The organism is Actinomycetospora termitidis, from assembly GCF_030286555.1.
GTDB classification, from domain to species: domain Bacteria; phylum Actinomycetota; class Actinomycetes; order Mycobacteriales; family Pseudonocardiaceae; genus Actinomycetospora; species Actinomycetospora termitidis.
On the sequence record NZ_JASVWF010000008.1, the window covers coordinates 55,352 to 110,750 of the forward strand.

Genomic DNA, 55,399 nt, shown 5'->3' on the forward strand with positions numbered 1-55,399 from the left:
CGTACGCGGCGATCCAGGTGCGGACCTCGTGGGAGGAGTGCCCGGCCTGCTCGACGCACCACTGGTTGCTCCAGCCGTCGATCTCGCCGAGACGTTGCTCGGCGAGCAGGTCGAGGAACTGGTCGTCCCAGTCAGGGTTGAGGGGGGCGATGGTGGCGGTGCCGGCCGCGAGGTCGAGTCCGGTCTGGCGGACGCGGCGTTCGCGCGCGGCCCGTTCCTGGGTGGTGGGGTTGCGCCCGGCGATCAACCGTTCGGCGACCTCGGGCGCGGCGCCCTGCAGCTCGGGTACCGGCGGGTCGTGGGACAGCCCTCCGGAGGCGACGAGCAGGACCCGCTCGTCGAGTTGGTCGAGGTAGGTGCCGATGGCGCTGCCGAGGCGGCGGGCGCGGGCGGCAGGCCCGATCGGGGTCGCGACCGCGTTGATGAACACCGGGATCGTCGGGACCGCGGCGATGGAGCCGAAGAGCAGCCCGAGGGGCTGGGCGCAGCCGTGATCGACGTGCATGCGCTCAGAGATCGCAACGTCGATCTCGGCGTCCAGGACGTGCTGGGCGAGGGCGCGGGAGGTATCGGCGGGAACGTCGAGCGGTCCGGCTTCGGTGCCGTAGTCGCCCACGGCCTGGGCGGCCTGCCCGATGCAGAACGGCGGCATCATGTCGTAGAAGACCCCGTTGTAGTGGTCGGGAGTGAAGACCACGACGAGGTCGGGTGCGCTGGAGGCGACGAACGCCCGCGCCTGCTCGAACTCTCGGTCGACGGCGGCGCGCACGTCGGGAGCCGGGTCGTTGACGGTCATCAACGGCGAGTGCGAGGTGCCGACCAGGCCGATCAACATGGCTGTTCCTCTCGGGCACGGCGGTGCGGGCGACGCCGGGGCGCGCGACGACACCGCACGCTCCCGGAGCGACCAGGACGGGAAGGTTGTTCTCCAGGGCTCTGGCGGGCGGCGGCGTTGTGGTCGCATGCCGCCCGCCGAGCACCGGCGGTCAGACTGTGGGGTGCAGGCGGCGCCAGATCGATCGTTCGACCTCGGCCAGCTCCGGGCTGTGCTGGAAGGCGACCGTACGCGGGCGTGGTTCGTCGATCTCGACGATCTGGCGCACCGTGCCGGGGTGCGCGGACATGATCGCGACGCGGTCGGCCATGAACACCGCCTCGCGGATGTCGTGGGTGACCAGGACCGCGGTGGTGCCGAGGTTCTCCAGGATCGCGCAGATGTCGACCTGCAGACGCTCCCGGGTCAGGGCGTCGAGCGCGCTGAAGGGTTCGTCGAGCAGCAGGACGTCGGGTCGGACGGCCAGCGCGCGGGCCACGTTGACCCGCTGCTGCATGCCGCCGGAGATCTGGTTGGGCAGGTAGTCGGCGTAGGGAGAGAGCCCGGTGAGCTCGAGCAGTTCGTCGACGGCGCGGTCGCGGGCGACCTTGGAGCCGTGGACGTCGCGGCCGGCCTTGAGCGAGATACCGAAGGCGACGTTCTTGCGCACCGAGAACCAGGGCAGCAGTGAGGAGCGCTGGAAGACGTAGGACAGCCTCGGCGCGGCACCGGTGGTGCTGGGGAGTTCGACGGTTCCGCTGGTGGCGGTCTCGAGACCCTGGATGATGCGCAGCAGGGTGGTCTTCCCGCAGCCCGAGGGGCCGACGACGGCGAGGAACTCCCCGCGCGCGAGCTGCAGTGACACGTCCTGCAGGACCGCGGGACGGTCGGTGGCGCCGAAGGTCTTGTCGACCCCGTTGATGACCAGGGCGTTCTCGATGGCGGTGCTGGTCATTTCATCCCCCGGTGGGCGCGGTGCTCGAAGAACTCGATGACGCCGGTCAGGACGATGCCGAGGAAGGCGAGCAGGACGGTGACGGCGAAGATGTTCGGGGTGTCGAAGGACTGCGCGGACTGCTGCAGGTTCAGGCCGAGCCCGGAGGACGCCCCGAACAGGTCGGCGACGACGACGCCGATCAGGCCGCGGCCCACGGCCAGGCGCAGCCCGGTCAGGATGAAGGGCAGGGCGCCGGGGAAGAGCACCTTGGTGAAGGTCTCGAACCGCGAGGCCTGGTAGACGACCGCGAGTTCGCGGTAGTCGGTGCTGACTGCCCGCGCCCCGGCCACGGTGTTGATCAGGATCGGGAAGATGACCAGGGCGATGACCACCGCGACCTTGGACTGCAGCCCGAACCCGAAGATGATGATCATCAGAGGGGCGAGGCCGATGATCGGGGTCGCGTAGAGGGCGTTGACCCACGGGTTGGTCCAGCGGTAGAGGATGGTGCTGGCCCCGATGGCCAGCCCGAGGGCGATGGCGACGACCGCGGCGAGGACGTAGCCGATCGCGAAGCCTTGCATGCTCACGATCAGGTCCGGCCAGATGCTGCCGGTCCGGAACAGCTCCCACAGGGTGGCCGCGATGGTGCTCGGTGCCACGATGACCAGCGGGTTCGGTTCGAAGACGCGGACGAGCAGTTCCCAGAGCAGCAGACCCGCGACGATGGAGATGACGCCGTAGGGCGTGCGCAGGGCGGCGCGGCGAGCCGGTGAGGTCCGGCGGGTTCGGGTGGGCACGTCGGTGACCGTGCCGGGTTCGCTCATCGTGGTGGTCACTGTGCGGTTCCTCCGGCCTTCTCGAGGTAGGAGTAGTCCATGTACTCGCCCTCGGTGATGGGCTTGGACATGAGTCCGAGCTCGGTGTAGGCGCGCACCGTGGCGTCGAAGACGCCGGGAGCGTGGCGCAGGTCGGCTGGGAAGTAGGCGTTCTGGATCGCCGGGTTGTAGAAGTACTTCTCCAGCCCGGCCCGAACCGCTTCCGGGGTGGTGTCGCTGAGCTTGGCGATCATCGCGGTGGCCTGGTCGGCGTTCGCGGGGTTGCGGACGAAGTCGACCGCGCGCTTGATCGCGCGCAGGTAGCCGGCGGCGACGTCGGGGTTGGCCTGCGCCCAGGTGCGGGAGGCCTCGATGTCGGTGGTCATCAGCTGCGGGAGCGCGGCGCCGGGGGGCGCGAAGCCCAGGTCGTGGACCGCGCCGGAGGCGATGGGGATCTGCACTGGCGGGTAGGTCGCCAGGGTGGCGGCGGCCTGTCCGTTCTGGACGGCGGCGATGCGCTGCGGGGTCGCGCCGAGCGCGACGTAGGTCAGGTCCCTGGCGGGGTCGAGACCCGCGGAGCGGGCGAGCTGGTCGAACACCACGCGGGTGATGTCGTTGGTGCTGCCCAGCGCGATGGTCTTGCCGCGCAGCTGGTCCCAGGAGGTGATCTGGGGGTTCGAGGCGACGGTCCAGATCGAGGCGTCCATCTCGGCGGCCAGCCCGACGACCGCGGCGCCCTTGGACGCTGCGGCGACCCCGTCGGCGCCGATGTGGCTGATCTGCACCGCCCCGGACTGCATTCCGCTGATGGCGTCGGAGCCCTTGGTGACGTTGACGTAGTTCTTGACCTTGATGCCTTCCTGGGCGAAGTAGCCCAGTTCTTCGGCGAGGTGGGGGTAGAGCCCGGTGGTCATGCCGGCCTTGGACTGCTCGGCGACCACGATCTCGCGCGGGTCCCCGGACTGTCCGCCGCCGCAGGCGCTCAGGGTCAGCCCCACGGCGAGCAGCAGCGCCGCGGCCGCTGTGGATCGGGCGAGCCCGCGGCGGCGGGGTCGCGTCGTTGCGAACATCGTCATCCTCCTGAGTCAAGCGGTCCGCAGTCGGGACTCGGGCGCCGTGCGGCGCCCGAGCAGGGAGTCCAGCAGGACCCCGGGGTCGGTCGGTGGGGTCGCGGAGCTCCAGGCGACGACGTGATCGGGGCGGACCAGAACGAAGCGGCGGTCACGGTAGGTCAGTTCGTCGACGGTCTCTTCGAGGTCGAGCCAGCTCAGCGGGACGCCGAGTTCGGCGGCTGCCGCGCGCAGCGGTTCGACGTCGGCGGCGGTCGCGCCGCGAGTGATCAGGGTGAAGTCGTCGCCGAGCTGGTCGTAGAGCGAGCTGCCGTCGGGACGCCAGTGGTGCGGGACGCGGGCGCCGGCGTCGACCGAGGGGCGGTACTGGTCGATGGCCGCGATGGCCGAGGTCTCGCCGTGCTCGTCGGAGGGGGCCTCGACGACCCCGGGCGAGCCGACGTAGCGGGCCCCGAACTGGACGCCCTGGCTGAACCACTGCTGGCGGTCGACCTGTTGGATCCTGGCGCCGACCTCGGCGCGCAACGCGTCGCCTCGGGGCCCCGGTTCGCGCAGCGCGGGGTCGCGTCCGACACCGCTCATGTCACCGTCGATCTTGAGGGCGGCGCGGCTGGTCGCCTCGCCCACCGAGCGTCGTTCGACCTCGTAGTCGTCGAGGACCCGGGTGCCGGCCCAGCCGCGAAGGACCGCGTGCAGCCGCCAGGACAGGGACATCGCGTCGGCGATGCCGGTGTTCATGCCGAAGCCGCCCAGCGGCAGCCACAGATGGGCGGCGTCGCCGGCGAGCAGGACCCGACCGGAGTGGAAGCGGTCGGCGACCAGGCGCCGGGCGGTCCAGGGCACGACGCTCAGGGTCTCGATGTCGAACTGGCCGCCGAGGCTCTCGGCGAGGACCTGCTCGGTATCCACGGCGGCGGGGTCGGCGCCGTGCGGAACGCGGGCGTGGCACAGGAACAGCTCGCGGCCGTCGAGCACGACCACGCTTCCGCGGTAGGTGGGGCCGAACCACCAGTACATCCAGCCGGGCCGGGTCCCGAGGTGGGAGGCGAGGTCCGGGGAGCGGAAGTAGACCGAGTGCCGTCGCTCGCTCGCCTCGCTGTCGCCTTCGAGGCGGGCGCCGATGGATCGGCGGACCAGGCTCGCCCCGCCGTCGCAGCCGACGACGTAGGCCGCGGAGATGCGGTAGGTCTCGCCGGTGGCGACCTCGCGGACCTCGACGGTGACCTCGTCCTGCCCGTCGTGGACCGCCTCGACGCGGTGTCCCCGCCGCAGTTCCGCGATCGTGGACTCCTGCAGCGCGCGGTCCAGGATCGGCTCGAGGAATATCTGAGAGATGCGATGCTGGGGCTCCGGGGACGGCCACTCCGCCAGCTCGTGGGCGGTGCCGTCGAGAACCTCGCGGCTCGAGGAGAACGGGAAACGGGTCAGCTCCGGACCGGTCATGCTGGTGCAGTAGACGACGTCGGTCGCGTGGTCGGCGGGCAGACCGGCGCGGCGGATCTCCTCGGCGAGCCCCAGCCGGCGGAAGTACTCCATCGATCGCGCGTTCGTGGTGTTGCAGCGCGGGTTGGCGGTGGTTACCGGTGAGGCGTCGAGGACCACGACGGGGGTGCCGCGGCGGGCGAGGTCGAGCGCGAGGGTCATTCCGACCGGACCGGCCCCCACCACGACGACCCGCCCCTGAGTGGTGTCGGGCGACACGCCCTCCTGTGTGGTGCAGCTCATGACGAGAACGCTAGAAAGCGATCTGCCATAGGTCTATTTCATCTTCTCGCGCTCTCTCATAGCCTTGCAGCTATCAATTGGGGACGAGGTGCACCAGATGGCGAGGCTCGACCGGATGGACAGGTCGGCGGTGGCGGCCGCGGACGAGGGCGGCGAGCTGGACGGACTCGATGACAACTTCTCCCTGCAGAAACTGCACGTGCTGTGCGCGGTCGTGGCGCACGGCGGTGTCGGCAAGGCGGCTGCCGAGCTGTTCGTCTCCCAGCCCGTGGTGACTTCCCACGTCCGCTCGCTCGAGCGTCGGCTCGGGGCCCGTCTGTTCGAACGCGACGGACGCGGGATCACCTTGACCGAGGCCGGCGTGCACGTGCACCGCTGGGCACTGGAAGTGCTGCGTGGACGCCGCGAGCTGGCCCAGTCCCTGCATCAGATCGCGGCCGGGACCTGGGGCAGCGTCGCGGTCGCGGCGAGCATGTCCGCGGGCAACAGCCTGCTCACGCCGGTCCTGATCGACTTCCGCCGCGACCATCCCGACGTCCGGGTCACCGCGACCAACTCCTCGGTGGAGGCGGCGCTGGAGATGACCCAGAGCGGCCGCGCCGATTTCTGTGTGGTCGGCACCGACGCCGTGCTCGACTCCCGGGCCTATACCGCGACGAAGCTCGGCGAGCCCAGGTTCGTCCTCGTCGCCGCCGTCGGGGACACCTCAGTGGGCGCGTCGGTGACCGTCGGCGAGCTCTCCCAGCTGCCCTTCGTGACCCCGCCGGCGGGACTGGCGATCCGGCGCAGCCAGGACGCGGCGCTCGCCGAGCTCGGGGTGGTCGACCGGCGGGTCGAGCTCGAGCTCGGCAGCGCCGAGGCGATCAAGCAGGCGGTCGCCGCCGGTCTGGGTGTGGCCCTGCTCTGGTCGGTCTCGGTGCGCGCCGACATCGAGCGAGGGGACCTGCGCGAGGTCCGTGTGGAAGGCCCGCTGCGCCGGGACAGGCTCTATCTCGTCACGCGCGTCGGTAAGCGGCTCAGTCCGGTGCAGGCGCGGCTTCGGGAACGGATCCTCTCCGAGGTGCCCGAGCTTCTCCACGAGGGCTGAAGCGACGTGACGGAATGTCATCGGCGGGCAGCACCCCGGCGACCGGGCCGGCGGGCGTCGCAACGGTGCCCGCTTCGGGTACCGCTCACGTCACGCCAGGGCCGACGCCGGACCGCCACAGGACGAGATCGCTACATCCGGAGTCGCTGAGCAGCACAGATGCTGATGGTGCGCCACCTCGACGCGACTCCGGGTCGGCTCCACCCGCCAGCGCACGCTGGTGTTGGCAATTCGATCTGCGCATCTCATTCGGCGCCTCCGCCGCACACATCCTGATCTATCCAACGTCGCTGTCGGACTGACGACCTGGGCCTGTGAGCTGCAGGCGTTCTGGCCGGCGGGACGAGCTCCTACGCCCTGAGCATGCGGCGGATGGCTTCATCCGTCGCCCCCGGCGTGGGGGCCTCGAGGTCGAGGGCGCGGTGGATCGAGAGACCCTCGACGAGAGCGTCGAGCAGTCGGGCGGTGAGTGGATCGAAGTGCCGCCGCAGGGACCGACGGCTGGCCGCCATCCAGGCGTGCGTGATGTCGCGGTAGGCGGGGGCGCGGGCGGCGAGGGTGTACAGCTCGTGGCTGAGGACGAGCTCCCGCGGGTCGCTGAGGATGTCGTGGTCGATGAACGCGACGAGGGCCTTCCGCGCGGAGTCCTGGTCCCCGGCGGCGGCGAGTTGCTCGTCGAACCTCGCCGACACCGTCCGCGCGAGGCGATCGAACGCCTCGTGGAGCAGTTCGGACATCCCGGTGAAGTGGTAGGTCATGGAGCCGAGCGGCACGTCGGCGGCGGCCGCGACCCGGCGGTGCGAGGTCCCCGCGACCCCGACCTCGGCCAGCACGTCCAGGCAGGCCTCGACGATCCGGTCCCGACGTTCCGGGTCGTGACGCCGAGCGCGTGGCTCGCTCACAGGGACCGGACCACGCGTGCCGGGTTGCCCACCGCGACCACGTTCGCCGGCACGTCCCTGGTGACCACCGCCCCGGCCCCGATGACACTGTTCTCCCCGATGCGCACGCCCGGGCACACGATCACACCGCCCCCGAGCCAGACGTTGTCCTCGATGACGATGGGCCGCGCGGCTTCGAGCTTGTCCCGACGCGGGCCGGGGTCGGTCGGGTGGGTCGGGGTCAGCAGCTGGACGTTCGGGCCGATCTGGCAGTCCGCGCCGATGCTGATCGAGGCGACGTCGAGGGCGACCAGACCGTAGTTCGCGAACGTCCGCGGGCCGATCGCGACGTGCTCGCCGTAGTCGACGTACAGCGGCGGCTTCACCACCGCACCCTCCCCCAGCTCACCGAGCAGCTCGACCAGGATCGGCCGCGCTGCGTCCAGGTCGTCGGCGGCCGCCTGCCGGTACTGCTCGGCGAGTGCCATCGCGCGCTGCGCGAGGCGGGCGTTCTCCGGGTCGTCGGCGATGTAGAGGTCCCCCGCGAGCATCCGCTCACGCTGGGTCCGAGGGTCCCCGGAGAAGTGGTCCACAGTCATCCGTACGATCGTACGCATCGCCGCTCCCCCACCGTGCCGGAGGCACCGCCGTGCGCACCCGACGACGCCGACCCGCCCTTCTCACCATCGCCGCTCTCGTCTCCGTCGCCGCCCTCGCCGGGTGCACCACCGCAGCTGAGGAGGACGGCCCGCCGTCGGCAGCGCCCGCCGCCTCGTCCTTCTGGGTCGATCCGGACAGTGCCTCCGCCCGCCAGGTGCAGCAGTGGCGCGACCAGGGACGTACGCGGGACGCCGACGACCTCGCCGCCCTCTCCTCGCAGCCCCTGCCGATCTGGGTCGGCGACTGGTCCGACCCGGGGGACCTGACCCGCGACGTCACCACCCGGGCCGGCCGCACCGGGGACGTTCCCGTGCTGGTCGCCTACAACATCCCCAACCGCGACTGTGGCCTGTTCTCCCAGGGCGGCGCCGACGACGAGGCCGAGTACCGGCGCTGGGTCGACGACATGGCCTCCGGCCTCGAGGGACGTCCCGCCGTCGTCATCGTCGAACCCGACGCCCTCGCCCAGACGCTCGCCGACTGCGAGGGCCAGGGCCGCCAGGAAGGCCGGGAGGCCCTCCTGGCCTACGCCTCCCAGCGGCTCGCCGCCGCCGGCGCCGAGGTCTACATCGACGCCGGCAACCCCGGCTTCATCCGCGACGTCGACCAGCTCGCGGCCGGCCTGCGCAGCTCCGGGGTGGCGGATGCCGAGGGATTCGCGCTCAACGTGGCCAACTTCAACGCCACCGAGGACGTCGCCGCCTACGGACGCGCCATCGCCGACCGGCTCCCCGGCAGCCGCTTCGTCATCGACACCGGTCGCAACGGCAACGGCACCTACGGAGGCCCCGAGCAGCCGACGTGGTGCAACCCGCCGGGACGCGCACTGGGCTCGAACCCCACCCGCGACACCGGCGACCCCCGCATCGCTGCGTTCCTGTGGATCAAGGAGCCGGGCGACTCGGACGGCACCTGCCGCGGCAACCCCGCCTCCGGCCAGTTCATGCCGGACTACGCCCTCGACCTCGTCCGCAATCGAGCGGCGAGCTGAGGCCCCGGGGTGACCATCGACGGCAGCCACTCCGCCCCGGGTCCGCAGACGGGAGTGATGTTCCCCTGCCGATTGCCCGCGGGTGACCTCGTCGACTTCGCCCGGGCGAGCGAGTCCGCGGGAATCGATCAGCTCTGGGTCGTCGAGGACGCGTTCTTCGGCGGCGGCATCGCCACGGCCGCCACCGCGCTCGCCGCGACGAGCCGGATCGTCGTCGGGGTCGGGATCGTGCCCGCGGCCGTGCGCAACGTGGCCTACCTGGCCATGGAGGTCGCCACCCTGGCCGCGCTGTACCCGGGCCGGCTCGAGTTCGGGGTCGGGCACGGAATGCTCGACTGGCTCGGGCAGGTCGGCGCCGAGCCGGACTCACCCCTGACCCTGCTCGACGAGACCCTCGAGGCGCTGCGCGCCCTGTTGCGCGGTGAACGGATCACCCGTGCCGGACGCTACGTGCAGCTCGAGGACGTCGAGCTGGCGTTCCCGCCGTCGGTCGTGCCGCCGGTGCTGGCCGGCGTCCGGGGGCCCCGCTCGGTCGAGCTCGCCGCGCGCCGCGCCGACGGCACGATCCTCGCCGAGCCCGTGTCCGCGCCGTACCTGGCCTCGGCCGCACGCGACGGACACCGTCTCGTGGCCTACAGCTGGTTCCTGCCCGGCAGCGACGTCCGGGATACCCGACCGCGGGCCCGCGCCCTGCTCGCGCGCACGCTCACCCCGGTCAACCGCCCGCACCTCGTGCCTCTCCTCGGCCCGACCCGGACCGACGCCCTGCTCGACGCGCCCGACGAGCCCGCCCGCACCGAGCTGCTCGACGACCCGACGGTCGACGCGCTGGTCGTGCACGGCAGCACCACCGACTCCGCCGACGCGATCAAGAGGCTCGGGGTGAGCGGTCCCGACACCGTCGTGCTCATCCCGCCGCCCGGCGAGGAACACACGGCCGTCTCCGCCGCCGGGGTGATCACCGCCGAGCTCCGCAGACGAACCGGTCCTGCTCACGAGCGCTGAGGCGAGGAGCGACCGCACGGAGGCGAGCGCGTCGGGGCGCCGCATTCCACCACGTCGAGGCTGTCTCACTCGGCGCGCCCGCGGTCGCGCGCGGACACCTCGCGGGGTCAGCGTCGGGTCGGTGGGGTGCAGATGCACCCGCGCGACCACACCCCCACCTGCGTGGCGGTGCAGAAGCGGCGCCCGAGTGCATCGTGTTCTGACCATGGATGCGGACACATCGCGCACGTCGGGTCGGTGGTCGGTGCGTCCTCGTTCGTGCCGGGCGTCGACTCGTGCTTCATCAGGCCCCTGTCGTCGGCCGACGGATCCCTGGGGGCATGAATCGCCCACGGGACTCCGGCGGAGGGTGTCGGCTGTCCGTGATCGCGCCGGCCCGGGCTGGTGATCCCGCACGGGCGACACCCGTGCCGCCCAGTCGGGAAGATCGAGCTCGGGACGTCTCACGCCGGCACTCCCGTCTCCGATCGGCCGACCGAACGAGGACTGCGCCGACGACGACGACGGCCTGAACGCCGGCGTGCGGAGAACCCTCGGTGCCCTGCACGCTACGCCCTGCACGCCGGCCGCCCCGGGCCGCGCGTCGGCCGGGTCGGACGACCGCGGACATGAGGACCGGCGGACGGCCCCCTGCCCGCGAGCACCGTTCTCACCTCCGTGAGGGCGTACCCTGACGATGTCGGGGCGTCATCGACCGGTGTCCACGCCGGTCCTCCTCGCCAGAACTGCCATACCGGCCGCTCGTCGGCCTGGGACGGGGCGCCCGCGATGACGGGACCGGACGACGACACGCACGGCCCACGACGGCAGGACGGACCATCCCCGGCCACCGCCGTGCTCCCCCGGGGCGGCGCGGCGTGAGCGCCCGGCCCCGCTTCACCTCGACCGAACCGGCCCGGAACCCGGCGGACGAGGCCGCCGCCTCGGCGGCGGCACGGCGCCTGGCGGTCCGGGTGGTGGCAGCCCGGAGCAGGAATGTCGAGGACTGCCGTGAACTGCTCGACATGCTCGGACTCCACTCGGCCGCCGGACTGTCCGGTCCCGCGATCGGCGACTTCACCCAGTTCGAGCCACCGATCCCGGGTCGGCGATGAGCGGCGGATCCGTCGCCCCGCAGCGTCGTGCGGTCGGCTCGGAGCCGGCCGACGTCAGCCGAGGGCGAGCACCTCGGCGAACGCCTCCTCCACGCATGCCGTGAGCACCTCGGGCGCGGTGACCGCGGCGGGATCGACGGTGGCCCCCACGTGGCAGGTGTCCGCGTCCGACAGCAGGGCCACCATCACCGCTCCCCCGGGCAACGGCCCGAAGGCGTAGCTGCGCTCGATGCGGGCGCCGGCGACGAACGCCAGCCGGGTCATCCCCGGGATGTTGCTCACCTGCACGTCGTTGCCGCGGGTCGCCCCGCCCTGCACGCGAGCGAGGACCACCGGCGGGAGCGCGGCGAGCAGCGGCGCGATCAGACCGAGCGCATCGGTGATCCGCTCCTGCCTCAGACCCGCGACGATGTCGCGGACCAGACGGATGCGCACTGCCGCGTCGTCCTCGCCCACCGGGGCAGCGAACCGTAGGCCCGCCCAGTGGTTACCGCCCAGCGCATCGGACCCCACCCGCGTGTTCACGGGCATACCGACCGGGACCCGCGCGGGCACCGGTTCACCCATCCTGCGGTGGTACCGGGCCACACCACCGAGAACGGCGGCGACGTACGCGTCGTTCAACGAGCCACCCGCCGCTCGCCCTGCCCGTCTGAGGCCCTCCAGCTCGACGTCCCAGACCAGGAACCTGCGGTTCAGGCTCCGGTGGCGCAGCAGCGGCGAGGGGTGCACGTGGTGCGGGACGGCCGCTCGGGCGGCCGACGCCGCGAACGCCGCGCCGTCCCGGGCCGCGGTCACGGGATGGCGCGCGTGTCCGGCCGCCACGCCCACCATCGCGGAGACGCCGCCGAGCAGCGCGGCCGGCGCCGCCCCGAGCATGCCCACCGTCCGCGCCGCCGTCAGCCCGAATCGGGACCGACCGTCACGGGAAGGGGACACCTCCACAGGGCCCGCCGGTTCCGGTTCACGGCCATGTCCGTGCAGCAGGGAGAGGATCTGGACCAGTCCGACACCGTCCGCCAAGCTGTGGTGGACCTTGAGCAGGTAACCCGCGCCGCCGCCGTCCAGCCCCGTCACGAGCAGGGCCTCCCACGGCGGACGGGCGCGATCGAACGGCGTGGCTGCCCACGTCGCGGCGACGTCGAGCAACGAGGACAGGCCGCCGGGCTCGGCGAGCCGCATCCGGCGGACGTGGAACGCGAGGGAGAAGCTCGGGTCGGCGGACCACTCCGGCAGACCCCACCCCCACCACGGCTCGAGGACGCGGTCGCGGAGCCGTGGGACGGACCGGGTGGCCCGGTCGTGGGAATCGAGGACCCGGTCCCAGATCGGCTCGACGTCGAGAAGGTCGACGATCACCACCGGGTGCCGCAGCCGGGGATCGGCCTCCGCCCGCCACATCATCGCCTCGAGGGCGTTGAGCCGCCGCGGTGAGTCGACGACGACCCTCGTGCCGTACTCCCCCGAGTTCCCGATCTCCCGGGCGCCCACGGTCTCCGCGGGGTTCACCCGCCGCGTCACCGCAGCCCCCGTCCTCCCGACGCCGACCGCACCTCGGGGCGCGGCCCGGGCCCGTGCTCGATCCCCGTCACGTGGAGGGGCCGTGGACGGACCAGGACCAGGACGCCGAGACCGGCCGCCTCGACCGCCTCCCGACTCAGGTCCATCAGGTCGACCACCAGTTGTCGAGCGCTCGTCCACATCAGCGGCCGTCGGCGGTGTTCCCGCAGACGCCGGCCACCGTGTCCCACAGGGTGCGGGCAGCCGGATCGCGAGCCAGCCAGGCCCGCGCCTGGGCCTCGGCCTCCTGATCGCCGTGGCGAGCCAGCACCTGGAGCACCGTGAGCTGGTCGATCCACTCCTCGTGGGCAGGACGAGGGACGGGCGGCTCGTCGTAGTCCCAGGCGGATACGGCGAAACGGGGCATGGAATTCCTCAGTGTCGTGGAGAATCCCGAGCGCCCCGCGATGAGGGGGGACGGGCCGCACGAGGTCGGGCGGCTCGAACGCTCACGGGCGCGTCAGGAGAGGCCGGAGGTCGGCCGGAGGCGTGGCCTTCTGAGAGGGCCCAGGCTCCCGATGCGGGCGGATGCGAAGTCGACCACCCATCTGATCGTCGAGACTCTCCGCACCGGCGACTGTCCTCCGAGCGCGCGTCGCACGCAACCTCGTGCCACCGAGCCGGGGGGGGGGGCACCCGCCCACCGCGCCTCCCCGTCGGGCCACCGGGGCGCTTCGGCCGCGTACGCTGCAGGAATCGGGGCGTCGGCGACCGGCGCCCACGCCGGTCCTCCCCGCCAGAACTGAACACCGGCCGCTCGGCGGCCTGGGACGGGGCGCCCGCGATGTCGGGACCGGACGATGTACAGGACCAGTCGGTCAGCTCTGACGAGGTGCGGGTGCGCCTCGGTCACCGAGGGGCCGGCGAGCACGGTGCCGTGGACGGGGCCTGGTGGCCACGGAGCCGGGATCTCGCCGCGGAACTCCCCTCGCTGCTCGACCGCATCGAGGACCTGGTCGGGCCCGTCGAGCGGGTCGCCTTCGGCCTCAGCGAGTGGGACGACGTAGGCCGACGTCTAATCACGACCCGGGCGGGCCGCATCCCGGTGGAGGGCTTCCGGTCGATCGAGGCGTCCACGGTCTGGCTCGTGGTCCGCGGGCGGGGGAGGTCCCGGATCGGGCTGATGGTGATACCCGCCGACACCACCCAGGAGCGCGCGATCCGGTTGCTGGAGGCCGCTGCCCTCGGCGGTGAGCGCCGCTCACCCGTCGAGGTGCTCGCCGTCGCCATGGCGTGAGCGCTCCTCGGGCACGAAGCGATGGTGGTGACATCCGTCGATGCGGGAGAGGCAGTCCCAGATCACCCGCATCCACGTCACCGATCACGGCATCGCATCGCGGGGCGAACACTGGCGCGACTGTCTCGACCGCGGGACGACGGCGTGCCGTCGTGCACGAGTCGTACACCCGGGTCCGCGAGGTGCGCGGTCGTCGGGGCAGGGCGGCCCGGAGCGATCGTCACCTCGTCCTCGCCGCGCTCGTGGGCGGTGAGGGCGGCGCGCACCACGGTCGCCGCCGTCTGCCAACGCGACGCGGGCAGGTGTGCGGACTCCTCGCCGGCCCGCTGGTGGAACGCGGTGCGGGTCCGTCCGGGCCGGACCACCGTCAGCGCGATCCGCCGCTCGACCGCCTCGTGCCGCGCGGCGCGGGAGAACGACTCGAGGTAGGCCTTGCCCGCGGCGTAGGTCGCCAGGGCCGGGTCGTCCCGACCCGCCGCGGTCGACGAGACGTTGATGATCCCGCTGCCCGGCGCCATCGACCGCAGCGCCGCCGCGGTCAGACGCGTCGGGGCGAGGACGTTGAGCAGCACCGACGCGTCGAGCTCGGCGGGCGATTGCCCGCCCAGCCCGGCGAACGTGGTCGCCCCCGCGTTGTTGACGAGCAGCCCGACCTCACCGAGTAGCGCCTCCACGCGAGCCAGGTCCTCGGGCACCGTCAGATCGGCCACGCTCACCCGGACCGGCACCGGCAGGCTCTCCGCCAGCCGCCGAAGCGCCTCCTCCGACCGCGCGACCAGCACCAGCGGTCGGCCCCGCTCCGCGAGGGCGCGCGCGAACGCCGCGCCGATGCCCGAGGACGCCCCGGTGACCAGGGCGGAGGACGCGACGGGGCTGATCGTCATGATCGTCAGCCTGCGGTCGCGCCCGGACCCCGGACCACTGGACGATGGTCCTGGTACCCCTGATCCGCGTGCCCGGACTCCGTAGTCTCGCCCACGTGATCGGAGAGGTGGACGCGGCGCCCGCTCCGACGTCACCACCTCCGCAGCGCCCGACCCGACGGCTGTTCCGGGCGACCGCACCGCGGCTGGTCGCGGGATTCACCGCGGCCGGGGTGCTGGTCACCGTCGGGCTGGCGGTCGCGATCGCGCTGGTCGCCCGCCACCAGGCGACCGTGGTGGCGACCGACCAGGTCGCGCAGATCGCGACCGCGACCGCCCACGGCGTCGTCGAACCCCAACTGTCCGACGGGCTGCTCACCGGCGACCCGGCCGCGATCCGGGCGGTCGACGACGCCGTGCGCCGCGCGGTCCTCGGACACTCCCTGTTCCAGGTCAAGATCTGGGACGACGCCGGCCGGATCGTCTACAGCGACCACCCCGACGAGATCGGCGACCGGCACTCCCTGGACGCCGCGGAACGCCGCGCCCTGGCCGGGCTCGACCAGGAGGCCGGCACCACCGAGGACGCCACGGGCACCGTGCTCGAGGTCTACACCGGGGTCCGGACCCCGGGCGGCACACCGCTGCTCTACGAGGCCTACTTCCGCTACGACGCCGTCGCCGAGGCGGGCTGGGACGCCTGGCGGACCTTCGCGCCGCTCTCGGTCGGCGCCCTGCTGCTGCTCGAACTCGTCCAGATCCCACTCGCGGTCGTGCTCGCCCGCAAGCTGCAGCGCCGCGAGCGCCAGCGCGAACGGCTGCTCCGGCACGCCGTCGAGGCCTCCACCGCCGAACGACGGCGGATCGCGCAGGACCTGCACGACGGCGTCGTCCAGGAACTCACCGGCATCACCTACGGGCTCGACGCGACCCGGCTGCGAGGCGGACCCGAGGCGGGGGTGGCCACCGAGTCCGCCACACGACTGCGCGAGAGCATCGGGTCGCTGCGCACGCTGCTCGTCGACATCTACCCGCCCAACCTCGCCGAGGAGGGCCTCGGGCCGGCCCTGCACGAGTTGGCGGCGGGCCTGCGCCGTCGCCGGCCGACGGTGGCGGTCCACCTGGACGACGTCGACGAGGTCGGCCCCGCCGAGGCCGCCCTGCTCTACCGCGCGACCCAGGAGACGGTGCGCAACATCGTCAGCCACGCCGGCGCCGAGCACGTCCAGCTCACCCTGACGACGGTGCCGGACGGCTGGCGACTCGACGTCGCCGACGACGGGCGCGGGTTCGACCCCAACGAGGCCGCCGCCCGACGCGCCGCGGGCCACCTCGGGCTGCGGTCGATCACCGACCTGGTCGAGGACGCCGGCGGGTCCGTCGACATCCGGTCCGCACCCGGTGCCGGCACCACCGTCACCGTCCGGCTACCGCCGACGTGACCACCGTCCTCGTGGTCGACGACCACGCCGTCGTCCGCCAGGGCCTCGTCACCCTGATCTCCACCGTCGACGACCTCACCGTCGTCGGCGAGGCCCGCGACGGCGACGCCGCGGTCACCGAGACCGAGCGGCTGCGACCCGACGTCGTGCTCATGGACCTCTCCATGCCCGGCACCGACGGGGCGACCGCGACCGGCCGCATCCGGACGGCCGTCCCCGGGACCCGCGTCCTCGTCCTCACCTCGTTCGCCGACCAACGCCACGTCCTCGCCGCCCTCGACGCCGGGGCCGACGGCTACCTGCTCAAGCACGCCGAACCGGAGACCATCATCGAGGGACTCCGCCAGGTCGCCCGCGGCGAGGTCCCGCTCGACGGGCGCGCCGCCCGGGTCCTTCTCAGCGCCCGCTCCGCCCCCGCACGCACCGTCGACCTCACCGACCGCGAGACCGAGGTACTCCTGCTGGTCGCCGACGGGCTCGGCAACAAACAGATCGCCCGCCGCCTCACCATCACCGAACGCACCGTCAAGAACCACCTCACCAACATCTACCAACGCCTCGGCGTCACCGACCGCACCCAGGCCGCACTCTGGACCGCACGCCACCTCCGCCCAGCCGACCAGTGATCCCGCGAGACGAGCGGGTGCGGGCCGGCACGGTCGGCACCCCCTACGTGAGCATCGAGGTACGCCTGGCCGAGCTCGCGCGGGCCGGAGTCCCCCTCGTTCCATCCTTCCGCAACGACGGGCACAGCTCTTGTCAAACTCCGCATCTGCGGTGACAGTAGGGGGTGTCCGACCTCACCTACGGGCAGGAGACCCTGACGTGACCGCCATCGCCGACGCTCGCACCGAGCTGGACCGCACGCGCTTCTTCATCGACGGCGAGTGGGTCGAGCCGCGCGGCACCGAGACCCACCGCGCCATCGAGGCCGCCACCGGGGAGGTGCTCGGCGAGGCCGCGCTCGGTACCGACGCCGACATCGACGCCGCCGTCCGCGCCGCCCGGCGGGCCCTCGATGAAGGTCCCTGGGGGCGGACCTCGGTCGCGGAGCGCGTGGACTTCATGCTGCGCTTCGCCGACGCCCTCGAGGCTCGCGCCGAGTCGACGAGCCGCCTGGTCAGCCAGGAGAACGGCATGCCGATCGCGCTGTCGTCGGCGTTCAACGGCGGCGCGCCCGCCGGCCTGCTGCGGATGTTCGCGCAGGTCATCCAGAACGTCGAGCTGGAGTCGGTACGCCCGAGCACGGGTGTCGACGGCGCCACCATCGTGCGCCGGGAGCCGGTCGGGGTCGTCGGCGCGATCACGCCGTGGAACTACCCCCAGGCGCTCGCGATGTTCAAGGTCGCCCCGGCCCTCGCCGCCGGCTGCACCGTCGTGCTCAAGCCATCGCCCGAGACCGCACTCGACACCTACGTCTTCGCCGACGCGGCTCAGGAGATCGGCCTGCCGCCGGGCGTGCTCAACATCGTGCTCGCGGGTCGCGAGGCCGGCGCGTCGCTGGTGACCCACCCCGGCGTCGACAAGATCGCCTTCACCGGCTCCACCGCCGCCGGGCGCTGGATCGGCGCCGAGTGCGGCCGGCTGATCCGTCGCTGCACCCTCGAACTGGGCGGCAAGTCCGCGTCGGTGTTCCTCGAGGACGCCGACCTCGACACCTTCCTGCGCGCCCTGCCCACGTCGTCGTTCATGAACAACGCCCAGACCTGCACCACCGCCTCCCGCATGCTGGTCGCGCGCTCGCGCTACGACGAGGTGGTGGAGGCGGTCGCCCAGTACTCCCGCGACCAGGTGGTCGGCAATCCGCTCGACCCGGCGACGACCGTCGGCCCGATGGCCTCGCATACCCACCTCGAGCGCGTGCTGGGCTACATCGACGTCGGACGGAACTCCTCGGCGCGCCTGGTCACCGGCGGCGGCCGTGGTGACTTCGACCGCGGCTGGTTCGTCGAGCCCACCGTGTTCGCGGACGTCGACAACAACGATCAGCTCGCCCGCGAGGAGGTCTTCGGCCCCGTCTTCGCGATGACGCCGTTCGACTCCGACGACGAGGCCGTGCGGATCGCGAACGACTCCAATTACGGTCTCGGCGGCTCGGTGTACTCGGCCGACGAGGAGCGCGGGCTCGGCGTTGCCCGCCGGATCCGGACGGGGACGATCGGCGTCAACCGCTACGACATCGACCTCGGGGCCCCCTTCGGCGGGATGAAGGACTCCGGGATCGGCCGCGAGCTCGGACCCGAGGGCATCAACAACTACCTCGAGTACAAGTCGATCTACGCGCCGGCGAGCTACCTGCGCTGATCCTTCCCGACGACGGGTCCGCACGGCGGACCCGTCGTCGGGAACGTGTCACCGGGATCACCCGATCGGACTTCGGGCCCGACGTGGGCGACGAGCTCCGCCGGACCGACACCCGAGGCAGCGGAAGCCGGTCAGGTCAGGGTCGGCGCGCCCGCACGAGCCACGTCGCCGAGTCGAACAGCACCCCGTCCGGGGTGTCGTGGGCCTCGAACAGCCCGCGGAGGCGGTCGAGGGCACGCGCACGGGTGGCCTCGTCGTACCCGTCGAGCACGGCCGCGTGGTGGGTGACCACGAAACGCAGGGCATCGTCCGGATCGGCCCCCGACCAGTGCGGGGCCCGCAGGTCCTCGAGATCGACGTCGACGAAGCCCGCTGTCCCCAGGACGTCCCGGACGCGGACCGCGTCGCTGAGCCCGAACGGGCTCGGCCCGTCGGTCGGCGGGATCGGCGCCTCCCGGTCGGGGTGCAGGGCGCGCAGCACCTCGACCTGCCAGGGATTGCGCTCCGGGCCCTGCCAGGTGAGCAGCACGAGCCGCCCCTCGGGGCGCATCACCCGGAACAGAGCGGAGAACGCGGTGACGGGGTCGTCGAAGAACATCGACCCGAAGTGACTCGCCACGACGTCGAACGGCCCCTCGGGCAGCGGGTCGACCTGCGCGTCCGCCACCACGAACTCCGCGTCGCCGCGACCCGCCGCCCGCGCGCGACGACGGGCGAGCTCGACGAGAGGAACGGACACGTCGACCCCGACCACGCGACACGCGGTCGCCGCGATCTCGAGAGCGAGGGCCCCGGGGCCACTGCCCACGTCGAGCACCGTGTCGTCCGCGCCCGCGCCGACCGCAGCGAGGTAGGCCGCGTCGAAGTCGGCGTACCCGCGCTCGAAGTGCTCGGCGTACTCGCTCCAGGCACTCCCCGACGGGCCGTTCCACCGGGCGCGCTGCTCGGCATTGGGCTCGGTGTCCACGGCTCCATCCTGGAGGACGGATCACCGACGCTCGTCGACGGTCCCGGTCGCCGCGTCCGTGAGGTGCGTGGCCGTCCACGACGCGAGGAGCACGAGCGCATCCGCCGACGGCGACGCGGGTTCGGGGCTGTAGACCGTGAGCTGCAGGCCCGGATCGGCCGGCAGCGGGATCGTCTCGTAGCCGACCTCGAGGTCCCCGACGACGGGGTGGTGGAACCGCTTGATCCCGGTCCGGTGCAGGCGCACGTTGTGCTTGGCCCAGCGCACGCGGAACTCCTCGCTGCGCGTCGAGAGCTCGCCGACGAGGTCGGAGATGCCGCGGTCGTAGGGGTCGCGGCCCGCCGCCGTGCGCAGGTTGTTCACCGCCACGTCGGCCATGAACTCCCAGTCCGGATAGAACTCCGGGGCCTTCGGGTCGAGGAAGCAGAACCGGGCGAAGTTCACCGGCACCGTCGGGTCCGGGCGCTGCGGGTCCGGGTAGAGCGGCGCGTAGAACGCGTGCCCCAGCGTGTTCGCGGCGACGAGATCCTGCCGCGCGTTGCCGATCATCCCGGGCACCGTGAGAGCGTCGAGCAGCCGCCGGAGCATCGGGCGGATCGTGGTCGCCCGCCGCGGACGCGGGCGGGCGGGACGGGTGGCGATGCCGCGGTGCAGGTCCTCGAGGTGCGAGCGCTCCGCCTCATCGAGTTGCAGCGCCCGCGCGATCGCGTCGAGCACGGCCTCGGAGACGCCGGCGGCCTTCCCGCGCTCGAGCTGGGTGTAGTAGTCGATCGAGAGACCGGCCAGGGTCGCGACCTCCTGGCGGCGCAGCCCGGGCACGCGCCGCTTGCCGGCGTCGTACACCGGCAGCCCGACCTGGTCGGGGGTGATCCGCGCACGGCGCGAGGTGAGGAACTCGCCGAGCTCACTGCGGGCGTCCATGGCTCGACGGTACGACCGTCGCGGTCCTCGTGAGGGGTGTTGCCGGCACCCCCCTCCCGGCACCCCTCCCGACTCCGCCTGTCACGACGACGGGTCGGGGCGTTCTGTGGTCGTCATGCGAGCCACCCTGATGTACGCCGCCGGCGACGTCCGCACCGAGGACGTCCCCGACCCCCGCCTCGAGGCACCCACCGACGCCCTGGTGCGGATCACCACCTCCTGCATCTGCGGCAGCGACCTGTGGCCCTACGCCTCGATGCCCGCCACCGACGGACCCGCGCGGATGGGTCACGAGTTCCTCGGCGTCGTCGAGGAGGTCGGCCCGGAGGTGTCCGGACTCAAGCCCGGGGACTTCGTCGTCGCCCCGTTCGCCTACTCCGACGGCACCTGCGCGTTCTGCCGCGAGGGCCTGCAGACCTCCTGCGTGCACGGCGGGTTCTGGGACGAGCCCGGACAGCAGGGCGGACAGGCCGAGGCCATCCGCGTCCCGCTCGCCGACGGCACCCTCGCGAAGCTCCCGGTCGGCGCGGACACCGCACTCGCGCCCTCGCTGCTGACCCTCTCCGACGTCTTCGGCACCGGCTACCACGCCGCCGTCCAAGGCCGGGTTGAACCCGGCAAGACCGTCGCGGTCGTCGGCGACGGCGCCGTCGGGCTGCTCGCCGTCGCGTCGGCGAAGCTGCTCGGCGCTGAACAGATCATCCTCATGGGCCGGCACAAGACCCGCACCGACCTCGGGGTCGAGTTCGGCGCCACCGACGTCGTCGCCGAACGCGGCGACGAGGGCATCGAGAAGGTCCGGGAACTCACCGGCGGCGAGGGCGCGCACGTCGTCCTCGAAGCCGTCGGCGCCCGCCCCGCCTACGACCAGTCCCTCGGCATCGTCCGCCCCGGCGGCACCATCAGCCGCGTCGGAGTCCCGCAGTACGACGACGCCCCCGTCGGGTTCGGCAGCCTCTTCGGCCCCAACGTCACCCTCACCGGCGGCCCCGCCCCCACCCGCGCCTACATCGAGACCCTGCTCCCCCACGTCCTCGACGGCACCGTCGAACCGGGCAAGGTCTTCGACCGCGCCGTCGGCCTCGACGGCGTCCCCGTCGGGTACCGCGCGATGGCCGACCGCGAGGCCCTCAAGGTCCTGGTCACGCCGTGACCACCCGGTCCCGCGACGCCACCGTCGTGGTCGCCGGGGCCGGGGTGTGGCTCACTCTGGTCGCGTTCACCACGCCGCTGGCGACGCTCGTCGCCACTGCGGACGGCCTCGGCGCGGGACCGGGCGCGCAGGCGTGGATCCTCGCCGGGATGAGCCTCGGGTGCGCCGCCGGGCTGATGGCCGCCGGGTCGCTCGGAGACGAGCGCGGACGACGGCGGGTGTTCGTCGTCGGGGCCCTGCTCCTCGCCCTGGCCTCGGTGCTCGGCGGGCTCGCGACTGCCGCGTGGTGGCTCGTCGTCATGCGGGTCGTGCAGGGCCTCGGCGGTGCGGCGGTCATGGCCTGCGGACTCGGCCTGGTCGGTCGGTCGTTCCCGGACGGCCGCGCCCGGTCCCGCGCGACCGCGGCGTGGGGTGCCGCGCTCGGTGCGGGGGTGGCGACGGGGCCGCTCGTCGCCTCCGGGCTCGCCGCGCTCGGCGGGTGGCGTCTGCCGTACCTGACGATCGCCCTCGTCGCGGTGGGACTCGCCGTGGCCGGGCAGGTCCTGCTCGCCGAGTCCCGTGCCGACCGGCCGCGGCCGATCGACGTTCCCGGCACCGTGCTGCTCCCCGCGGCGGTGGCGGCACTCCTGGCCGGGCTCGTACAGGGCCGCAGCGACGGGCCCACACCGGGAACGATCGTCCTGCTGGTCGGCGCGGCCGTCCTGGCCGCCGGGTTCGTCGTCGTCGAGCACCGCAGCCCCGCCCCGATGCTCGACCTCGGGCTCTTCCGCCGTCCGGACTTCACTGGCGCGACCGTCGCTGCCCTGGGCGCCGGTGCCGGGGTGCTCTCGCTGTCGAACTTCGTCCCGACCGTGCTCGAGCGTGGTCTCGGACTCGGGGCCCTCGCCGCGTCCGTGGTGCTGCTGGCGTGGTCGGGGACGAGCGCCGTCACCGCCTACGCGGCACGCTGGTTCCCCGAGTCGGTCACCCCGCGGACGCTGCTCGTCGGGGGCCTGGTGGGGATCGCCGTCGGCCAGGTCGCGCTGCTCGGACTCGACGTCGACTCCTCCCCCGCCCGGCTGGTGCCCGGTCTCCTGATCGCCGGCGCCGCCAACGGGGTCCTCAACGCCGCCCTCGGGCGCCAGGCCGTGGCGAGCGTGCCGCCCGACCGCGCCGCGATGGGGTCGGGCGCCAACAACACCGCGCGCTACGTCGGCTCGGCCGTCGGGATCACCGTGTGCGCGGTCCTCGTCGCCGGAGCCGGCGCCGGACCCGCCGCCGCGATCGCCGGGTGGGACACGGACGTCATCGTCACCGCGATCATCTCCCTGGCGTGCGCCGTGATCGCGCTCGTCGTCCGGGCACCCTCCCGGGTCCCGACCTCCACCTGACGCTCCACGGAAGGACCACCATGGCGCAGCACCCGCTCGACCTCGCCCCGAAGCTCAAGGAGCTCAACACCGAGGTCCTCTTCGGCGACGTCTGGGAACGCCCCGGCCTGTCCAAGCGCGACCGCAGCCTGATCACGGTCGCCTCGCTGGTCTCGCTGTACCGCACCGAGCAGCTCGGCTTCCACCTCAACCGGGCGATGGAGAACGGCCTGACCCGCGAGGAGCTGGTCGAGGCGATCACCCACCTCGCCTTCTACAGCGGCTGGCCGACCGCCGTCACCGCCCTGACCCGACTGCAGGAGGTCCTCGGGGAGGACGCCTCGTGACCCCGATGCCTCTGCCCGCCGGCGGCGGCTGCACCGCCCTCTGACCCGACCAGGAGAACCCGTGGAACTCGACCCCCGGACCCCCACCGCCAAGGCGCCCGCCGAACGCTTCACCGGCGAGGTCTACCTCAACATCGTCCACCCCGCCCGCGAGCCCTCCCGCCTCTCCGCCGCGCTCGTGCGCTTCACCCCCGGCGCCCGCACGAACTGGCACTCCCACGTTCTCGGCCAGACCCTGGTCTGCACCGACGGCGAGGGCGTCGTCGTCGGCCGCGACGGCACCGTCATCCGACTGCGCCCCGGCGACAGCGTCTGGACCCCACCCGGCGAGGAACACTGGCACGGCTCCGTCGACGGCCAGCTGATGTGCCACTACGCCCTGCTCGAAGGCACCGCCGAGGGAGACGGCACCACCTGGCTCGAACCCGTCACCGACGACCAGTACCGCCAGGCGCACTCCGACTGACCGGGGTCGGCCGGCCCGTGGGAGGCGTCTACGTCAGTCCCATCGTCGCGAGTGCTGCGCACCGGAGCTCGTCGGCCATGGCGGGATGGCGTCGTAGATGAGGGATGCGGACGCAGTCGTCGATGACGGTCCTGGCGGCACGCACGAGGGTGGCCGCCTCGGCCTCCGCCAGATCGGGCCGTCGGACGACGAGCCAGCGTTGCCACTCGCCGAAGGAGTCCGCCTCGCTGCGTTCGGTCCGGTCGAGCACGTTGTCCGGGAGGTACAGCTTCTCGGTCAGCGAGGTCGCCAGGAGGTCGGTGGCGTCGCACGCGACGCGGATGTACCCCGACACGAGATGGCCGAGCACCTCGTCGTCGGAGGGGCACCGGAGACTGCGTCGCGTCTCGAGGGCCAACCACTCGTGCAGGCGGGTCACGGCCGTGCTCAGGAGATCGACCTTGGTGTCGACGTAGCGGTACAGGGCGGGCCCGACGACGCCGACCTCGGCGCCGATGTCGTCCATGCTCACACCGGCGAAGCCCTTCGCGCGGAACTCCCGGGCGGCGGCGTCGATGAGCTGTTCGCGCCGGGCGGTCGTGGGCCGCTCGGCCTCCGTCGTCGGGTGCACGCTCTCGACCGCAGGCGCTCGGATCACGCGCGTACCGGCGGCCACCAGTGAGCGTTCGAGTCGCGCGCGGGACAGGGTGGTGTCGTAGAAGCCCGGGCCCGAGACGAGGCTGACCACGACCCAACTGCGCAGGTCGGCCGTGTCCTCGCCGAGGTCGGGGTGTGCGGGCTCGACCAGCAGCACCCGGAAGCGCTCGGCGATGAACCGAGTCCGACGCCGGACCAGCGCGTAGTCCTCCGACGTGAGGTGACGGGCCTCGCGTTGCCAGAGCACAGAGAGCCGGCGGCTGTCGAGCGCCGCGGCGACCATCGCGGTCAGATCGTTCTCGAGCCCGCGCGCGTCCGGTGGGCGTCGTTCCAGCGCCGCGATCGCGTCGAGGACGTGTTGCTGGTCCTCGCGGATCACGTGCGCGAGGAGTGCCTGCTTGTTGGCGTAGTGGCGGTAGAGCGCTCGGGCGGTGATGCCGCCGGCCTCGGCGATGTCGTTCATCCGCACCGCGTGGAAGCCGCGGCGTGCGAAGAGCTCGGCCGCGTCCCGCGCGATCTCGACCCGGCGTCGCCCCGCAGCGGGGCGCGTCGCCGCGCCGTCGGCGACGTCCATGCCGTGGCCTCCTCCCGCTCCGCATCGCAGCGTAGCGAGGGGGGCCGCGCCCCGGTCAGCGCGCGGGCGCCCCGACGCGGCCGACCCGCGCGGTCGCGACGACGGCGGAGGACCGTCCCTGCACGAAGTCCTCGAGGGTGGTGTCGTTGCAGGCCATGTACAGGGTGGCGAGGTCGTCGTTCCCGAAGGTGCACGACACCGCCTGGGCTCCGCGGACGACGACCTTGTCGGTGATCCCGCCGCCCTCCTCGACGCGGTAGAAGCCGGCGTCGTCGCCGGTGGTGAGGGCGTTGCCGAACCAGACCCCGTCGTCGGCGTCGAGGGCGATGCCGTCGGGCATCATCGTCGGCTCCAGCTGCGCCCAGGTGCGCCGGCCGCCGAGGGTCCCGTCGTCGGCGACGTCGAAGGCGGTGATCCGGCTCCGGAAGGTCTCGGCGACGAGTAGCTCGCCGCCGGAGGTGATCGCCATGCCGTTGGGGAACAGGACCTCGCCCTCGACGCGGCGGACGGTTCCGCCGGGGTCGACGTGGGCCAGCGAGGTCGGCTTCGGGTCCTCCTGACCGACGGCGAAGCCGAAGTTGCCGACGTAGGCGTGACCCGTCGTCGTGACGAGGAGGTCGTTGCCGGGTCCGCCGGCGATGTGGCTGAAGTCGGCGTAGACGGAGACCTCGCCTCCTTCCGGGGCGAGCCGCCGGATGGTCGCGTCGGCCTGCGAGACGACGAGGGTCGACCCGTCGGGCAGGAAGCCGAGCCCGGAGGGCATGCCCGGGATCGTCGCGACGGTCGTCGCCTTCCCGTCCGTGTCGAAGGTGAGGACCTCCGTGCTGAAGAAGTCGCTGGCCCACAGGGCACCGTCGTGCCAGCGCAGTCCTTCGAGGAACTGGTGCCCGGAGGCGAACTCGCTCGGGGTGTGCAGCTTCATCGGGTCACTCCCTGGGGTGCGTGCTCGCGCGCGAGGTCGCGGAGCAGGAACTTCTGGACCTTGCCGCTGGCATTGCGCGGCAGTTCGTCGGTGAGCAGGAGGCTCTCGGGCAGCTTCTGGCGTGCCAGTCGGCGCGCGGTGAGCCAGTCGACGACCGTCGTGAGCGTGATGTCGGCTCCCGCCCGGGGGACGACGACGGCGCAGACGCGTTCGACGAGGACCGGGTCGGGCGAGGAGACCACCGCGACGTCGGCGACGTCGGGGTGTTCGGCGAGCTCGTCCTCGATCTCCTTGGCGCTGATGTTCTCGCCGCCGCGGATGATGATGTCCTTCTGCCGGCCGGTGATCTCGACGTAGCCCTGGTCGTCGATGTGGGCGAGGTCGCCGGTGCGGAACCAGCCGTCGTCGGTGAACGCCTCGACGTTGAGCGACGCGTCGAGGTAGCCCAGGAACAGCTCCGGGCCCCGGACCTGCAGTTCCCCGTCGGGGGCGATCCGGGTCCGCGCCTGGCCGATCGCTCGTCCGTCGGTCCCGGCCCGCCGGTCGAGCGGGTCGGTCTCGTTGCAGGCCGTGGCGGTCGGGTACTCGGTCGACCCGTAGCCGCGACTGACGGTGCAGCCGAGGGCGCTGGTCGCGGCCCGGATCAGGGTGGGTGGCACGTCGGCGCCGCCGCAGGCGAAGGTGCGCAGCGCCCTGACGTCGCGGTCGGCCAGGGACGGGTGGTGGACGAGCCCGTGCAGGAAGGGAGTGGCCGCGACGACGAAGCTGCAGCCGTGCCGCTCGATCAGCTCGAGGGCCGTGCCCGGTTCCCACACGTCGAGCAGCACCACCGACGTGCGCAGCATGAAGGGCAGCTGCATGCCGTAGAGGACGCCGATGATGTGCCCGACGGGCGAGGGCATGAACACCACGTCGGCGGCGGACAACGAGAAGAAGTCGATGATGCTGCGGTTCTCGTGTTCCAGGGTGTGGTGGCTGTGCAGCACGCCCTTCGGGGCCGAGGTGGTTCCCGAGGTGTAGAGCAGCAGCGCGATGTCCCCGGCGGACCGCTCCTCGTCGGTGGGGACGGCCCGGTCCTCCTCGAGGAGGTCCTCGAACCGGACGTGGTCACCGCGGAGGTCGTCGCCCACCACGACCACGTGCGCCAGAGCGGGCGCGTCCGGACGGATCTCGTCGATCATCGCCGGGTAGTCGAACCCCCGGAAGAGCTGTGGGATCACGACGACGCGTGACCCGGCCTGGCGCAGGATGAAGGCCGTCTCGCGGTGCCGGTAGATGGGGATGATCGGGTTGCTGACCGCGCCGAGCCGGATCGTCGCGAGGTGGGTGATGATCGCCTCGGCCCAGTTCGGGAGGAGCCAGGAGACGACGTCGCCCCGGGCGACGCCGCGTCGGCGCAGAGCCGCCGCGAAACGGTCGACCGCGTCGTCGAGCTCGCCGTAGGTCCAGGTCCGGCCGCGGTCGACGACCGCGACGGCGTCCGGCGCCTCACCGGCGGCCGCGGCGAGGTGTTCGTCGATCAGGGTGCCGGCCCAGTGTCCCGCCTCGACCAGCCGCCGGGCTTCCTCGTCGTCGTGCCGGGTGGCCTTCATGCGTGCTCCTCGATGCGGTCGAGCAGGGTCGCCCCGAGTCGGACCTGGAGCTCGGTCGGGTCGCCGTACCAGCCGCGCAGGGCCAGGGCGCGCCGGTAGAACCAGCTCACGTCGCTCTCGGTGGTGAAGCCCATGCCCCCGTGCAGCTGGATGGCGTCCTCGCACACGCGCACGGCGACGTCGGAGGCGTGCGCCTTCGCCGTGCAGGCCAGGAGGTCGAGCTCGGTCGGCGGGGCGGTGTCGGCGTCGCCGAGGGCGGCGAGGCAGAGGTTCTCCAGAGCCGTCGAGCGCGTGTGCATGTCCGCGACGAGGTGCTTGACCGCCTGGAAGGACCCGATCGGGCGACCGAACTGCTCACGCCGCGCGACGTGCTCGACGGTGCGTTCCACGCTGCCCCGCGCGAGCCCACTCAGTTCACAGGCGAGCAGGAGGCGGGCCCAGGACCGGAGGCGGACGACCATGTCCTCGTCCTGCAGCACGGTGCCGGCCTCGACGTCGTCGAACTCGACGCGGGCGAACTCGACGCCGGGATCGGCCCCGGCGAGCGGCTCGATGGAGACCCCGCGGGTTGCAGGGTCGACGAGGCAGACCGCGGCGCCGGCGACCACGACCAACCGGTCGGCCTGCGCGGCGAACCGGACGGCCTCGACGGTGCCGTCGAGCCGCGGACCGCGACGGGTGATCGTGCCGAGGTCGTCGGCCCAGAGGTCGGTGACCCCGGGGTCGACGAGCGCGGGGGGCCGTGCGCCCGTGGCCGGCGCGAGGCCCGGGACCAGCGCGGGGAGCGCGCTGTGTTCCAGCATCGGGCCGCGCACCAGGTGCCGCCCGTACTGCAGGAAGACCGGGCCGAGGGCCGCGAGGGGAACTCCGAGGCCGCCCTGTTCCTCGGGGACGGCGAGGGAGTACCAGCCGAGATCCGCGAACTCCGAGGCCAGCGCGGGGTCCCATCCCCCGCGTTCCAGGAGCTCGTGCCTCCGCTCCGCGTAACTACGGCCGAGGTAGTCGTCGACGGCGGCGCCGTACTCGTCGTGATCAGCCACGGGGCAGTCCCAGGAGTCGTTCGGCCACGATCGTGCGCTGGACCTGCGCCGAGCCGCCGTAGATGGAGGCGGCCCGGGAGTAGAGGTGCTCGTGGGCCCATCGGTCCGATCGCAGCCCGAGGGGCCGTGCGCCCGGGACCGCACGCAGCGGGCCGAGCAGCCCGGCGATCTCCGCGAGCACGGTCTGCTCGGCCTCGTTGAGCACGAGTTTGTCGACGGAGTCGACCGGGGTGGGGCCGGTGTCCGCGGCGAGCCGGTCGGTGGTCCGCCGGGTCTGGGCGTCGAGGACACGCATCGCGATGTGCGACCGCCCGACGGCGGCCCGGACCCGGTCGTCATCGATCCCACCCGAGCGCAGCTGGCCGAGGGCGTCCTCGAGGGCGACCTCCAGCTCGACGCGTCGTCGCAACGTCGCTCCCGAGCGTTCGCTGCCCAGCGTGTGGGAGGTGATGGCCCAGCCCTCGTTCTCGCGGCCGAGCAGGTTCGACCGGGGCACCCGGACGTCGTCGAGGAAGACCTCGCAGAACTCCCGGTCACCGGTCATCTGCCGGATCGGGCGCGTCGTGATCCCGGGGCTCGACATGTCGACGAGGAGGTAGCTGATGCCGGCCTGCTTGCGCACCGACGGATCGGTCCGGACGAGCAGGGCGCACCACTGCGCCTCGTGGGCCCAGCTGGTCCAGATCTTCTGGCCGGTCACCACGTAGTGGTCTCCGTGGAGCACGGCGCGCGTCCGCAGCGACGCCAGGTCGGAGCCCGCCTCCGGTTCGGAGAACCCCTGACACCAGATGTCCGCACCCGAGAGCATCCGCGGCAGCAGGTCCCGGCGTTGCTCGTCGGTGCCGTAGCGGTCGATGGACGGGCCGACGACCTCCAACCCGATCAGCCCGATCGGCTGCGGGGCCCGGGCGCGCACCAGCTCCTCGACGAAGACGAGCTGGTGGGCGTGGGTGAGGGCCTGCCCGCCGGCCTCCTTCGACCAGGACAGGCCGAGCCATCCGGCGTCGAAGAGTGTGCGCTGCCAGCGACGCAGCACCGCGAACCGGGCGTCGAGGTCGAGGGGCACCTCCGGCGGTCCGACGGCGGCCAGCCACTCCCGGGCACGCGCCCGGAACGCGTCCAGTTCCTCGGTCGGCACGGTGCTCACCGGCCCGAGTAGCTCGGGACGCGGCGCTCGAGGAAGGCGTTGACGGCCTCCTTGGAGTCCTCGTAGCCCGACAGCTCGCGCGTCAGTCCCTGCTCGAACTCGTAGCCGGACTTGAGGTCCATGTACTCGATGCCGTTGAGGCTGCGCTTCGCCAGCCGCAGCGTGACCGGGCTGTGCCGGGCGATCGACCGGGCCAGGCCTCGGGCGGAGTCCAGCAGCCGCTCCGGGGGGACGATCTCCACGATCCCGCCGTAGGGCAACAGCTTCTCCGCCGGGTAGAGATCGCCGGTGTAGTGCATCTGCCGCACCACCCCCTGCGGGACCAGCCGCGAGAGGTGCTTGGCGCCCCCGAGCACGCCGACGTTGACCTCCGGCGTCGCGAACTGCGCTCCCTCGGCCGCGACGACGAGGTCGCAGGAGGCGGCGATGGCGAGCCCGGATCCGACGGCGGCGCCGTGCACGGCGGCGATGACCGGGAGCGGGGCGTCGTAGATCGCCCAGAACGCCTCGCGGGCCAGCTGCAGCCGCTCCGGGGCGTTGTCGGGGTCCATCGTGCGGAACTCGGCGAGGTCGTTGCCCGCGCAGAAGTGCCGGCCCCGCCCGGCGAGCACGACCACACGAGCGCCGGGCAGGTAGTCACCGACGTGCCCGAAGAACTCGCGGATTTCCTCGTAGAGGTGCTGGTCGGTCGCGTTCACCGGTTCGCGGTGGAGCCACACCGTCGCGACCCCGTCGCGCAGCTCGTGGTCGAGCAGCGTCAGTTCCTGCATCGTCGTCGTCCTCGGCTCGTCGGGTCAGCGGTGGTAGGCGGCGGCGAACGCCTCGAGCTCGCGCGGGATGTCGTGCCCGGCGGGCTGGAAGTGCAGGTGGTCGCACCCGGCCTTCTCGAGCCCGTCGATGCGGTCGCGCCACTGGTCGCGGGACAACGACACCCCCGCCGCGGTCATCACCTCGCCGGTGACGAACGGGCGGTCGACGTCGTTGACGCCGACCACGTGGCGGTCGTGCAGGGCGATGTGCCGGACGTTCTCCGGGATGTGGTCGTAGGCGGCGGCCCAGACGTGGCCGGCCTCGCCGAGCAGCTCGTCGATGACCCCGTGCTCGACCGCCCAGTGCAGGTACAGACCGGCGGCGTGGCCGGCCGCGTCGATGGCGCGCTCGGAGCCCGGGTCCTCACCCTCGTCGAGCACGGTCCCGATGACCATCATCATCTGGTCCCGGTCGAACTCGGGATCGGGCGCGGTGATCCGGAACAGTTCCGCGCCGAGGTCGCGGGCGACCTGCGTGCCCTTCGGGCCCTCACCGGCGACCCCCCAGGGCACCGAGATCGGGAGAGCCGGACCGAAGCGCTCGTCGGGCTGGATGAGCTGCATGATCGCGCCGTCCCACTCGACCTGTTCCCCGCGCAGGAGCGCCTGCACGGTCAGGGCGTAGTGCTTCACCTTCGCCCACGGCACCGGTGGCCTGCCCATCGCGAGGCGCCCCGTGAAGCCGCTGCCCACCCCGACGAGAACGCGGTCCTCTCCGACGGCGTGGACGAGCGTGGTGATCGCCGACGCGGTGACCATGGGGTGACGGAGGCTCGGGATGAGCACCCCCGGACCCAGCACGATCCGCTCGGTCCGCTCGGCCGCCTGGTGGAGCATCATCCAGACGTCGGGGTAGAGCGCGGGCGAGTCGTAGCACAGCGCCCGCTCGTAGCCGAGCTCCTCGGCGATGCGGATGTGCTCCGGGGTCTCCAGCGACGTGGCGAACGAACAGCCCAGCTTCATTGAGGGATCTCCCAGCCGTCGAGTCGGGCCCACCTGCCGCGGCCGGCGGTGTCGGGCGACAAGAAGGTGGCAGCGACTCCCGCGCGATGTCAACCATCACTAACTGCTCACCCTGTCAGCGAGCGGTGCAATCGCGCACTCGTGCAGCTGCTCGAGCAGGGAAGAAGGGCCTGTTGTAGCCGTCGGGTCTGGCGCAACCACCGGCACGTCCGCCACGATGTCCATGAACGGTAACTCTCATGACGGAGGTCTCGAGGTGTTGATCCACTGCCTGACGCTCAGGTTCACGACGTCCGCGTCCGACGCGGACGTCGCAGCGTTCGCCCGCGCGGTGGAGCGGCTACCGGGGCAGGTCGGCGTTCCGATGACCACGCGCCACGGTGTCGATCTCGGGGAACGCCCGACCAACGGGGACTACGCGGTGGTCAGCGAGTTCCGGAACGCCGAGGACTTCCGGACCTACCTCGGACATCCGGCCCACCGAGCTCTCCCGGCGAACCACGTCGAGAGCATGCTCAGCGTCCAGTTCGTGCTCGAGGACGAGTGAACCGTCAGGCGGCCGCGGCCGGCCGGTGCACGATCGTCACGACACCGGGACGAAGCGCACGGGCAGGGTGTGCAGCGAGGGGAAGATCAGCGACGGGTGGCGTGCGGGGAAGCCGGCGAGCTCGACGCGCTCGTAGCGGCGGGCGACGGCGGCCACGGTCTCCTGGAGCTGGACGCGGGCGAGCGGTGCACCCAGGCAGTGGTGCAGTCCGCCGCCGAAGGACAGATGCCGGGCCGCGTTCTCCCGGCGCAAATCAGGCGCCGTGGGGTCGGCGAAGACCCGTTCGTCGAGGTTGGCCGCCCCGACCAGAGCCAGGACCCGCGCTCCGGCCGGGAGCACCGTCCCGTCGCTCGCGGCGTGGTCCTCGGTGAGGATGCGCGTCACCACCTGCACCGGCGCGCGCAGCCGCAGCGTCTCCTCGACCATGCCCACGACGAGCGTGGGGTCGCTCGCGACCCCGCCCAGCAGTCCGGGGACGGTCGCGAACAGTTCGACGACGTTCGTGATGGACGTCCGCGTGGTCTCGAAGCCCGCGTCGAGGACGGTGTGCATCACCGAGAGCACCTCGTCGTGCGACAGCTCCCCGGCCTCCTCGGCCGCGAGCAGCCGGCGCACCAGCTCGGGAGGTTCGGTGAGCCGGCCGAGCAGGTCGTCGAAGTAGTCGAAGTAGGACTGCGTGACCTCGTCGAGTCGGGCCTGCTGCTCCGGGGCGAGCGGGAAGTGGGAGAAGATCGCCAGGAATTCGAGCTGGGTCGCGAGCAGCGGAGCCCAGTCCTCGTCGGGCATCCCGATGAGCAGGCGCAGGACCCCTCGGGGCACACGGGCCGCCAGCTCGACCGCGTCGACGACCCCGCCCGCGGAGAGCGCGTCGAGCTCGGCGGCGACCTCGGCCGCGGCAGCCGCCCGCAGCAGGTCGGACTGCCGCGCGGTGAACAGCGCACCGACCACGCCGCGCAGTCGCGTGTGGATCGGGCGATCGGTCTGCACCAGGTTGGCCCGTAGCCGCCGTCGCGCCGGACCCTCGGGCATCCAGCCGGGCGCGTCCTGGCCGGGCGGTTGCACGCGCGCCGAGGTCGTCCGCACCACGGCCTGGACGTCTTCGTGGCGGGACACCAGCCAGACCTCGTCCTCGGACGCCCCGATCCGCAGCACGGGTGCCTCGTCGCGCAGCGCCCGATAGGCCTCGGCCCGGTCTCCCACGAGGAACGCCGGGTCGTCGAGGTCGGGCATCGTCGTGGTCATCTCGTGCGCTCCCGGTGAGTGGTGGGTGGAGCGCGACGAGATCCCGGCGGGTCCGACGTGCTGTGACCCCGACCATAGGGAACCCGAGATACATCAGACCAATACCGACTTGCACATGAACCGATAAGCCTTTTCTGATGCTCTGCGCGGAGGGGCCGCCTGCCGCGGTCGGACAAGGATCCCGTCCGGTCTTGTCCCCGTGCGCCCTGGTTCCCCGGGAAGCCGGCGAGCAGGGTGGTGTCCGTACGCGCCGCTCGACCGAGTTCCAGGAGGACGCGATGACGCAGCCAGGACGCGGGGGCGCGCTCGGCATGATCGAGACCAAGGGCCTCGTGGGCGCCATCGAGGCGGCCGACGCCATGGTCAAGGCCGCGAACGTCGAGGTGGAGGGCTACCGGACCCTGCGCAACGGCCAGGTGTCGGTGCTCGTCCGCGGCGATGTCGGGGCCGTGAACGCCGCGGTGGACGCCGGGAGGATCGCCGCGGCCCGGGTCGGGGAACTCTACGCCACCCACGTCATCCCCCGTCCGCACGGCGACACCGAGGCGATCGTCGACGCGGCGATCACACCGCCCCGCTGATCAGGCGGTCCCGCCGCCCAGCTGCAGCAGGCGCAGTGCCACGTCGGCGCGCATCCGGTCGTCGTGGCGGGCGAGGTCGAGGCCGGTCAGCGCCTTGATCCGCTCGAGCCGGTAGCGCAGCGTCTTGTGGTGGACGAAGAGCTTCTCGGCCGCGACGCGCTGGGAGCAGTCCGCGTCGAAGAAGGCCCGCAGGGTCCGCACCAGCGACCCGTCGTTGTCCCGGTCGTAGGCGACCAGCGGTCCGGTGACGTCGTCGACGAAGGTCTGCAGGTCGGGGTCCGACCCCGACCCGAGCAGCAGCCGGACGACGCCGAGCTCCTCGTACAGCGAGACCTGGTTTCCGCCGAGGCGGTGGGAGGCGGAGAGCGCCGTGCGGGCCTCGTTGAACGCGGCCGGGAGTGCCTCGGCGTCGTCGTGCGGTCGGCTGATCCCCCACGACGACCGGATGCCCGGGTCCTCGGCGTGGATCGACGTGACGATCTCCTGCACCAGCCGGCGGGCGGCGGGCACGTCCAGCCCCTCGGCGACCGCGACCACCAGGTCCCCCCGCAGGCCGACCAGGGCGAGGCGCGGCCCGTCCTCGCGATCACGGAGAGCCCGGACGACGTCCCGGCGCAGCCGGTCGGTCCGTGAGGTGTCCCAGCCCCGGTCGACCGCGATCTCGTCGACGTTCTCGAGGTGCCCGTGCAGGACGCGCAGGCGGGACCCGAGGAGGACGCCCATCTGCTGCGCGCGGGCCCGGGCGGCGACCCGGTGCTCCGGCGGACCCTGGACGAGGTCCCAGAGCACCTCGTTCAACGCCTCGCGCCGTGCCCGGCTCGCGGCCCGTTCCCGGAGCAGCGTCAACGAGCACGCCATCGCGACCTGGCCCGCGACGGCGTCGAGCATCTCCTCCTCGTCGCCACCCGGGAGCAGGCAGACCCAGCCGACCTCGTCGCCGTCGGAGTGGACCGGCTGCAGACGCGCGGCGGGCGGCACCGATCCCGGTCGCCGGGGCAGCCGGCCCGCCCGCGTGAGGGGCGGCATCGTCTCCGGGAGGCTGCCGCCACCGTGGACGGCGACCCGCGTCCCGGTCGCGTCGTAGATGCCGACCTGGCACCCGACCTGGGTCGCGACGCGTCGCGCGATCGCCGGCAGTCCCCCGCCCTCCAGCACGGTGGTCAGCAACGCCTGCTGGAGCTCCGCGGTCCGGCCCAGCACCCCGACCTGGTGCTTCAGTGCCGCGTGCGCGTCGCCCAGCCGGCCGTTGGTCCGGATCTGCTCGTCGTGCTCACGGGCGCTGCGCAGCGCGATCGTCGCGAAGTTGGCCAGGGTGACCATGCGCCGGACGTCCTGCTCGGTGAAGACCGAGGGTCGACGGCGCCAGACCTCGAGGACACCGAGGAACTCGCCGGGGAGTTCGAGGGGGACGGCGAGCGCCGACTCCGTCTGCTCCCGCTCGGCCAGCCCGACGAAGTCGCGGCTGATGGTGCGGTCCTCGACGTAGCGGTCGACCTTCGCCGGGGCGCCGGTCTCGAACACCAGGCCGGCGACGCCCTGACCGCGACGCATCCGCAGGCGGGCCGTGTCGATGACCCGGTGGCCGACGCAGGACCGCATCCGCACCTCGTCGCCCTCGACGAGCAGCACCCCGCAGATGTCGGCCTCGAGGAGGGCCATCGTGCGGGTCGCGATGGAGAGCAGCAGCTGGTCCACGTCGTGCAGGGCGAGCAGCTGCTCCACGACCTCGGTGACGGTCGCGGTCTCCTCGGCGGCGGCGTCGGTGGCGCGGCGGGCGTCGCAGCGGTCGACCGCGAGCGTCGCCCACGCGCACGCCTGCCCGAGCAGCGTCCGGAGCTCCCCGGACACCGGTGGGCACTCCCGGGCCCACGTCACGGCGACGCGGCCCACCTGCATCGTCCGGCCGGGCACCGTCGGGGAGCCGGCGTCGACCTCGACCTCGACGACGCCGCCGAGGGCCTCGGACGCGGCTCCGCGCACGGCCGCGAGCGCGGCGTGGGCCGAGGCCGGGACGGAGGCGAGCAGCGACCGGAGTCCGTCGCCCTCGTCCCGCGGGTCGGCGGGACGGTCCACGTCGACCGGCCTCATCGGGTACCTCTCCGTGGTCAGGGGCGGAGCAGTGCCTTGAGCGTAAGTCGCCCGGAGGTGCGGCGGTACGCCTCCGCGGCGTCGGCGAGCGCGACCGTCTCGGTCGCGATCACGCCCGGATCCAGTGACCCGGCCCGCACGAGCGCCAGCAACGGCTCCGCGTCGCGCATGACGTCGCCGATGGCGAAGGACAGTCCGAGTTCCTCGGTGAACGCCCGGGCGGCCGGCAGTTCGACGGTCGCGCCCGGCACTCCGACGGAGGCGATCCGGCCACGTCGGCGCACCAGGTCGAAGGCCGACCCGAGCCCGCGCTCCCCACCCACCGCGTCGACGACGACGTCGGCACCCCGCCCGTCGGTGGCGGCGTCGACGACCTTGCGCGCCTCGTCGGGTGCGGCGGCGAGCGCACCCTCGCGGGCGACGATCTCCCGGCGGTCCGCGACCGGCTCGACGACCACGACGACGCCCGCCCCGACGGCCTGGGCGACGAGGCTCGTCACCTGCCCGACCGGACCGCCGCCCAGGATCGCGACGGTCTCCCCCGGCGCCACCTCGGCCCGCCGCAGCGCGGCGAAGCCGGTGGCGACGGTGTCCCCGAGCAGCACGGCCGCGTCGAGGTCGACCCCCTCCGGCAGGCCGACCAGGACCGTGTCGGCGTGCGGGACGCGGACGAACTCCGCCTGCGCCCCGGCGAGAGGGGGCCCGAACACCGTCCCCGTCCCGAAGAACCGGCGGTCCGAGCACTGCCAGTGGTCTCCGCGGCGGCACCACCAGCAGCGTCCGCAGGCGGTGTAGTCCGCGCCGACCACGAGGTCGCCGATCCCGTGCTCGCGGACCTGCTCGCCGCACTCGACCACGTCCCCGACGAACTCGTGGCCGAGCACGAAGCCCCGCGGCAGGTCGTCGGGATGGGCGAGGACGTGCAGGTCGGTGCCGCAGACCGCGGCGCGGCGCACCCGCACGATCGCGTCGGTGGGCGCGCAGAGGCGCGGCTCTGCGACCTCCTCGACGCGCACCGTGCCGTGCCCGGCGTGCACGACGGCCTTCACGATGCGGCCTTCACGACGCCCTCGGCATCGCGCCCAGTCGCTCGCGGATCCGGTCCCCCGCCTCGCGGAGCGCGGCGAGTTCCTCGGGCGCGAGCGGGATCGTCACGATCTCCCGGAGTCCCTGCCGGCCGAGCCGCACCGGCAGGCCGAGGTAGACGTCGCGGATGCCGTAGCTCCCGTCGGCGAGCACGGCCGCGGACATCACCTCGTCGCTCTCGCGGACCATGGCGAGCACCATCCGCGCCGCCGACATCCCCGGCGCCAGGAACGCGCTCCCGGTCTTCAGCAGGCCCACGACCTCGCCGCCGGACCCGCGGGCCCGGTCGACGACCGCGTTCAGGCGAACCGGCGGCACCACCTGCGGGAGCGGCCGGCCGCCCGCCGTCGCGCGCGACAGCGGGATGACCATCTCCTCGCCGTGGCTGCCCAGGGCGATCGCGTCCACGGACCGGGCGCGCCCGGCCCCGTCCTCGAGCGCGACCAACGCCTGGAAGCGCGCCGTGTCGAGGACGCCCGCCATGCCGAGCACCCGCGACGACGGGAACCCCGACGAGGTCCACGCGTGCTGGGTCATCTCGTCGAGCGGGTTGGTCACGACGACGACGACCGCCCGCGGCGAGGTCGCGGCGACCCGGCGCGCGAGGTCGCCCACGATCGCGGCGTTCGTGCTGACGAGGTCGGCGCGGGTCATGCCCGGCTGTCGCGGTCTGCCCGCGGTGATGACGACGTAGTCGGCCGGGCCCGCCTCCTCGACGGTGCCGACCCCCCGCACCCGGGTCGCGAAATCCGACAGCGCCGCGGTGTGCTGCAGGTCCAGCGCGATGCCGGCCGCGCGGCCTTCGTCGATGTCGACGAGCACGACCTCGTCGAACACGTCCGCGTCCGCGAGGCGCATCGCGGCGATCATCCCGACGTGGCCCGCGCCCACCACGACCACGCGCTCGGTGCCTCCGCTCCGGTCCGGGGCGAGACCGCCGGGCAGCGGAGCGCCCCGTCGGAAGAGCGCGGGCGACGGCGGGCGCATGGTGTGGACGGTGCCCCGGTCGGCGAGGTCCGGGACCGGGGTCGCCGGCGAGGAGGCCGGCCGGTCGATGCCGTCCGCGTCGGCGATCGTCACGCCGAGCTCGCGCGCCCGCTCCCGGGCGAGCGGGGTGACGACGTCCCGCGGGCCGACGCGCAGGGTCGCGCCGCGGGCGGCCGCCGCGTCCACGTCGGACGCGCCCCAGACGTTCATGCCTGCTGCCCCTTGATCTCCTCCAGGGCGGCGACGGCCGCGTCCCGCGCGGACTGCACCTCGCTCTCGGTACCGGAGAGGAACATGCGGCCGAACCGGCCGACGGCGCGCAGCTCGATGACCGTGATCGACGCGGCCTTCTCGGCCTCGTTCGCGGCGACGGAGATGTAGGCGGCGGGCGCGACCTCCATGATGAACAGGCTCTGCCCCGGCATCAGCATGCTGCCCTTGCGCCACTTGTTGAGCAGCTGCGCCTGGTAGGGGTGCACGTTGGTGATGAACTGCGTCGAGGCGATCGTCGGCGCGATGCGGTCGGTCTCGAGCAGGCCGAACTCGTCGAGGACGGCCTGCCCGGAGGCGAGCACCTCCGCCTGCTGCTCGGAGTGGATCTCCAGCAGGCCGAACTCGCGCTCGATGATCTGCAGGGCGGGCCGGACCCCCGCGGCCTTGAGGGCGATGTCGGCGGCCCGGAACACGTCGTTGCCGGGCGCCATCTCGATGTAGAGCTCGGCCATGCCGGCGATCGGGACATCGCCCGGGCTCGTCGCGGCGATATGGGCCGCGCACTGGGGCTGCATGCGGTCGATGAAGGCGTAGGTCCGCAGGGACGTGCCCGACCTCGGACTGGTCATGGAGTCGCTCCTTCGGGACAGCTCCTGGCGATCCCCAGTGGCGTGATGAGCAGGGCGTGCGGATGGGTCACGACGGTGCGGTGCAGGTACTGCGCCAGGACCTCGCCGGCGCGCGGGATCATGAGCGCGCCCCCGGCCAGGTACAGCGGCAGGTCGGCGTCGACGCCCCGCGTCATCGACCGGATGGACTCCCCGATGCGGTGCAGGTTCGGGACGACGATGGGCAGGGCCTCGGCCGGACGCTCGCGCTTGAAGCGTTCGGCCCCGGCGAGGTCGACGTCCAGCGCCCCGGCGAGGACCAGGTCGAGGTGGTGACCTCCGCCGGGTCGGTCGTCGAGCCGCTCGAGCTCGCCACCCCGGAACACCCCGACCCCGGTCGAGCCGCCGCCGACGTCGACCACCACACCGTCGGTGACCTCCAGGGTTCGTTGCGCGGCGCTGACCTCGTCGACGAGCTCCACCCGGTCGAAACCCGCCGTCTCGCAGACGTAGGTGCAGGCCCGGGCGTCGGCGACGGGGATGCACGGCGGGTAGGCCGTCGCCGCCGTCGTGAGCTCGAGGCCGAGGGCCTCCTGCGCGGTCTCCCGCAGCGTCCGCACGGTGGCGACCGCCTTCGCGAAGTCGACGACGACCCCGTCGTGCAGCGCGCCGGAGCCCGCGGACTCGACCCACACCGGCTCGTCGTCGTCGAGGACGACGAGCACGCAGCTCGCCGTGCCGAGGTCGACCCCGACGCGGGGACGACGCGGCACCCCTCCCGGAGGTGCGCCGATCCGAGCGGCTGCCGCGGCGAGGAACGCGTCGGGTCCCCCCACCGGCGTCAGACCTCGACGCTGTCGTAGACGCTGCGCCATGGCCGGACCTCGTGGGCGACTCGCTTGATGTTGATCAGGTGCAGGGGTGTCACGTTGTCCGAGCAGATCGACCCGCTCCAGGTGCCGGTCCCGAGCTGGAAGGACGGATCGACGTCGGTCGAGTAGCCCATCCCGCCGAAGAGCGCCGGGGTGTTCACGACGATGCGTCCGGCCGGCAGCGCCGCGAACGGCGCGAGCTCGTGCGGGTCGGCGGCGTGGACCGCCGTCGTGTGGCCCTCTCCCCCGAGCGCCAGGATCTCCCGGCACCGGGCCAGGCCCGCCTGCGGATCCCGGGCGCGGTAGACCGACAGCACCGGCCCGAGGATCTCCCGCGAGAGCGGGGTGTCCTCCCCGACCCGGTCGAGCTCGCAGGCGAGGACGCGGGTGGATTCGGGCACCGCGAACCCGCACAGCTCCGCGAGACGGCGGGCCGACTGCCCGACGCTCGCCGGCCGCAGAGCGCCCCGCTCGTCGAAGAGCACGTCGACCAGAGCGGCCTGCTGGGCGGGGTCCATCCAGAACGCGCCGCGCTCGGCGAACGCCGTGAGGAAGTGGTCGGCGACGGAGTCGACCACGACGACCGACTGCTCCGCCACGCACGCGGTGCCGTTGTCGAACGACTTCGAGGTGATGATCATCTCGGCCGCCTCGGCGGCGTCCGGGACGCTGGCGCCGACGTAGGCCGGGACGTTCCCGGCGCCGACGGCGATCGTCGGCTTGCCGCTGGAGTACGCCGCACGCACCATGCCCGGCCCGCCCGTGGCCAGGACCAACGCGATCTCCTCGCGCCGCATCAACTCGGCCGTGGCCGCGAGGGTGGGTGCCTCGAGACAGGACACGATGCCCTCGGGGGCGCCGGCCGCCACGGCGGCCTCGGCCATGATCTCGGCGGCGCGCAGGGTGCAGCGCGCGGCTCTCGGGTGCGGGGCGTGCACCACGGCGTTCCCCGACTTCACCGCCGCCAGGCTCTTGAACAGCGCGGTCGAGGTGGGATTCGTGACGGGGATGATCCCGGCGATGACGCCCATCGGGCTGCCGATGGCCGTGACGCGGGAGGCCTCGTCGGTCCACAGCACCCCGACGGCCCGGCGCTCGAGCATCCACTGCGCGACGAAGCCGGTGTTGTAGCGGTTCTTGTAGATCTTGTGCTCGTAGACGCCGTAGCCGGTCTCGTCCACGGCCATCCGTGCGAGCTCCTCGGCCGCCTTGGTGCCGGCCCGCGCCATGGCCCGGACGTAGACGTCGAGGGTCTCCTGGTCGACGCCCTCGAGACGGCGCACCGCCTCCTTGGCCGCACGGGCCTTGGCGCGGACGTCGGCGAGGCCGGCGAGATCGGCGTCGTCGGAGACGAAGCGCAGCGGAGCTCGACCATGACTCTGCACCGCGGTCATGCCCACCTCCTCGGATCAGTGGCGGGCGTCAGCCCTTCGGGCGGGCCAGGATCGCGAGGATGCCCTCGGTCTCGTCGTGCGGACGCGGGATGACGTGCACGGACACGACCTCGCCGGCCTTGCCCGCGGCCACGGCGCCGGCGTCGGTCGCGGCCTTCACCGCGCCGACGTCGCCGCGGACCATGACGGTCACCAGGCCGCCGCCGATCTCGCGGTGGCCGAGGACCTGCACGTTGGCGGCCTTCACCATCGCGTCGGCGGCCTCGATCGCGCCGACGAGTCCCTTGGTCTCGATCAGGCCGAGCGCGCCGCGCATCGTCACCGCGCCGGTCGTGCCCGCTCCGGCCGGGGCCGTCGTCGTTGCCATGTCGTCCTCCCGTGACTGGGTGCTGCTGTGGGGTGCGGTGCGCGGCGTCAGGCCGTGCGGTGCAGGTCTGCCTCGTGGCGGATGACCGAGTCGGCGATCGCGACGACCGCCCGGTCGGTCGGGGTGTCGGGACCGGCCGCGACGCGGGCGGCGCTGCCGGTGGTCATGAGGACGACGTCTCCGCTGCCGGCGCCGATCAGGTCGACCGCGACGCAGATGGCGCCGTCCCCGGCCGGCTCGTCCCCGGTGGTGTCCTGCACCAGCAGGAGCGAGACGTTGTCGAAGCCGGGTGAGCGGACGGTGGCCACGACCTGGCCCACCACGCGTCCGAGCAGCATCGCCGGCCTCCTCGTCGAGAGCACTGTCCCGGCACCCTGTGAGCCAGGTCTCGCCGGATGCCGCCGACGCTAGGGCGGGGACGACACCGGAGGCGCTATCCCGCCCGGACAACGTCGCCCGGTTCCGCTGTCCTTCGCTGCCCTGGCTCGGACGGGTACCGACCTCGACGCTGGACCGTGATCGGAGCCACATCCCGCGCCCGTACCTGGAGGTCACCGGTGATCCGCGACGAGGACGCCCAGTTCCACCCGCCGACCAGTGACGACCCGCTGTGGGCCGAGACCAACTACTTCGGGCTCTACGCGGGCCAGGACACCGAGCGACCGGTGAACATCGGGCTCTACGCCCTGCACCGCAAGACGATGGGCATGGTCGGCTCGACGGTGTCGATCAACTCCCGACGCGTGCGCGAGCCGTGGATGGCCGAGTACTGGGACTCCCAGAACCTCCCGGCGCCGGAGAGCCTGCTGGACTACGAGCTGCTCAACGGCCTCAAGGTGGTGTGCACGAAACCGAACCAGGTCTGGGACGTCGACTACTCGGACCCGGCGGCCGGCGTCGAGATCCACTTCCGCTACACGGCGATCATGCCGGCGTACGACATCAACGACCCCGAGCAGGACCCGCTCGCCGCCGACCGCGACATGGCCAAGACCTGGGGCCACGCCTACGCCGGGCATTTCGACCAGTCCGGGCACTACGAGGGCGAGGTCTCGGTCCGCGGACGCACCCTGCCGATCGACTGCGTCGCGACGATGGACCACAGCTGGGGCGTGCGCTCCGAACGCCAGACCTCGCGCCTGTCCTGGATGCACGCCCACTTCGGCGAGGACCTCGTCGTCCACGGCCTCTTCGACTTCGACACGGCGGGCGGTCCCGACGGCGAGTCCCCGCTGCGGCTGACCCACGGCTACCTCGTGGAGAACGGCGAGCTGCACGGCCTGTCGGCCGGCCACGGGGTCACGCAGCGGCGCGGTCTCTACCCCGAGCACATCGCCATAGAGGTCAGTGCCGGGGACCGGACCGTCGCCGTGGAGGGCGACGCCCTGACCACCTTCCCGTGGCTGTCCCAGCCGGGCGTGGTCGGGCACAACGTCCTGCTGCGGTGGAACGCCGAGGGTCGGACGGGGTACGGCGAGTGCATGGACTTCGTCGGGCTCGGGGAGCTCGGCGCCGTCTACGACCGCTCGTGACCCCGGAGCCCGTGCGTGCCGTCGTGTTCGACCTCGACGGCACGCTGGTCCAGACCCGGATCGCGTCGTGGGAGGTCTTCGAGCCGATCAACCGCAGGCACGGGCTCGGCGTCGACACCCCGCAGCGCTACTTCGACCTGTTCCGGGGCAACGTCTTCTCCTCGATCCGCGAGGTCAGCTCCACGGAGGCGCAGGCGAGCGCGGCGACCGCGGACTTCCTCGCCGCCCTGCGCTCGCAGTACGCGCCGCCCCTGGTACCGGGGATGCACGCCGTGGTCCGGCGCCTGGCCTCGCAGTGCACGCTCGCGGTGATGTCGTCGAACGCGATGGAGGTCCTGCGTCGGGTCCTGGTCGACAACGACCTCGCCTACTGCTTCGCGCACGTGTTCGGCGGTGACGTCGCTCCTGACAAGCGGGCCGCCCTGCGGTCGTTCCTCGCCGACGCCGGCAGCGGCTACGGCCGGCGGTGCTCCGCCGACTACGACGAGGCCGGCGACGCGGACCGGCCGGACGCCGCGACGACGGTGCTCGTCACCGACACCGCCGGCGACGTCCGCGACGCCCGCGAGGTCGGGGTCCGCGTCGTCGGGGTGTCGTGGGGGATGCACTCCGCGCGGGAGCTCACCGAGGCGGGCGCGGAGTTCGTCGCGCTGTGGCCCCAGGAGGTGCTCTCGCACCTGCTCGGCGACGAGGCCGCCCGCGAGCCGACGGGCGCGTGCGCGGTCCCGCAGCAGAGCTCGACCGACTGCGGGTGCGGCTGCTCCACATCGGGCGCCGGCGCGGTGGATTCCGCGCAGGAGGGGCCGGGTGAGCGGCGCCGTCGTCGTCGTCGCGAGGCGGTCGCCGCCACCAGCGATGGCACAGCGCTGACACCTGACGTCAGGACGGCGCCACTCGCACGTCCGAGCGGTCCCACGGACGATCTGCTGGACGCCATGCGCCGGATCTGCGGTGGGTGACTCACCGGTCGGGGCGCTGAACTTCCGGGACCTCGGCGGCCTGCCCGCCGGTCCCGGCCGCCGGACCCGCCGTGGCGTGCTGTTCCGCAGCGACACCCTCCAGGCACTGACCGACGACGACGTCGCCCTGCTGGTCGACCGCCTCGGCCTCGAGGTCGTGATCGACCTGCGCATCGGCGACGAGGCCGTGCAACAGGGCCGCGGGCCCCTGGTCGGCCGCGACGTCACCTACCTGAACGCGCCGCTGCGCGAGGCCGAGCCGAACGACGAGCCGCCCGCGCGACAGGCGCTGCTGTTCTCGCTGATGCACCTCGAGGCACCGACCTCGGTGCTCGGCTCGGTGATCCGGGCGGCCGCCGCGTTCGCCGGCCGCCCCACCGTGGTGCACTGCGCGGCGGGCAAGGACCGCACGGGCCTCGTCGTCGCGCTCCTGCTCGCCCTGGCCGGTGTCGATCGTGCGGCCATCGTCGCGGACTACCTCGCCAGCGGTCCGAACATGGACGCGGTCAAGGCGCGTTTCGCGACGTGGCCACGCTATGCGTCGCACATGGCCACGGTGGCGCCGGAGCTCTACATGGCCCACGAGCCGACGATCCCGGGGCTGTTCGAGGCGCTCGACGGCCGCTATGGCGGGGTGCGGGGCTGGGCACTGGCCCGTGGCATCGACGAGGGCCTCCTCGACCGGTTTCCTGCCCTTCTCACCGAGCCCGAGGCCACGTAGGGCAGGTTGCCTCCCTATTCTCGGAAGCGTCGAGACCGAGGGAGGCTCCGTGCGGTGACCGAGCCATCCGGTGAGATCGTCGTCTACACGACGCCCGACGGCGGGCCGAAGGTCCAGCTACGCGCGGTCGGCGGCACGGCCTGGCTCTCCCAGACCGAGATCGCCCACCTGTACGGCACGTCGGTGCAGAACATCGACCAGATCGCCCGCCGCGTCCTCGGGGACGGCGAGGTGACAGCCGCAACTGTCAATTCAGAGTTGAGAGTTGCCCTGGAGGGCAAACGGCAGGTCCGTCGGCAGGTGAAGGTCTACAACCTCGACCTGATCCTCGCGATCGGCTACCGGGTCTCGACGCCGCGCGCGGTGCAGTTCCGCCAGTGGGCGACCACGGTGCTGCGGGAGTACCTGATCAAGGGCTTCGCGCTCGACGACCCGCGGCTACGAGACCCGGCGGCCGACTACTTCGACGAGCTGCTCGCCCGCATCCGCGACATCCGCGCCTCGGAGAAGCGCTTTTACCTCAAGGTGCGTGACCTGTTCGCGGCATCGAGCGCCGACTACGACGGCAGCACGGAGACGGCCCGCACGTTCTTCGCCACGATCCAGAACAAGCTGGTCTACGCCATCACCGGCCGGACCGCCGCCGAGCTCGTGCTCGAACGGGCCAATCCGGCATCGCCCACCATGGGACTCACGACGTGGGACGGCGAGCGGATCCGCAAGTCCGACGTCGAGATCTCGAAGAACTACCTGCACGAGAAGGAGATCACCCAGCTCAACCGGCTCGTCACACGGTTCCTCGACTTCGCCGAAGACCGTGCGGAGCGTCGCGAGACGATCTTGATGCAGGAGTGGATCGCCCAGACCGACCGGTTCCTCGAGTTCGACGAGCGCGAGGTCCTCGACGGACCCGGGCGGGTGTCCGCGGAGCGCATGCGGTTCGAGGTCGGGGAGCGCTACATGGCCTGGGACGGGCAACGGCGCGCGCGTGAGGCCGAACGCGCGGCTGTCGAAGAGGAGAACGATCTCCGGGAGCTGCTCGCATTGGAGCAGCGCTGCGACCCGGAGGACGACGGGATCCCGTGACCGAGATCGATGGACCGGCGAGACGGCCGGGCTGAGTCACTCCGCAAGGGCCGCGCGACCCAGGCCCAGCAGCAGCGGACGCACCTCCGGGAGGTCGACGGCGAACCGGCGGAAGCCGAGCCCCAGGAGCCGGGCGGCCACCTCGTCGCGGACGGTGCCCGACAGTCGGACGCCCACCGGGGTCGCCACCGACGCCACCAACCCGTCGAGCATCCGCACGACCGTCGGGTCCAGCGCGTGGCGCGGGTCGACGGCGAGCAGCCCCTGCGCGACGTAGGAGTCGAGCGGCTCGGCGGTGAGGAACTGGCGGGCCGGGATGCCGAACACGGCCGCCTGCAGCGCGCGGATCTCCAGCCACACCACCGCACTGTCGCCCGCCAGGCCGCCCACGTTCGCCACCGCCCGCGGGCTCGTCAGGTAGGTCCCGACGCCGGGTGCGTCCGGTCCCTGGTCGAGGGCGGCCAGGGCCGCGGCCTCGGCCGGGTCGGAGACGTGCCGGACCGCCAGGCGCAGGCGCCCGGAGTAGCCCGACTCCGCGACCGCACGGATCAGACCCTCGCGCTGGGCCACGATCAGCTCGGGCACGCCGAGCGGCATGGCGAGCTCGGGGTGCCGGGTCGTGACCGCGGTCTGCTGCAGCAGCTCCCGCGACTCGTCGGCGAGCAGGTCGATCGCCCGGACGTCGACGTCGTGGGAGCCCGCGGCGGCGAGCAACGGTCCGAACTGGGACGCGACGGCGTCCCGGACCTCGGAGAACGTGCCGGACCCGTCGAGTCCCTTGTCCAGCACGGTCTCCACGAGACGGGTCAGGTCTCCGGAGGCCGCGAGGACGTCGTCGACGGCGGTCACCAGACCGCTCGCGCCGGCGGCGAGGGCCGCCGCGGCGTCCGTCGGCACCGTGATGCGAGCGAGCACCTCGCAGCCCGACGCCTCGGCAGCCGCGCCGAGCAGGGTGTCCATCGCCTCCGTGGCCTCGGCGGGCGTCGTCGTCGGGAGCGCGCCCGCGATGAGCTCGCCGGAGGCACCGTCGAGTGCGACCGGCTCCCCCTCGGCGATCGTCCGGTCACCCACGCGCGCGACGCGGGCGTCCGCGTCGATCACGAGGTCGGAGGCCCCGACCACACAGGTCGTGCCCAACGCGCGCGCCACCACGGCGGCGTGGCTGGTGGAGCCACCGGTCGAGGTGACGATGCCGGCCGCGGCGATCATGCCGTGCAGGTCCGCGGGACTCGTGACGGAGCGACCCAGAACGACCGCCACGCCGGCGTCGGCGCGCTCCATGGCCCGGTCGGGGTCGAGCACGAGCTCCCCGGACACCTGGCCGGGGCACGCACCGATGCCGGCGACCAGGACCCGTCCCGCGGCACGGGCCTCCGCGAGCGCGTCCGGATCGAACCCGGGGCGTTGCGCCTGGCGGAGCTGGTCGGCCGTGACGAGGGACAGCGCGCGGGAGGGGGACGCGGTGCCGTCGGCGAGCAGGTCCGCGGCGATGCGGACGGCCGCCTCCGGGGTGCGTTTGGCGCTGCGCACCTGCAGGAACCAGAGGACCCCGTGCTCGACGGTGAACTCGATGTCCAGCACGTCGCCGTGGCGGGCCTCGAGATCCAGGCAGGACCGCTCGAGCTCCGCGAGCAGGTCAGGTGGGAGCGCCTGCTGGACGGGGTCCGGCGTGCGGATGCCGGCCACGACGTCCTCGCCCTGGGAGTGGGCGAGGTACTCGCCGTAGAGACCCGGCTCCCCCGTCACCGGGTTGCGGGTGAAGACCACCCCGGACCCGGAGTCGTCGTCGAGGTTGCCGAAGACCATCGACTGCACGACGACGGCCGTGCCCATGTCGTGCGGGATGCCGTGGTGCTCGCGGTAGGTCCGGGCCCGCCGGGTGTTCCACGACCGGAAGACCGCCTCCACCGCGTGCACCAGCTGGTCCCACGGCGTCGCCGGGACGCTCTCGCCGAGCTCCTCGTCGAGAGCCGCCTCCGCGGCCGCCCACACCCGGTCGTACACCGCGCCGGGCTCCTCGCCGGGCTCGACGGCGGTCACCAGCGCGTCCACCGCCGGCCGGTCGTCGAGTGCCCCCAGCACGATCTCGGAGTACATGGCGTGGAAGCGCGCGACGAGATCGGCCATGAACCGGGCGTCCGAGGAGCGCTCCGCGATCGCGACCGCGGCGTCCCGGGACAGCCCGAGGTCGAGGACCGTGTCCATCATCCCCGGCATCGACACCGGCGCGCCGGAGCGCACCGACAGCAGCAGGGGTTCCGGACCGGCCCCGAAGGTCTTGCCGCTCGCGGCCTCGACGGCGTCCAGCCGGGCCCGCAGCTCGGCCGTGAGCCCGTCGGGAAGCGCCCGGTCGGCGAGGTAGACGTGGCAGGCGGCGGTGGTGACGACGTAGCCGGGAGGGACCCGCAGCCCGTCGCGGGTCAGCCGCACCAGGCCCGAGCCCTTGCCGCCGAGCGCGTCGACGTCGACCGGCCCGTCGTCGGTGAACGCCCGGGTCCAGGGGGTGCCGGTCACTCCGTGCGCTCCCGTCCGAGCGTGCGGAGCAGGTCCTCGTGGAACTCGAACCAGATGGTGTGCACCGAGTCGCGCATTGGCGAGGACACCAGGTCGTGATCGCCGGAGTCGATTCCCGCGAGAGCCGCCTCGAAGCGCGTCGAGTAGGTCGAGAACCGGGCGTCGTGCGCGGCCAGCGCGGCGACGAGTCCCTCGAGCCGGCCCACGAGCCGCTCGATGCGGGTGATGACCTTCTCGTCGTACTCCGCGTCGCCGTGGTCGTTCGTGACCTTCCGGCCGCCGACGTCGACCTGCTGCCAGGACGACATCGCCGTCAGGAACTGCGTGTTGGTGGTCTCGAACCTCCCATCGAGCGCCTCGACCTCGGGGTCGGCGCGCACGGGTGCGTAGACCTCGGCGGCGGTGGCAGCCAGGGCCGGCTCGGCCTCGTTCGTCGGCAGGGCCGAACCACCGGCGACGACGACGAGCCCGGCGCCGGCCAGGCTCTCGAGGCGCTTCTCCACGTCCGCGGGCGATGCGGCGATGACGGCGGCGATCGTGGGGGCGTCGGCCATCTTCTTCAGGGCGAGGACGTTCAGGACGTCGTAGTCGGGCTTGTCCATGCGGATGTGCGCTCCTCCGTCGCGCCTGTGAGTACTTGTGGCGGTCATCGCCGCCACAAGTACTCACGAGGCGAAGCCACCTACAGCCAGCGGTACTTCGAGCGCGTCGGACTGATCCCCTCCGGGAAGGGCAGGTAACCGGCGCCGGAGAAGATCTTCGAGGGCACCGTCTCCTGGGCGAACCCGCGCTTGGTGATGTCGTAGTAGTAGTTCGACACCCGCTGGTCGATCTCCCACAGGTCGTAGTCCCGGCAGGCCTTCTCGTAGGTCCCGGCCTTGCGCATGTGCGGGAGGATCATGTCGATGTAGTAGACGTACTGGCCGTTCCAGATGAGGTCGCGGCGGCACATCTTCGACGTCTTCGTGTAGAGCTTCAGCGTCGCGGTCTGCACCCGGCCGAGGTGGTCGTCGAGCTGGCTGATCGGCACGTTGTAGACCTCGCCCATCGGCGTGTCCCACTTCTCGCGGACGAACACCGCACCGCCGACCACGGCCTGCAGGTAGTTCTTCGGCCGCGTGAAGGTGGTGGAGATGTCGTTGACCCGGATCTCCTCCAGGCTCATGATCTCCGGGTCCAGCACGAGCGCGAGCGTGTAGACGTGCGGGAGGCCGGCGTCCTCGCAGACGTCGCTCCAGTGGAAGACCTCCTCGTTGACGAAGAGGTCGCGCAGGATCAGCAGCTTGCCGTCGGGCAGTTCGTAGGGTCCGGTGTCGCCGAGGCCGAGCCGGCAGTCGTAGTGGTCGAGGAACGCGAGGAGTTCCGCGGCCGCGTTGAACCGGGTGAACTTGGCGTGCTCGGGACCGTCCGGGTCGAGCGGCTCGATCTGGTTGACGATCGAGTCGAGGAAGTCCTGCTCGTGGATCCGGCAGCGATAGCGGTCCTGCGAGTTGAGGATGTAGCCGTCCTGACGCTTGCCCCACAGCACGCGCTGCATGAACTTGAGGATCTCGTTCGATTCCTCGACGTACTCGTCGGGCTTGATGGCCTCGAGGGCGAGCAGGCCGCAGCGGCCCATGCCGAACCCGACGGCGCCGATGCACCAGTCGTGCACGGCGTTGACCTTGGTGCCGATCTCGCGGCGCGCGGAGGCGCCGATGTCCATGATCCCCTGCGCGCCGCCGACGGCCTCGGTGGTCATCGCCATGAGTTCCGGCCACCGGTAGAACTCGTGCATGAAGGCCAGGATCTCGTACTCCTGGCGGGGGATCATGCCCGAGACACCCTCGGTGGCCCGCATGACGAGCACGTCCCAGATGTTCCAGGCCAGGTAGTTGTTGAGGTCGTTCAGCTCGGCGATGGTGAAGTGGTCGCGGAGGACGTCCTCCTTGCTGACCTTCTCCAGGACCCCGCTCGTCGCGCGGGACCGCATCATCTTGTCGCCCTTGATGCCGTCGGTGACGGGTTCCATCCCGACGAAGTTGCCGGTGTAGGTGAGGTCCTGGAAACGCAGGCCCTCGTCACCCTCCTCGTAGCGCCGGCGGAAGGTGGCGCGCTTGCCCTCGGTCGTCGTCATTGCCGCTCCTGGTCGCGTGTCGTCGGCTCGGTGTCTTCTGGGTCCGTGCTCAGGCCGCGACCACGCGGCCGGTGTCGTTGTCGGTGCAGTCGAGACGCACCCGCTTGCCGTCGAGCTCGCGGGCGATCTCCTCGAAGTGGGTCTCGTCGGTGTTGCCGACGACGTAGCGGGAGTCGCTGTTGGTGAGGTGCGCGGTCATCACGCACGGCGTCTGGAACTCGCGCGAGAGGATGCCGAGGTGCGATTCCGGTGCGCCGGACATCGTGATCACGCCGATGGCGCCCATCGAGAGGGCCGGTGCGAGGAACGTGGTGGTCCCGCCGCGGACCAGCAGGATGTGCTCCGCGAGCTTGCCCGACTGGATCAGGCTGATCACGTCCGCCGGGGACGACAGGTACTTGATCGTGCCCTCGGGCGACTTCTGCGTGTCGAAGACGTTGTAGCCCTCGGCGAGGACGTCGGCCATGAGTTCCTCCTCGAACTGGTCGATGAGCGGGCCCGTCCGCCCCCTCGGCGTCACCGCCGCCCGCCGCGTTGCTCAGGTCACAGTGCCCTGGATCACGTACGACGCCGATGGCGAGCGCGGACAAAAGACGTCGGCGGGCTTGTCTGACTCGGATAGCGCCTGACGGGACGTGGCGGACACGGTCGTCGCCCTTCCAGGACGGCTGACCGGCGCACTCGCACGGGAGCCGGCAACCATCGACCCTGCGTCGGCACCACGGGAGGACGCCACCTCCGAACGGGGGTGGCGCTCGGACCTCGGCGCGTCTCACTCGATGGACGAGGTCCGAGGCTCGGGCCGACGGACAGGACTCCCGACCTGGTACCAGCGTCCGGGCGGCGCGCGGAGGGCCCACGGTGCCGGGTAGCTCGCCAGGATCGGCAGCCGGGACTTCTCCGGATAGCAGTGGGAGACGCCGACCTGGTCGAGGAAGGCGCAGGTCCAGAGCACGAGTGCGGCACGCAGCGCCGTCGTGCCGAGCGGGAGCTCCCCGACCCACCGGTTGGCGACGTGATCTGCGCGAACGAGCCACGTCGACCCGTCGTCGCCGGTCAGGGTGCGCCGTGTCGGGACCGCGTGCAGTCGCTGTCGGAGGCGCAGCTCGGGGCCGGGGTCGCCGTCCAGCGGCGGGAACGTCCAGTCCACCCACGCCTGCCGGCGCTCACCACGGGCCTCGGCGCGTGCAGCCCGGTCACCGCTCGCCAGACGCACCGTGAGTTCGGTCGCCCCGTCGTCCGACACCCGCACGACCTGCATCTGCAAGGTGAGCGACTCACCCTCGAGGGTCAGCGGCGGCGGCCCCTCGGACGATCCTGCGGCCCGGTCCATCCGCCCCGCCTCCCGTCCGGCCACGAGGAGCCGCCCGGTCGGGTCGTGTGGTCCCTGCATCGGCTCGTCGAGAGCGAGTTCGACCCGTGCCCCGGAGGAGTACCGCAGCACGTCGTCGTCGGTGCGATCGAACCGCTCGTGCCAGCGCCGCGTGAGCCCGATCGTCAGGCTCGTCGGGAAGACCAGGAACAGCACGAAGGCGAGCACTCCGAGCCAGAACCCACCGTGCAGCGCCTCCAGGGTGATCACGACGAGGAACGCCGGCCCCGTGACGACCGCCGTGGCGCACCACAGCAACCAGGGCCGCCGTCGTGCGCGGAGCGCCGCGAAGGGCCCGCGGTACCGCGGTCCACCTCCGGGCAGGCGACTCCCGCGCATCACGGTGATCGTTCTAGGACATCCCGCGCGTCGCGTCCACGGCCGCGCGCCAGAGAACCCTGACTACAGCCGAGGCAAGTCACCTGACATGCTCGCCCGGTGGACCGCGACGCCTGGGACCTGCACCCGGACTCGGTCGAGCGAGCGCTCGACTCCTTCCTCCCACGCAGCGCGGGCCAGGTCATGCGCGAGGCCTTCTACGGCGTCCGCCGGTTCGACGACTTCGTGCACCACACCGGACTGAACCCGGCCGGGGTGTCCGCCCGACTGAAACAGCTGGTCGCCGACGACATGCTCGAACGGGTCGGCTACCAGGAGCCCGGCGAACGCCGGCGACACGAGTACCGGCTCACCCGCAAGTCGCAGGAGCTCATGGAGGTCGTGGTCGCGCTCCTCGGCTGGGCCGACCGCTGGCTCCCGGGCCCGGACGGGCCGACGGTCCTCCTGCGTCACGAGGGGTGCGGTCACGCGGTGCACGCCGAGGCGCGCTGCGAGGCCGGACACCGCATCGACGGCTTCGCCGACCTCGACTCGCTTCCCGGCCCGGGCGCCCGGCCCGCTCAGGGGATGGAGTAGGTGTCCCCGTAGACCGACCACGTCAGCGGCGTCGCCAACGCGTAGTTGCCCTCCCGCGCGAACTTCTGCTCGAGGTCGGTGATGCGGGAGATGTCCTGGTGGGCGGGTTCGGAGCGCATCACGGCGATCCTCGCCCGCCAGAACGCCTCCAGGTAGCGAGCGACGCTGCCGCCCTGGGCCGGCGTCCTGGCCTGCTCCGTCGCCGCCGCGCGGATGCCCCCGAAGCTCTCGCCGTCGGTGCCCGGACCGTGCACCACCATGGCGTCGTAGTACGCGAACTGCCCGAGGAGCGGCAGGCCGTCGGCGAGCGCCGCCGCGACCGCGGGCTCGAAGTAGACCGAATCCCGGAGGCGGTCCTGCGCGGCGACGAACGTCGACGCGAACCGGGGGTCGGTCGCGGTCTCGCGCCAGGCGTCCTCGAACGCCTCCCCCAGGCCGTCGTGCGAGTCGCTCCCGTTCACCGCCCGCAGGGCCGGGAGGAACGGGGCGAGCGGGTTCCGCGGGGCGGTCGCGGTGAGGTCCCGGACCAGGGTCAGCATGTCCCCGGTGCCCGAGGTGAAGCCGATCAGCCCGCCGGTGTAGCCGCGCCCGTCCCCGATGTCCTCGAGGTAGCCGTACTGGTCCCGCCAGTCCAGCGTCGAGTTCTCGGCGCTGGACACCAGCTGCATCGCGAGGTCCTTCTTCGCCGGATCGCGCAGGGTGACGGGCTCGGTCAGTGTCGTCCCGACGACGGGGCTGGGGGCCGGGAGCTCGGCCGACGGCGTGCTGGTGGGACCCACCGGCGCCACACTCAGCGGGCCGGGGGCGGGCGCCTCCGTCCCGCTGCAGGCCGCCGAGAGCAGCAGCAGCGCGGCGACCGCAGCCGCCACGGCCAGTCGGTGCGTTCTCGTCGTCATCCCGTCCCTCGCCGGCCGCCGGCGGCGTTCAGGCCCCGGAGCGTCTTGCTCCAGGATCGCGGATCACCCGCAGCCGCTCGCTGCGGGGGCCAAACAGCCGGACCGGCATCGCGAGCGGGTCCGCCTCACCGCGCGGCGCGCTCGCTCCGCGGCGGGACGCCGTTGAGGTCCACCGCGAACGCCCCGATCCCGTAGGCGATGGTGTTCACCATGCGGTCGAAGATCGGCCGGTCGATGTTGTCGATGTCGTCGCACGCCTGGTGGTAGCAGGGGTCGAACGGGACGCCGGCCCGGCCGCCCCACAGCCGGGCCTGCTCGGCGGACTTGGTGCCCGAGTCCCCGGAGAACACGCCGCCGGCGGGGATGTCGGCGTCGACGAACGGGCCGTAGTCGGAGTCGTCGACGAACGGCGTGCCGCGTGGTGGCACGCCCCGGGAGACGAGCCGGTCGCTCAGGAGCCGCTCGATCGCCGCCGAGCCGGGCGGCCCGTCCGCGGAGTTCGAGCCGTCGGAACCGTCGCCGTCGTAGACGAAGTAGCCACCGTTCGGCGCGGCGATCACGTCGGAGTTCAGCATGAGCGCGATGTCGCGGCGCCCGTCGGGGGACAGGCCGTCGACGTACGCCTGGCTGCCCAGCAGGCCCTCCTCCTCGGCACCGAAGAAGACGAAGCGCACCGCGTTCGTGACCGGGGCGTCGGCGCCGAGGCGCACCGCGATCTCGAGCTGCGCGGCCACACCGCTGCCGTCGTCGTCGATGCCCGGCCCCTCGGGCACGCTGTCGAGGTGCACACCGCCGAGCACCACCTCGTCGGTCCGACCGGTCCGGGTCTGCGCGATGACGTTCCGCGTGGTGCCCCCCGGCGCCGAGCCGTCGTCGCCGTCGTCGGACTGCAGGGCGACGGTCGGCGTCTGCACGTCGAAACCGGCCCGGCGCAGGGTGTCGGCGACGTAGTCGACGCTCTGCTCGTACCCGCCGGTCCCCCGGGCCCGGTTCCCGCCGTTCCGGTCGGCGACGTCCTGGAGAGCCCGGAGGTGCACGAACGCGCCGGACCCGGTGGCCGACGTCGCCAGGGCCTCGGCCATCCGTCGGTCGCCCTGGGGAGCGGCGGCGCCCGATCCGCCGGCCCCGCCCGAGCAGGCGCCGAGCACCAGCGGTGCGACCAGCACCGCGGCGATCACGGCTCGCGCCGGGTGAGCGCGGCCCCGCCGTCCCACAGGTCCTCTCGAAGGAGTTCTCACGGCAGGGTGGGCTCGGTGACCTGACCGAAGCGCTCCCGCAGGGTCTTCTTGACGACCTTGCCCCCGGGGTTGCGGGGCAGGGCGTCCACCTGGCGGACGTGGCGGGGGCGCTTGTAGGCGGCGAGATGCTCGCGCGCGAAGGCCTCGATCTCCACGTCGGTCGGGACGTCGCCGGGGTCGCGCGCCACGACGACGGCCAGCGGGGTCTCGCCCCACCTCGGATCGGGGACGCCGATCAGCGCCACCTCGGCGATCTTCGGGTGTGCGGCGAGCGCGTTCTCCACCTCGGCACAGTAGATGTTCTCGCCGCCCGAGATGATCATGTCCTTGAGTCGGTCGACCACGAAGAGGTAGCCGTCCTCGTCCTCGCGCACCAGGTCGCCCGAGTGGAACCAGCCCCCGCGGAACGCCTCGGCGGTCTCCTCGGGCTTGTTCCAGTACCCGGACATCACCATCGGGCTCCGGTAGACGATCTCCCCCACCGTTCCGCGGGGGACGTCGACCATCTCGTCGTCGACCACCCGGACCTCGACGCCGACCATCGGGGTACCGATCGACCCGATCTTGCGGATCGAGTCCTCCCCGCGCAGGTAGGTGGTCACCGGGCTGCACTCGGTCTGCCCGAAGGCCGTGCAGACCTCCGCCCGCGGGAAGGCGTCGATCATCGTCCGGAGCAGGGTGGTGGACGCCG

The 55,399-nt window shown here is 72.6% G+C and carries 57 protein-coding genes (2 of these 57 cut by a window edge); 19 read left to right on the forward strand and 38 right to left on the reverse strand.

What is annotated here, in order from left to right:
• The 5 genes from QRT03_RS27155 to QRT03_RS27175 all read right to left on the reverse strand — a co-directional run.
• Positions 1-835, reverse strand: partial view of a 3-carboxyethylcatechol 2,3-dioxygenase gene (locus QRT03_RS27155; protein ID WP_286056276.1) — the 5' portion only. It extends 104 nt beyond the left edge of the window; only the first 835 of its 939 coding nucleotides appear in the window; it begins with the start codon at positions 833-835; its stop codon lies off the left edge, out of view.
• 151 nt (positions 836-986) lie between these two features.
• Complete coding sequence (locus tag QRT03_RS27160) at positions 987-1,769, reverse strand: ABC transporter ATP-binding protein (protein WP_286056277.1); 783 nt, start codon at positions 1,767-1,769, stop codon at positions 987-989.
• Entirely contained in the window at positions 1,766-2,551 is a 786-nt protein-coding gene (locus QRT03_RS27165; protein WP_286056278.1) for an ABC transporter permease, read from the reverse strand. Before QRT03_RS27165 ends, QRT03_RS27160 begins: the two co-directional genes overlap by 4 nt.
• A gap of 35 nt (positions 2,552-2,586) precedes the next feature.
• A complete protein-coding gene (locus QRT03_RS27170) occupies positions 2,587-3,645 on the reverse strand; it encodes an ABC transporter substrate-binding protein (RefSeq protein WP_286056279.1) in 1,059 nt (352 codons plus the stop codon).
• 9 nt (positions 3,646-3,654) lie between these two features.
• A complete protein-coding gene (locus QRT03_RS27175) occupies positions 3,655-5,364 on the reverse strand; it encodes an FAD-dependent monooxygenase (RefSeq protein ID WP_286056280.1) in 1,710 nt (569 codons plus the stop codon).
• Between the two features lie 97 nt (positions 5,365-5,461).
• On the opposite strand from QRT03_RS27175, the gene QRT03_RS27180 reads away from it, so the two are divergent.
• Positions 5,462-6,451 carry a LysR family transcriptional regulator gene (locus QRT03_RS27180; RefSeq protein ID WP_286056281.1) on the forward strand — a complete coding sequence of 330 codons (990 nt, stop codon included), beginning with the start codon at positions 5,462-5,464 and terminating at the stop codon, positions 6,449-6,451.
• Between the two features lie 350 nt (positions 6,452-6,801).
• Here the strand turns inward: QRT03_RS27180 and QRT03_RS27185 are convergent, their stop codons facing one another.
• Entirely contained in the window at positions 6,802-7,353 is a 552-nt protein-coding gene (locus tag QRT03_RS27185) for a TetR/AcrR family transcriptional regulator (protein WP_286056282.1), read from the reverse strand.
• Entirely contained in the window at positions 7,350-7,931 is a 582-nt protein-coding gene (locus QRT03_RS27190; RefSeq protein WP_286056283.1) for a sugar O-acetyltransferase, read from the reverse strand. The genes QRT03_RS27185 and QRT03_RS27190 overlap by 4 nt, the downstream gene beginning before the upstream one ends.
• A 50-nt stretch (positions 7,932-7,981) precedes the next feature.
• Between QRT03_RS27190 and QRT03_RS27195 the strand changes: the two genes are divergently transcribed.
• Together QRT03_RS27195 and QRT03_RS27200 are read left to right on the forward strand one after the other, a co-directional pair.
• Positions 7,982-8,983, forward strand: coding sequence for a glycoside hydrolase family 6 protein (locus QRT03_RS27195; protein ID WP_286056284.1), 1,002 nt, complete (start codon positions 7,982-7,984; stop codon positions 8,981-8,983).
• Positions 8,984-8,992: 9 nt separating this feature from the next.
• Positions 8,993-9,988 carry an LLM class flavin-dependent oxidoreductase gene (locus tag QRT03_RS27200; protein ID WP_286056286.1) on the forward strand — a complete coding sequence of 332 codons (996 nt, stop codon included), beginning with the start codon at positions 8,993-8,995 and terminating at the stop codon, positions 9,986-9,988.
• 107 nt (positions 9,989-10,095) lie between these two features.
• On the opposite strand, the gene QRT03_RS27205 is transcribed toward QRT03_RS27200, so the two are convergent.
• Positions 10,096-10,272, reverse strand: a complete 177-nt coding sequence (locus QRT03_RS27205; RefSeq protein ID WP_286056287.1) for an RGCVC family protein — start codon at positions 10,270-10,272, stop codon at positions 10,096-10,098.
• A 573-nt stretch (positions 10,273-10,845) separates the two neighbouring features.
• Between QRT03_RS27205 and QRT03_RS27210 the strand changes: the two genes are divergently transcribed.
• Positions 10,846-11,082 carry a hypothetical protein gene (locus QRT03_RS27210; RefSeq protein WP_286056288.1) on the forward strand — a complete coding sequence of 79 codons (237 nt, stop codon included), beginning with the start codon at positions 10,846-10,848 and terminating at the stop codon, positions 11,080-11,082.
• A gap of 54 nt (positions 11,083-11,136) precedes the next feature.
• On the opposite strand, the gene QRT03_RS27215 is transcribed toward QRT03_RS27210, so the two are convergent.
• From QRT03_RS27215 to QRT03_RS27225, 3 genes are read right to left on the reverse strand one after another with little or no spacing between them, the layout of a single operon-like run.
• Positions 11,137-12,603, reverse strand: coding sequence for a wax ester/triacylglycerol synthase domain-containing protein (locus QRT03_RS27215; protein ID WP_286056289.1), 1,467 nt, complete (start codon positions 12,601-12,603; stop codon positions 11,137-11,139).
• A complete protein-coding gene (locus tag QRT03_RS27220) occupies positions 12,600-12,749 on the reverse strand; it encodes a hypothetical protein (RefSeq protein ID WP_286056290.1) in 150 nt (49 codons plus the stop codon). The genes QRT03_RS27215 and QRT03_RS27220 overlap by 4 nt, the downstream gene beginning before the upstream one ends.
• A gap of 35 nt (positions 12,750-12,784) precedes the next feature.
• Entirely contained in the window at positions 12,785-13,009 is a 225-nt protein-coding gene (locus QRT03_RS27225; RefSeq protein WP_286056291.1) for a hypothetical protein, read from the reverse strand.
• A 417-nt stretch (positions 13,010-13,426) separates the two neighbouring features.
• Between QRT03_RS27225 and QRT03_RS27230 the strand changes: the two genes are divergently transcribed.
• Positions 13,427-13,879 (forward strand): DUF5994 family protein, encoded by a 453-nt coding sequence (locus QRT03_RS27230; RefSeq protein WP_286056292.1) that lies wholly within the window; start codon positions 13,427-13,429, stop codon positions 13,877-13,879.
• 77 nt (positions 13,880-13,956) lie between these two features.
• Here the strand turns inward: QRT03_RS27230 and QRT03_RS27235 are convergent, their stop codons facing one another.
• Positions 13,957-14,763, reverse strand: coding sequence for an SDR family NAD(P)-dependent oxidoreductase (locus QRT03_RS27235; protein WP_286056293.1), 807 nt, complete (start codon positions 14,761-14,763; stop codon positions 13,957-13,959).
• A 95-nt stretch (positions 14,764-14,858) separates the two neighbouring features.
• On the opposite strand from QRT03_RS27235, the gene QRT03_RS27240 reads away from it, so the two are divergent.
• From QRT03_RS27240 to QRT03_RS27250, 3 genes are all read left to right on the forward strand, one after another.
• Positions 14,859-16,184, forward strand: coding sequence for a sensor histidine kinase (locus tag QRT03_RS27240; RefSeq protein ID WP_286056294.1), 1,326 nt, complete (start codon positions 14,859-14,861; stop codon positions 16,182-16,184).
• Positions 16,181-16,810 (forward strand): response regulator, encoded by a 630-nt coding sequence (locus tag QRT03_RS27245; protein WP_286056295.1) that lies wholly within the window; start codon positions 16,181-16,183, stop codon positions 16,808-16,810. Before QRT03_RS27240 ends, QRT03_RS27245 begins: the two co-directional genes overlap by 4 nt.
• A gap of 199 nt (positions 16,811-17,009) precedes the next feature.
• Positions 17,010-18,488 (forward strand): aldehyde dehydrogenase, encoded by a 1,479-nt coding sequence (locus QRT03_RS27250; protein WP_286056297.1) that lies wholly within the window; start codon positions 17,010-17,012, stop codon positions 18,486-18,488.
• A gap of 136 nt (positions 18,489-18,624) precedes the next feature.
• Here QRT03_RS27250 and QRT03_RS27255 read toward each other — a convergent pair whose 3' ends face one another.
• Complete coding sequence (locus QRT03_RS27255; protein WP_286056299.1) at positions 18,625-19,455, reverse strand: class I SAM-dependent methyltransferase; 831 nt, start codon at positions 19,453-19,455, stop codon at positions 18,625-18,627.
• Between the two features lie 21 nt (positions 19,456-19,476).
• Positions 19,477-20,376, reverse strand: coding sequence for a helix-turn-helix transcriptional regulator (locus tag QRT03_RS27260; protein ID WP_286056300.1), 900 nt, complete (start codon positions 20,374-20,376; stop codon positions 19,477-19,479).
• A gap of 115 nt (positions 20,377-20,491) precedes the next feature.
• Between QRT03_RS27260 and QRT03_RS27265 the strand changes: the two genes are divergently transcribed.
• The 4 genes from QRT03_RS27265 to QRT03_RS27280 all read left to right on the forward strand — a co-directional run bounded on the left by QRT03_RS27265 (position 20,492) and on the right by QRT03_RS27280 (position 23,691).
• Positions 20,492-21,529, forward strand: coding sequence for a zinc-binding dehydrogenase (locus QRT03_RS27265; protein ID WP_286056301.1), 1,038 nt, complete (start codon positions 20,492-20,494; stop codon positions 21,527-21,529).
• A complete protein-coding gene (locus QRT03_RS27270) occupies positions 21,526-22,899 on the forward strand; it encodes an MFS transporter (protein ID WP_286056302.1) in 1,374 nt (457 codons plus the stop codon). The genes QRT03_RS27265 and QRT03_RS27270 overlap by 4 nt, the downstream gene beginning before the upstream one ends.
• Positions 22,900-22,919: 20 nt before the next feature.
• Positions 22,920-23,225 carry a carboxymuconolactone decarboxylase family protein gene (locus QRT03_RS27275; protein ID WP_286056303.1) on the forward strand — a complete coding sequence of 102 codons (306 nt, stop codon included), beginning with the start codon at positions 22,920-22,922 and terminating at the stop codon, positions 23,223-23,225.
• Between the two features lie 61 nt (positions 23,226-23,286).
• Entirely contained in the window at positions 23,287-23,691 is a 405-nt protein-coding gene (locus QRT03_RS27280; RefSeq protein WP_286056304.1) for a (R)-mandelonitrile lyase, read from the forward strand.
• Positions 23,692-23,719: 28 nt separating this feature from the next.
• On the opposite strand, the gene QRT03_RS27285 is transcribed toward QRT03_RS27280, so the two are convergent.
• The 7 genes from QRT03_RS27285 to QRT03_RS27315 are packed head-to-tail and all read right to left on the reverse strand — an operon-like array spanning position 23,720 to position 31,374.
• Entirely contained in the window at positions 23,720-24,901 is a 1,182-nt protein-coding gene (locus QRT03_RS27285; RefSeq protein WP_286056305.1) for a TetR/AcrR family transcriptional regulator, read from the reverse strand.
• A gap of 55 nt (positions 24,902-24,956) precedes the next feature.
• On the reverse strand, positions 24,957-25,823 hold the full coding sequence (locus QRT03_RS27290) for an SMP-30/gluconolactonase/LRE family protein (RefSeq protein WP_286056306.1): 867 nt from the start codon (positions 25,821-25,823) through the stop codon (positions 24,957-24,959).
• Positions 25,820-27,415, reverse strand: coding sequence for an AMP-binding protein (locus QRT03_RS27295; RefSeq protein ID WP_286056307.1), 1,596 nt, complete (start codon positions 27,413-27,415; stop codon positions 25,820-25,822). The genes QRT03_RS27290 and QRT03_RS27295 overlap by 4 nt, the downstream gene beginning before the upstream one ends.
• Positions 27,412-28,455, reverse strand: a complete 1,044-nt coding sequence (locus QRT03_RS27300; protein WP_286056308.1) for an acyl-CoA dehydrogenase family protein — start codon at positions 28,453-28,455, stop codon at positions 27,412-27,414. The genes QRT03_RS27295 and QRT03_RS27300 overlap by 4 nt, the downstream gene beginning before the upstream one ends.
• Positions 28,448-29,602 (reverse strand): acyl-CoA dehydrogenase family protein, encoded by a 1,155-nt coding sequence (locus QRT03_RS27305; RefSeq protein WP_286056309.1) that lies wholly within the window; start codon positions 29,600-29,602, stop codon positions 28,448-28,450. Before QRT03_RS27305 ends, QRT03_RS27300 begins: the two co-directional genes overlap by 8 nt.
• On the reverse strand, positions 29,599-30,372 hold the full coding sequence (locus QRT03_RS27310) for an enoyl-CoA hydratase-related protein (RefSeq protein ID WP_286056310.1): 774 nt from the start codon (positions 30,370-30,372) through the stop codon (positions 29,599-29,601). Before QRT03_RS27310 ends, QRT03_RS27305 begins: the two co-directional genes overlap by 4 nt.
• A gap of 24 nt (positions 30,373-30,396) precedes the next feature.
• Positions 30,397-31,374 (reverse strand): LLM class flavin-dependent oxidoreductase, encoded by a 978-nt coding sequence (locus tag QRT03_RS27315; RefSeq protein ID WP_286056311.1) that lies wholly within the window; start codon positions 31,372-31,374, stop codon positions 30,397-30,399.
• A gap of 223 nt (positions 31,375-31,597) precedes the next feature.
• Here QRT03_RS27315 and QRT03_RS27320 point away from each other — a divergent pair, with 223 nt between their 5' ends.
• On the forward strand, positions 31,598-31,921 hold the full coding sequence (locus QRT03_RS27320; protein ID WP_286056312.1) for a Dabb family protein: 324 nt from the start codon (positions 31,598-31,600) through the stop codon (positions 31,919-31,921).
• Positions 31,922-31,957: 36 nt separating this feature from the next.
• On the opposite strand, the gene QRT03_RS27325 is transcribed toward QRT03_RS27320, so the two are convergent.
• Positions 31,958-33,163 carry a cytochrome P450 gene (locus QRT03_RS27325; RefSeq protein ID WP_286056313.1) on the reverse strand — a complete coding sequence of 402 codons (1,206 nt, stop codon included), beginning with the start codon at positions 33,161-33,163 and terminating at the stop codon, positions 31,958-31,960.
• 278 nt (positions 33,164-33,441) lie between these two features.
• Between QRT03_RS27325 and QRT03_RS27330 the strand changes: the two genes are divergently transcribed.
• A complete protein-coding gene (locus QRT03_RS27330) occupies positions 33,442-33,744 on the forward strand; it encodes a BMC domain-containing protein (RefSeq protein WP_286056314.1) in 303 nt (100 codons plus the stop codon).
• On the opposite strand, the gene QRT03_RS27335 is transcribed toward QRT03_RS27330, so the two are convergent.
• The 8 genes from QRT03_RS27335 to QRT03_RS27370 all read right to left on the reverse strand — a co-directional run bounded on the left by QRT03_RS27335 (position 33,745) and on the right by QRT03_RS27370 (position 41,697).
• Positions 33,745-35,832 (reverse strand): helix-turn-helix domain-containing protein, encoded by a 2,088-nt coding sequence (locus QRT03_RS27335; protein ID WP_286056315.1) that lies wholly within the window; start codon positions 35,830-35,832, stop codon positions 33,745-33,747.
• 17 nt (positions 35,833-35,849) lie between these two features.
• The gene (locus QRT03_RS27340) at positions 35,850-36,881 is read right to left on the reverse strand and encodes an alcohol dehydrogenase catalytic domain-containing protein (RefSeq protein ID WP_286056316.1); all 1,032 of its coding nucleotides are present in this window, start codon (positions 36,879-36,881) and stop codon (positions 35,850-35,852) included.
• 10 nt (positions 36,882-36,891) lie between these two features.
• The gene (locus tag QRT03_RS27345; RefSeq protein ID WP_286056317.1) at positions 36,892-38,115 is read right to left on the reverse strand and encodes a malate dehydrogenase; all 1,224 of its coding nucleotides are present in this window, start codon (positions 38,113-38,115) and stop codon (positions 36,892-36,894) included.
• Positions 38,112-38,747 carry a BMC domain-containing protein gene (locus tag QRT03_RS27350; protein ID WP_286056318.1) on the reverse strand — a complete coding sequence of 212 codons (636 nt, stop codon included), beginning with the start codon at positions 38,745-38,747 and terminating at the stop codon, positions 38,112-38,114. Before QRT03_RS27350 ends, QRT03_RS27345 begins: the two co-directional genes overlap by 4 nt.
• Entirely contained in the window at positions 38,744-39,562 is an 819-nt protein-coding gene (gene eutJ / locus QRT03_RS27355) for an ethanolamine utilization protein EutJ (RefSeq protein WP_286056319.1), read from the reverse strand. Before eutJ ends, QRT03_RS27350 begins: the two co-directional genes overlap by 4 nt.
• 5 nt (positions 39,563-39,567) lie before the next feature.
• Positions 39,568-40,992: an aldehyde dehydrogenase family protein gene (locus tag QRT03_RS27360; protein ID WP_286056320.1), complete on the reverse strand. Its 1,425-nt coding sequence runs from the start codon at positions 40,990-40,992 to the stop codon at positions 39,568-39,570.
• Positions 40,993-41,020: 28 nt separating this feature from the next.
• Positions 41,021-41,308: a BMC domain-containing protein gene (locus tag QRT03_RS27365; protein WP_286056537.1), complete on the reverse strand. Its 288-nt coding sequence runs from the start codon at positions 41,306-41,308 to the stop codon at positions 41,021-41,023.
• A gap of 98 nt (positions 41,309-41,406) precedes the next feature.
• Positions 41,407-41,697, reverse strand: coding sequence for a EutN/CcmL family microcompartment protein (locus QRT03_RS27370; RefSeq protein ID WP_286056321.1), 291 nt, complete (start codon positions 41,695-41,697; stop codon positions 41,407-41,409).
• 219 nt (positions 41,698-41,916) lie between these two features.
• Between QRT03_RS27370 and QRT03_RS27375 the strand changes: the two genes are divergently transcribed.
• Genes QRT03_RS27375 through QRT03_RS27390 form a run of 4 tightly spaced genes read left to right on the forward strand, consistent with a single transcriptional unit; the run spans position 41,917 to position 45,657 of the window.
• On the forward strand, positions 41,917-42,891 hold the full coding sequence (locus tag QRT03_RS27375; protein WP_286056322.1) for a DUF7064 domain-containing protein: 975 nt from the start codon (positions 41,917-41,919) through the stop codon (positions 42,889-42,891).
• 11 nt (positions 42,892-42,902) lie between these two features.
• On the forward strand, positions 42,903-43,850 hold the full coding sequence (locus tag QRT03_RS27380) for an HAD family hydrolase (protein ID WP_286056323.1): 948 nt from the start codon (positions 42,903-42,905) through the stop codon (positions 43,848-43,850).
• A complete protein-coding gene (locus QRT03_RS27385) occupies positions 43,843-44,571 on the forward strand; it encodes a tyrosine-protein phosphatase (protein ID WP_286056324.1) in 729 nt (242 codons plus the stop codon). Before QRT03_RS27380 ends, QRT03_RS27385 begins: the two co-directional genes overlap by 8 nt.
• A 54-nt stretch (positions 44,572-44,625) precedes the next feature.
• Positions 44,626-45,657: a virulence RhuM family protein gene (locus QRT03_RS27390; protein ID WP_286056325.1), complete on the forward strand. Its 1,032-nt coding sequence runs from the start codon at positions 44,626-44,628 to the stop codon at positions 45,655-45,657.
• A gap of 36 nt (positions 45,658-45,693) precedes the next feature.
• On the opposite strand, the gene QRT03_RS27395 is transcribed toward QRT03_RS27390, so the two are convergent.
• From QRT03_RS27395 to QRT03_RS27415, 5 genes are all read right to left on the reverse strand, one after another.
• Positions 45,694-48,171 (reverse strand): pyruvate, phosphate dikinase, encoded by a 2,478-nt coding sequence (locus QRT03_RS27395; RefSeq protein ID WP_286056326.1) that lies wholly within the window; start codon positions 48,169-48,171, stop codon positions 45,694-45,696.
• A complete protein-coding gene (locus QRT03_RS27400; RefSeq protein ID WP_286056327.1) occupies positions 48,168-48,773 on the reverse strand; it encodes a hypothetical protein in 606 nt (201 codons plus the stop codon). Before QRT03_RS27400 ends, QRT03_RS27395 begins: the two co-directional genes overlap by 4 nt.
• An 80-nt stretch (positions 48,774-48,853) precedes the next feature.
• Complete coding sequence (locus tag QRT03_RS27405) at positions 48,854-50,287, reverse strand: hypothetical protein (RefSeq protein WP_286056328.1); 1,434 nt, start codon at positions 50,285-50,287, stop codon at positions 48,854-48,856.
• Positions 50,288-50,336: 49 nt separating this feature from the next.
• Positions 50,337-50,753: a PEP-utilizing enzyme gene (locus tag QRT03_RS27410; protein WP_286056329.1), complete on the reverse strand. Its 417-nt coding sequence runs from the start codon at positions 50,751-50,753 to the stop codon at positions 50,337-50,339.
• A gap of 306 nt (positions 50,754-51,059) precedes the next feature.
• A complete protein-coding gene (locus QRT03_RS27415) occupies positions 51,060-51,998 on the reverse strand; it encodes a hypothetical protein (RefSeq protein ID WP_286056330.1) in 939 nt (312 codons plus the stop codon).
• A 99-nt stretch (positions 51,999-52,097) separates the two neighbouring features.
• Between QRT03_RS27415 and QRT03_RS27420 the strand changes: the two genes are divergently transcribed.
• Entirely contained in the window at positions 52,098-52,574 is a 477-nt protein-coding gene (locus tag QRT03_RS27420; protein ID WP_286056331.1) for a winged helix-turn-helix transcriptional regulator, read from the forward strand.
• Here QRT03_RS27420 and QRT03_RS27425 read toward each other — a convergent pair.
• From QRT03_RS27425 to QRT03_RS27435, 3 genes are all read right to left on the reverse strand, one after another.
• Positions 52,559-53,470: a chitosanase gene (locus QRT03_RS27425; RefSeq protein ID WP_286056332.1), complete on the reverse strand. Its 912-nt coding sequence runs from the start codon at positions 53,468-53,470 to the stop codon at positions 52,559-52,561. The two genes, QRT03_RS27420 and QRT03_RS27425, sit on opposite strands and share 16 nt — an antisense overlap.
• Before the next feature lie 125 nt (positions 53,471-53,595).
• The gene (locus QRT03_RS27430; protein WP_286056333.1) at positions 53,596-54,648 is read right to left on the reverse strand and encodes a M28 family metallopeptidase; all 1,053 of its coding nucleotides are present in this window, start codon (positions 54,646-54,648) and stop codon (positions 53,596-53,598) included.
• A 56-nt stretch (positions 54,649-54,704) separates the two neighbouring features.
• Positions 54,705-55,399, reverse strand: partial view of a long-chain-fatty-acid--CoA ligase gene (locus tag QRT03_RS27435; RefSeq protein ID WP_286056334.1) — the 3' end only. 862 nt of this gene lie beyond the right edge of the window; the window shows 695 of its 1,557 coding nt (coding positions 863-1,557); its start codon lies off the right edge, out of view; the stop codon is at positions 54,705-54,707.

Coding starts and splice junctions, on each gene's coding strand:
- QRT03_RS27275 (WP_286056303.1), top strand. CDS start 22,920: ATGGCGCAGCACCCGCTCGACCTCGCCCCGAAGCTCAAGGAGCTCAAC.
- QRT03_RS27360 (WP_286056320.1), bottom strand. CDS start 40,992: ATGACCGCGGTGCAGAGTCATGGTCGAGCTCCGCTGCGCTTCGTCTCC.
- QRT03_RS27285 (WP_286056305.1), bottom strand. CDS start 24,901: ATGGACGTCGCCGACGGCGCGGCGACGCGCCCCGCTGCGGGGCGACGC.
- QRT03_RS27350 (WP_286056318.1), bottom strand. CDS start 38,747: ATGACCAGTCCGAGGTCGGGCACGTCCCTGCGGACCTACGCCTTCATC.
- QRT03_RS27410 (WP_286056329.1), bottom strand. CDS start 50,753: ATGGCCGACGTCCTCGCCGAGGGCTACAACGTCTTCGACACGCAGAAG.
- QRT03_RS27315 (WP_286056311.1), bottom strand. CDS start 31,374: ATGAAGCTGGGCTGTTCGTTCGCCACGTCGCTGGAGACCCCGGAGCAC.
- QRT03_RS27415 (WP_286056330.1), bottom strand. CDS start 51,998: ATGCGCGGGAGTCGCCTGCCCGGAGGTGGACCGCGGTACCGCGGGCCC.
- QRT03_RS27175 (WP_286056280.1), bottom strand. CDS start 5,364: ATGAGCTGCACCACACAGGAGGGCGTGTCGCCCGACACCACTCAGGGG.
- QRT03_RS27400 (WP_286056327.1), bottom strand. CDS start 48,773: ATGGACAAGCCCGACTACGACGTCCTGAACGTCCTCGCCCTGAAGAAG.
- QRT03_RS27320 (WP_286056312.1), top strand. CDS start 31,598: ATGAACGGTAACTCTCATGACGGAGGTCTCGAGGTGTTGATCCACTGC.
- QRT03_RS27365 (WP_286056537.1), bottom strand. CDS start 41,308: ATGCGCGGCGCGCTCGGCCTGATCGAGACCAAGGGACTCGTCGGCGCG.
- QRT03_RS27345 (WP_286056317.1), bottom strand. CDS start 38,115: ATGAACGTCTGGGGCGCGTCCGACGTGGACGCGGCGGCCGCCCGCGGC.
- QRT03_RS27290 (WP_286056306.1), bottom strand. CDS start 25,823: ATGAAGCTGCACACCCCGAGCGAGTTCGCCTCCGGGCACCAGTTCCTC.
- QRT03_RS27330 (WP_286056314.1), top strand. CDS start 33,442: ATGACGCAGCCAGGACGCGGGGGCGCGCTCGGCATGATCGAGACCAAG.
- QRT03_RS27160 (WP_286056277.1), bottom strand. CDS start 1,769: ATGACCAGCACCGCCATCGAGAACGCCCTGGTCATCAACGGGGTCGAC.
- QRT03_RS27225 (WP_286056291.1), bottom strand. CDS start 13,009: ATGCCCCGTTTCGCCGTATCCGCCTGGGACTACGACGAGCCGCCCGTC.
- QRT03_RS27325 (WP_286056313.1), bottom strand. CDS start 33,163: ATGACCACGACGATGCCCGACCTCGACGACCCGGCGTTCCTCGTGGGA.
- QRT03_RS27220 (WP_286056290.1), bottom strand. CDS start 12,749: ATGGACCTGAGTCGGGAGGCGGTCGAGGCGGCCGGTCTCGGCGTCCTG.
- QRT03_RS27295 (WP_286056307.1), bottom strand. CDS start 27,415: ATGAAGGCCACCCGGCACGACGACGAGGAAGCCCGGCGGCTGGTCGAG.
- QRT03_RS27190 (WP_286056283.1), bottom strand. CDS start 7,931: ATGACTGTGGACCACTTCTCCGGGGACCCTCGGACCCAGCGTGAGCGG.
- QRT03_RS27235 (WP_286056293.1), bottom strand. CDS start 14,763: ATGACGATCAGCCCCGTCGCGTCCTCCGCCCTGGTCACCGGGGCGTCC.
- QRT03_RS27425 (WP_286056332.1), bottom strand. CDS start 53,470: ATGACGACGAGAACGCACCGACTGGCCGTGGCGGCTGCGGTCGCCGCG.
- QRT03_RS27170 (WP_286056279.1), bottom strand. CDS start 3,645: ATGACGATGTTCGCAACGACGCGACCCCGCCGCCGCGGGCTCGCCCGA.
- QRT03_RS27265 (WP_286056301.1), top strand. CDS start 20,492: ATGCGAGCCACCCTGATGTACGCCGCCGGCGACGTCCGCACCGAGGAC.
- QRT03_RS27310 (WP_286056310.1), bottom strand. CDS start 30,372: ATGCAGGAACTGACGCTGCTCGACCACGAGCTGCGCGACGGGGTCGCG.
- QRT03_RS27370 (WP_286056321.1), bottom strand. CDS start 41,697: ATGCTGCTCGGACGCGTGGTGGGCCAGGTCGTGGCCACCGTCCGCTCA.
- QRT03_RS27230 (WP_286056292.1), top strand. CDS start 13,427: ATGTCGGGACCGGACGATGTACAGGACCAGTCGGTCAGCTCTGACGAG.
- QRT03_RS27180 (WP_286056281.1), top strand. CDS start 5,462: ATGGCGAGGCTCGACCGGATGGACAGGTCGGCGGTGGCGGCCGCGGAC.
- QRT03_RS27405 (WP_286056328.1), bottom strand. CDS start 50,287: ATGACGACGACCGAGGGCAAGCGCGCCACCTTCCGCCGGCGCTACGAG.
- QRT03_RS27335 (WP_286056315.1), bottom strand. CDS start 35,832: ATGAGGCCGGTCGACGTGGACCGTCCCGCCGACCCGCGGGACGAGGGC.
- QRT03_RS27205 (WP_286056287.1), bottom strand. CDS start 10,272: ATGAAGCACGAGTCGACGCCCGGCACGAACGAGGACGCACCGACCACC.
- QRT03_RS27260 (WP_286056300.1), bottom strand. CDS start 20,376: ATGGACGCCCGCAGTGAGCTCGGCGAGTTCCTCACCTCGCGCCGTGCG.